The organism is Canibacter oris (assembly GCF_014197205.1).
GTDB classification, from domain to species: Bacteria; Actinomycetota; Actinomycetes; order Actinomycetales; family Microbacteriaceae; genus Canibacter; species Canibacter oris.
Window position 1 is genome coordinate 1 of sequence record NZ_JACIFD010000001.1, and the last position, 57,671, is coordinate 57,671.

The window sequence follows — 57,671 nt, forward strand, 5'->3', positions numbered from 1 at the left end:
CTGCCGGTGCTTGCGGCCTATGCGCACAAGAAGTCAATTGGGCAGGCGTTCCTGTACCCAGATAACTCGCAGAGCTTCGTGGAGAACTTCCTGCGGCTGAACTTCGGTAACCTTGCCGAGCCTTACGTGATGAACCCGGTGCTTGTCAAAGCGCTTGACCGCCTGCTGATTCTGCACGCTGACCACGAGCAGAACGCCTCCACCTCGACTGTGCGCTTGGTGGGTTCAACAGGTGCCAATATGTTCTCTTCAGTGTCTGCCGGCATTAATGCGCTGTCTGGGCCGCTGCACGGCGGCGCTAATGAGGCAGTGCTCGACATGCTGCAGAGCATTATGGATTCCGGCGGTTCAGTCAAACAGTTCGTAGAGCGCGTCAAGAATAAAGAGGCCGGGGTGAAACTGATGGGCTTCGGGCACCGCGTCTACAAGAATTATGATCCACGTGCGAAAATTGTGAAGCAAAGCGCGGATCAGGTATTGGCGGAGCTCGGCATTAACGATCCGCTGCTGGATCTCGCCAAAGAGCTGGAACAGATCGCGCTGGAGGACGACTACTTCAAAGAGCGTCGCCTGTACCCGAACGTAGACTTCTACACTGGTGTTATTTATAAGGCGATGGGCTTTAACACGCGGATGTTTACGGTGCTGTTCGCGATTGGCCGCCTGCCAGGGTGGATCGCTCACTGGCGTGAGGTTAATAGCGATAAGGCAACCAAGATTGGGCGGCCGCAGCAGCTGTACATCGGCGAGCCACGCCGCGATATTACCCGCTAGCAGGGCTGGAGTCGGGCGATGCTGCAACACCTTACCGACCCGGTGCGTTTAACCGCAGAAATCTGCAACATCAACTCGGTTTCTGGTAACGAAACTGCGCTCGCAGACCAGATCTGGGAGACCCTGTTGCAGCACGCACCGCACCTCAAGCTGCGTCGCGACGGCGATTGTATTATCGCGCGCACCGAGTTCGGGTGCGATACTCGGGTGCTGGTTGCCGGCCACATTGATACGGTGCCGGTGAATCACAACCTGCCGGTGCAGCAGCGCACTATCGACGGCGCCGCACAGCTGTGGGGTCGTGGCACGGTAGATATGAAAGCCGGGGTTGCGGTGCAGCTGTGCGCCGCGCTGCAGCTGCGGGAGGCAGCGAGCGATATCACCTGGGTGTGGTACGACCACGAGGAAGTCTCTAGCGAGCTAAACGGTCTCGGGCGGGCTCTCAGGAACAGCCCGCAGCTGTTTGCGGCTGATTTCGCGATTTTGGGAGAGCCCAGTAACAGTGTGATTGAGGCGGGCTGTAACGGCACGCTGCGGGCGCTGGTGCGATTCACCGGTAAACGCGCGCACTCGGCGCGCAGCTGGTGCGGCGTAAACGCTATTCACCGCAGTTATGAGGCACTCCAAAAACTAGCACAGTATCAGGCAGAGACGGTGACTGTTGCGGGGCTGGAGTATCGTGAAAGCCTGAACGCGGTGGGAATCAGCGGCGGTATCGCCGGGAACGTGATTCCCGACGAGGTTGTAATTGACGTTAATTACCGGTTTGCGCCGGCGAAAACCGAGGCTGCCGCGACGGTATTTGTGCGTGATTTTTTTGCGATGGCAGACAGTGTTGAAATTATCGACAGCGCCCCTGGTGCGCAGCCCGGCACTGACTCAGAGTTTGCCACTCGTCTGGCGGCGCAGGTCGGCGCGCAAATCCGCCCAAAGCTGGGGTGGACAGATGTCGCCCGCTTCACCGCTTTGAACATCCCGGCGGTTAACTATGGGCCGGGTAACCCCGAGCTGGCGCACGCCGACGATGAAGCTGTGGCGGTTGCTGAGATTACCGCCTGCTATCAGGGGCTGATGGCGTTTCTCGCTAAGCCAAGCGCGTGAGAGTGAGCAGCCCGTTGCCAATCGGTGACAGGCTGGCGCTGACCGCAGGTGATTCCACCATAATGTTGAGCAGGTCTCTAAATTCTTGTGTCACCTGATCACGTGCCGCGGGATTTGGGAGATTACCGCCGCGCAGCGCGTTCGGAATCAACAGCGAACCTCCCGGCTTGATAACCTGCAAACCGTACTCCACATAGTTGAGAATGCCGCCGGGGTTGGCGTCAATCAGCACTAAATCGTAGGCTCCGTGGTTAAGGCGTGGCAGCACGCTGGTGGCGTCGCCCTCAATTAAGCGCAGCCGTGAAGGGGTGATTCCCGCCTTTGCAAACAGCGGTTTCGCGTGGCGATGGTACTCTGGCTCAATATCGATTGAGGTCAGGTGCGCGTTGTTGTAGCGCAGCAGTGCCAAGCCGGAGAGCCCCACGCCGGTGCCGAGCTCACAGATGTGGGAGGCACGGCTAATCGCCGCAATGTTGGCAACCTGGGCAGCAAGTGCGCGACTCAGCGGCTCGATACCGTACTCCAGTGACAGGTGCCGGGCGCTAATCATCGCCGCGGTTTCAACCGGATACTGCTCTGCGAACTGCCAATTGCTTTCTAACTTGCTCACCGTTTTCCTTCCCTCTGGTACTAAGCATATTGTAAAGCAGCTTGCGGCGCAGCCAGAAGCGGTAAACTTGAAAGCATGGGTTTGAGTTTAGAAAAAATGCTGCTGATTTTGATCATCGCAGCTTTTGTTATCGGCCCAGAGCGTTTACCATACTATGCCGCGAAACTGGGGGAGTTGGTGCGCACTGTGCGCCGCACGGTGAACAATACCAAAAACCAGTTGCAGGATGAACTTGGCGAAGACTTTGACTGGAAGCAGTATGATCCGCGCCAGTATGATCCACGCCGCATTATTCGCGAAGCGATTATTGAAGACGCGGCAGCTGAAGCCGCTGAAAAAGAGGCAGCGCTAGGCAAAGAGCGCGCGGCGAGTTTGCCGCGGATCACGCAGCGCGCCGCTGACGGCACCGCGGTGGTCGCAGCCAGCACCACAGCGCACCTCGCAAACAGCCTGCACGAGGCCGGCGCTGCGGCGTGGGTGCCGTTTGACAGCGAGGCAACCTAACAGGAGTCACCATGGCAGACCGCAAAACCTATCGCCGGGCGTTCACGGTGAGCGCCATCTTGCTTAGCGCGTCACTGCTTACGGCTTGCGGATCCACCACCCCTGAGCCGGTCGCAACGAGCCCCAAAACTTCCAGCACCGCAACCGCGCCGCAGCCAGAATCACAGCAGAACTCTGCAGCGGAGCCAGCGCAGCAGGCGACCGGTCCGGAAGCGGCTCGTGCGAAATACGATATTGACAGCCCCGGCAGTATCACCGTGGTGGTAAATAAGCAGCGCCCGCTGCGCCCGCTTGACTACTATCCTGAGGGCATGGTGCAGCCGGAAATTCCGAACCTGCAGGGGCAGCCACTGCGCCCGGAAGCTAGCGCCGCGGCAACCGAAATGTATCACGCGGCGAAGGCCGCGACCGGTGCGGGATTTGCGATCTGTTCCGGCTTTCGCAGCTATGACTTGCAGGCGCAGCTGTACCGGGGTTATGCGGCGGAGTCGGGGCAGCAGGAGGCAGACCAGTTCAGTGCCCGCCCCGGGCACAGTGAGCATCAGACCGGGCTCGCGATGGACATTGTTGCCGAGGGCAGCGGTTGCCGCTTCGATGATCACCTTTATGTCACTGCGACCGGGCAGTGGATGAACGAGAATGCCTGGCGCTACGGTTTCATTCTGCGCTACGATTACGGGTTGCAGCCAATTGTCGGCTACATGACCGAAGAGTGGCACTGGCGTTTCATCGGCAAAGAGCTCGCAGCCGAAATGCACCACAGCGGTGTGAAAACCCTGGAGGAGTTTTTCGGCACGGGCGCGGCCACTGAGTACGCTGAGTAAGCTGCGGGGTGGGGATCCACCTCCCGCCTGCCAGCCTACGCGAGCTGTAGGTCTAAGCGAACTGCAACGGCAGCTGTTTGCCGGCCAGGCTTTCCGGGCGGGTTGCGATGCTTACTGCAAGCTGCTGCAGCTGTTCAACAACCGGGTCTTGCGGTGCGTTTAACACCGCTGGGGTTGCCGCGGTGGCCGCGGTGTTAAACACCGGTGACAGCGGCAGTGACGCTAACAGCGGCACGTTTTGCCCGGTGTGAGCGGTGAGGGTTGCGGCAACCTCGGCGCCGCCGCCGCTGCCGAAAATTTCTGTGACGCTGCCATCAGGCAGCAGCATTCCCGCCATGTTCTCTACCACGCCGAGCAGTTTTTGCCCGGTTTGCGCGGCGAGAATCCCGGAGCGGATCGCCACGTCTGCAGCCTGCTGCTGCGGGGTTGTGACAACCAAAACTTCGGCCTGCGGCAGCAGCTGCCCGATAGAAATCGCGATGTCACCGGTTCCGGGAGGTAAATCCAGCAGCAGAAAATCGAGATCGCCGTAGTGCACATCGGTGAGGAATTGTTCGATGGTGCGGTGCAGCATGGGGCCGCGCCAGCTCACCGCGGTGGTGCGCTGATCCTTTTCACCCAAAAACATTCCAATCGAGATTGCCTTGATGTTAAAAGCGAGCGGCGGTAAAATCATGTCTCCGACGCGGGTGGGGATGACAGTTTTGCCGTCTTTGACGAGCCCCAGTAGCCCCGGGATAGAGAAGCCGAAAACATCAGCGTCAAGAATTCCGACCCGGTATCCCAAGCCGCTTAGCGCCGCCGCAAGGTTCACAGTGAGAGTAGATTTGCCCACTCCGCCTTTGCCGCTGGTGACCGCAAGTACGCGGGTCAGGGAATCTGCGCCAAACTGTTGTTTTTTGGTGCCGCGCAGCTGAGCAATAAAGGCGGCACGCCGCTCAGGTGTCATCACTCGTACCGTGAGCTCAACCTGTGTCACCCCGGGCACTGCTGCCAGCGCCTCGCGGAGTGCGGTTTCGATGTGGGTTGCCGCGGGGCAGCCAGAGATTGTTAACTCCAGTGTTGCGGTGACCACGCCTGTGGGAGATACGGTGAGCTCCGGTACCATGCCCAGCTCGGTGAGAGGTTTACGAATCTCCGGGTCGAGCACGGTTGCGGCAGCCCGTTGCACCGCTGCGTGGAGCTCAGAGATGGCGGCTGGCTGTGAGGTCATCGCTCCTGTGGCTTTACGATGTCAAGCCGGCCGGTGAGCGGGTTCACCTCAATTTCACTGCCGGTGAGGGGCTGGCGCGGACTTGGTTCGTTACCGGGGCTTGGGGTTGGTTCTTTGCTCGCAGCCGCAGTAGGTGCAGTGGTAGTTGCAGCAATCACAGGGGTTGCAGTGGGCGCTGCAGCGGAGTTTTCTGCCTGTTGCTGGTTGAGCTCTTCAAGCAGGTCGCGCAGCTCATGGCGCACCCAGTCACGGTCTGGCAGATCTTTCAAAGCTAAACGCAGCGCAACAACCTCGCGGGCCAAAAATTCAGTATCGGCGAGGTTGCGTTCTGCCCGCTGGCGATCCTGCTCAATCTGCACCCGATCTCGGTCATCCTGGCGGTTCTGCGCCAGCAGAATCATCGGCGCCGCGTAAGATGCCTGCAGCGACAAAATCAGGGTCAGAGCGGTGAAGCCAATCGCGGCAGAGTCAAACCGCCAGGTTTCCGGCGCGAGTGTGTTCCAGAGGATCCACAGCACACAAAACATGGTGAGAAACACAAGGAATCCTGGGGTGCCCATGGCCCGGGCGATCGCCTCTGACCACTGCCCAAACTTTTCACTGCGGCTGACCCGCTCGGGTTTTTGATCGGCAGGGGTTTCGCTGTAGCTGTGCTTCTTGCGTGCCATCGGCTACCCTCCGTTTTCGCTATCGTCGTCAGCCTGGCGCCAGTCTTCTGGTAGCAGGTGGTCTAACACATCGTCAATTGTGGCAACTCCGAGGAGGTTGTTGTCGGCATCCACAATTGGGATCGCCACCAGGTCGTAGCTTGCCAGCCGGCGCGCCACAACCGCGGCCGGAGCATCGTCACGTACCGGCTCAACCTCGTCAAGCAGCGCAGACAGACGCTCATGCGGCGGATACCGCAGCATCCGTTGAAAATGCACAATGCCCTGATACTCGCCGGTCGGCGTCTCATAAGGTGGCAGAGTGACATACACAGCAGCCGCCATTGCCGGTGGAATTTCTGCATTGCGGATCATCGCAAGCGCCTCCGCCACAGACGCTTCTCCCGGTAGCACAATCGGACTTGGGTTCATCAAACCGCCCGCGGTGTCCTGGCCGTAGGCGAGAAGTTTACGGACGTCTTCAGCTTCTTCCGGCTCCATCAGCTCAAGCAGTGCTTCACCGTGTTGCTCCGGCAGCGCGTGGATGAGGTCGGCGGCGTCGTCTGGCTCCATATGATCAAGCACGTCTGCGGCGCGAGCAGTGCCCAGCCAGTCTAGAATTTCCAGCTGGTCGCTGTCGTTCATTTCTTCCAGGGCGTCAGCCACCATATCATCAGGCAGTTCCTGCACAACCTCGATACGGCGCTCCTCCGGGAGCTCTAGAATGCTCTCAGCGAGGTCAGCAGGCTTTAGATCTACCATGGTCTGAATCAGTCGCTCGGCGGAGTTTGCTGCTGTCTCTTGTGTGTTGTGCTGCAGCTCTTCCCACGGCAGCGTTGCTGACTCTGCCCGGCTGAAAGGTCCCGTGGTCTTGGGGAGTTTTACGAACACATCAGACACGATCCACTCACCGCTGCGATTTTTTTCGATTGCGGCGTCTTCGATGCGAGCTGTAGCGCCGGTCGTTTTAACCTGCCGCACCCGCCCAATAAACTCTGCTAAAACTCGATGCTCGGCGGCGCGTTGCTCAAACTTGCGCACGTCGAGCTGCCCGGTGCAAATAACCTGGCCACTGGCGATAGAGGTGATATCGCGGATCGGGATAAACACGCGTTTCTTGCCCGGAATCTCCACAATCAGCCCGACCACCCGCGGCGCTTCGTTCCAGCGCTCAATGGCAACCACGTCACGAACCTTGCCGAGACGGTCACCGAAGGGGTTAAAAACTGGTCGCCCTGCTAGCCTGCCAACGAAAACACGATTATTTGTCACAACTACTAGGTTAGTGCATTTCGGTAAATTCGGAGCTGGGATAAGGGTGGTTAAGTATAGTTGAGGTATGAGAAAACCAATGAATCGCGCCGTCCCTGAACAGTTGCTAGACACCAGCAACTCTGAGGTGATCTCGACTTATGATTCCATGTTGGCAGCGCATCACGCCGTTGATGTTTTGGCTGACGCAGGTTTTGACGTGCGAGAGTTAGCGATTGTGGGCAACGGTTTGACAACGGTAGAGCGTATCGCCGGGAAACTCAGTTACGGGCGGGTGGCTATTTCCGGTGCCTTCAGCGGGATTTACTTCGGGGCTGGTATTTCGCTGGTGGCGGTGCTCGCTGGTTTTGTGCAGAGCAGCAATATGCTCAATACGCTGCTCGCCTGCATGCTGATCGGTGTCGGGATTGGGGTTTTACTGGCAGTTGCTAACTACGCGATGAATCGTAACCGTCGTAGCTTCACATCCTTTGGAGGGATGCGGGCTGCGCGTTATGATCTGAAGGCACCACGCGGCCAAATCGCGGCAGCCCGACAGATTTTGGCTGAACACGCTGTGCAGCAGCACTAGGTTGTAGCAGTATCAGACCCCGGTTGCAGCGGGCTGAAGCCGTACTAGCATAACGCCAGGGCGAGGTGAAACCACTATTTGGTTCACCCCGCCCTGGCGTTTAAGTTAGTGTCACCACTCCGGATGATTATTTCTGGCGGTTAACCCAAGCCTCAACGTCGGCAACGGAGCGCGGAATGTCAGCTGACAGGTTTACCGCACCGGTTTCGGTCACCACTATGTCATCTTCAATGCGCACCCCGATGCCCCAGAACTCCTGCGGCACAGTGGTGTCACCAGGGTGGAAGTAAAGGCCAGGTTCGATTGTGAACACCATGCCTGGCTCCAAAACCCGGTCGTAGTACATTTCGCGGCGGGCGCGAGCACAGTCGTGCACATCTAACCCCAAGTGGTGGCTGGTGCCGTGCACCATGTACCGGCGGTGGTAAGGCACATTCGGTTTGGCATCAGTTGGCCAGAAGCCCCACTCTTTCACATGCTTTTCAATTACAGCTAGAGCTGTGTCGTGTACCTCGTGGAAGGTAATGCCCGGACGCACCACGGCAAATGCTGCATCTGCAGCCTCCAAAACCGCCTCATAAACCCGGCGTTGCACCGCAGTGAACTTGCCTGAAATTGGCAGAGTGCGGGTGATGTCTGCGGTGTACAGAGAATCTACTTCCACGCCTGCGTCTAGTAGCAGCAAATCACCCGGCTTCACGGCGCCAGTGTTTTGCACCCAGTGCAGCGTGCAAGCGTGTTCGCCCGCAGCTGCAATGGTGTCGTACCCTTCCCAGTTGCCCTCAACGCGCGCGTGTTTGTGGAACATTACCTCCACAACCCGTTCGCCCCGCTCCGCTGCAATGGCTTCGTCAAGGCCTGCAACAACCTCTTGGAAACCGCGCGCGGTCGCCGCAACAGCAGCCTCCATCTGGGAGATTTCAAACTCGTCTTTGACGATACGCAGCTCGTCTAAGAACTGTCCAAGTTCTGCGTCTTCTAGGGTGACATCAGCAGCGCTAGGGGAGAACTCAGCAAGATCAGCGGTCTGCAGTTGCAGCTGAATTGCCACGTCTTGTAGTGACGGGGTTGGGCCGATCCAGAATTCCCCAGTTTCGCTGTTGGTAAAGAACTCGGCGCTGTCACGCCCGGCGGCCGCCGCGAAGTAGAGCGTGACGTCGTGGTTGCTGTGGTTGCCTGCACCTGCGGCGGTGGGCTCGAACACTAGTATTGCGCCCGGCTGTGCCGCCGCGCCCCAGCCGGTGAGATGGCTAAACGAAGAATCCGCTCGGAACATGTAGAAAGTGTCGTTGGCGCGCTGCTTCATGATGCCCGCGGCAACCACCACCCGCCGCCCGGCAAAGGCGGCGCTCACCGCATCACGGCGCTGCTTGGCAAACGGTGCAACCTCCCACGCGGTGATCTCGGCGGTCTCCAGCGGTGCCCACCCAGTGCCCATGTAGGCAACAAACTCTTCGTTCGGAGCCAACGTCGCACGTGCTGAATTGTCAATTTGTGCTTCGTGTGTAGTTACTTGATTTTCTGCAGCAGTCATACTCTCTATTGTCGCATGTTACAGGCCGCAGAAAGTGCAGCAAAAACCCAGTTTAAGGTATGCTCAACAACATGGCGGATTTAACCTACGACCTGCACACGCACTCTACCCACTCCGACGGCACAACAACTGTTGCTGAACTGGTGCAGGGTGCGGTCGCTGCCGGGCTAGCGGGTATTTCCCTCACTGACCATGACACCTGTGCAGGCTGGGATGAAGCGCGAGAAGCCACTGCGCTTTTCGGAATCGATTTTCTGCCGGGCATTGAGCTGACCACGAAACACGGTTGTCATTCGGTGCATCTGCTCGGCTACGGCATGAATCCGCACTACGAACCGCTCGCCACAACCCTGCTCTGGCTACGAGAACAGCGGGTGCAGCGGGTGGAAGAGATGGTCATGAAACTAGCGGCTGATTATCCGCTGTCGTTGGCTAAACTCCGGGCGCGTGCACAGGGAGCGGTGGGGCGGCCACACATCGCTGATGAGCTGGTTGAACTGGGGATTGTGGCGGATCGCGCCGCCGCATTCGCTACCTTGCTGTCACACCGCAGTAAATACTATGTTCCGGGACAATATTTGGAAACTAGACGCGCAATTCAACTGGTGCGTGCCGCTGGTGGAGTGCCAGTGTTGGCACATCCGGCTGCTGGACGTAATCACAGCGCGATTTCCCGTGCCGACATGCAAGAGTTTGTTACGGCTGGGTTGCTTGGCATCGAGCTGCGGCACCCCGAAAACAACCCTGAGTTACTGCAACAGATTGAGTTCGCGGCGGCGGGGCTAGGACTTTTAGTCACTGGCTCCAGTGACTACCATGGCAGTGGCAAACCAAACCGCCTCGGTGATGAAACAACCGAGGCGGCGGTAGTAGCGCAAATCAGACAATTGGCGGCGGTGCCGCGCTAAAGGCAGCGGGGTGCGCCTGGCTTCGTGCCTTATCACTCAGCAGTCGCACAGCGAGGTGGTTGCGCTATTGCTGAGCGGTGACCGGAGTGCTCGGCCGGCGATTTCGCCTACGGGTGCTTGGCTTACGCTTAGATTCGGTTACGGTAATTACGGTGCGCCGCGATCCATCTTCTGGCTGCACAGCATGTTTTGCGGGAGCGCCGTTCTGCCCGCTGCGTGCCCGTCGCCGGCTGCGGCTGCGGCTGCGGCCCGCGGTTTGCTCGCTGGTTTGCTGCTGTGACTGCTGCGCCGGCTTGGTGGCTTGCTTGATGCGCCCCTTGGTGCCCTTTGGAATATCTAAATCGCTAAACAGATGCGGCGAAGATGAATAGGTTTCCGGTGGTTCTGGGAGTTGGAAATTGAGGGCATTGTTAATCAAGGCCCACTTATGCATGTCTTCCCAGTCAATCAGGGTCACCGCGATGCCGGTGTTCCCGGCGCGCCCAGTGCGCCCCACCCGATGTAGGTAAGTTTTGTCGTCATCTGGCACAGTATAGTTAATGACGTGAGTGACGTCATTTACGTCGATACCGCGCGCCGCCACATCGGTTGCAATCAAAACGTCACGATTACCGGTCTTAAAGTGGGCCATCTGCTTTTCACGCTGCTCCTGTCCGAGATCACCGTGCACTGCTGCAACCGCGAAGCCGCGCCCGCGCAGTTCCTCCTGTAGTTTGGCTGCTTGACGTTTCGTGCGGGTAAAAATAACGGTTTTACCGCGGCCATTTGCCTGCAGAATCCGGCCAATCATCTCGTCTTTGTCAAGATTATGGGCGCGGTAAATCAGGTGCTGAATATTGTTCTGGGTTGCGCCCTCGGTCGGATCAGAGGCGCGAATATGTACCGGTTTACGCATAAATCGCCGCGCTAGAGTTACTATGCTGCCTGGCATAGTCGCAGAAAACAGCAAAGTGTGGCGAGTCTCGGGAGTCAGGCTAAACAGTTTTTCTATGTCAGCCAAGAAGCCCAGATCCAGCATCTCATCAGCCTCATCAAGCACCATCACTTCAATCTCACTGAGATTCAGTAGGCGCTGGCCAGCGAGATCCAGCAACCGCCCCGGAGTCCCAACCACAACCTGGGCCCCGGCGCGCAACTGCTGCACCTGCTCATCATAAACTTTGCCGCCGTAAATCGCCACAACCTGGGTTGCGCGGGCGCTGCTTACACCAGCCAGATCTTCGTAAACCTGCACCGCCAGCTCGCGTGTTGGCACCACCACGAGCGCCTTCACACCGGGAGCCGGGTTGGTGCCGAGACGCTGCAACAGTGGCAGCCCGAAGCCGAAGGTTTTGCCGGTGCCGGTTTTTGCCTGACCGATAATATCCTGGCCGGTTAAGGCCAGCGGAATCGTCTGCTCTTGAATCGGGAAAGCAGCGGTGATGCCGCGCGCGGCAAGCTCGGTGACGAGATCTTCGTCAATTCCTAGTTCTGTAAATGTTGTCACTTGTGTTCCGTTCGTGGCACACCGTGATGTGCCGGTCTTGCTGTGACTGAGCTGCGGGGCGCAAGGGTTTTGCGCCGGCACACCGTGAATACAAAATTTTAGGGAGTAAAGCAGTACACTAAAAAGTATGTTTTCGTGGCTCAGTCGTTTTAAAAAGCCTACGGCATCAGTTGCCGAGATGCTCGGCAAAGCAGATGAAAAGGTAATCCGTGTTGAGGTCAAAGAGTTTGCCCCCGGCATAGTGCCTTTTCTAAGTTTAAACGCTCTTACCGAACTTTATCTGTATGAGGCCGCAACTCAGGCGGTTTTAGGCGCAGAATCACTCGCCGCCAAGAGTGCGCTCGCCGATATTGCTGGCGCTTCGCTGGCTAAACACAAGCGGTTTGCGGCAGAGCTGAAGCGCCGCGGGCATCAGGTTGATATCGAGATGAATCACTATATGCCGCGTTTTGCACAGTACACTGACCGCATTCAGGTGGATGACTGGCATCAGCATGTGCTCACCGTGCTGCTTGTTGGTGGCATGCTAGAAGACTTTATGGCTAGCCTGGCTTCCGGTTTGAAAGACAGCTTCCGGAAAGAAGCGGCTGAAATTCTCAGTGATCACTCGTCACAGCAAGACTTGCACGTGCTTTTGGCGGCTGAAATTATGGCGGATCCGCGAGTCGCCGACAAGCTAGCCCTGTGGGGGCGACGCTTGGTCGGTGACACTCTGCTCCTGGCGCAAGACATTTTGAAGCTCAGCGAAAACCGCCAGTTTGTGTGGGAGGAGATGGAGCCAATCTTCACCGAAATTACCAGCGACCACATGCGCCGCATGGACTCTTTGGGGCTCACCGCTTAAATGCAACTACCCGCGATTAGCTGCGCCCAATTTGCTGCCGGTACCTGTGTTTCCTGCAGTGAGATTACGGTTCCGTATGAGCAGCAACTGCAGCTGAAAAGTGAGGCGTGCGCGGCGCTGTTGCAGGATTATTTTGTGGATCCGACCGCCCCCGTGTGGCTAACACCGCACCGCAGCGAGGTCGCGGCGTTTCGCAACAAAGCAAAATTTGTGGTGCTTGGCTCCGCAGGTAAGCTGCTTTTGGGTTTACAGGGACCGCGGGGGCCGGTGGATCTTACCACCTGCCCAATCCAGGATCCGCAGCTGAATGCCGCGGGACAACAACTGCGGGAGTTTATGAACGGTTTACCGCTGTCCGGCTATGATGTAGCGCGGCGGCGTGGAGATCTCAAATTTGTGCATGTCACAGTTGCGCCGAGCGGTAACCTGCTGGTGCGTTTCGTGGTGCAATCAATGGCGGCAGCTGAGCAGATTGCCAGCCGCGCCGCGCAGCTGCGGCAGGTGCTACCCGAGGCTGAAACTGTGACCCTCAACATTTTGCCGGAGCATCGGGCGGTGTTAGAGGGGGACACCGAGTATGTGCTGTGGGGCAGTGGGCTGCGGGTGCGGCTGCCGCAGGTTAGTTTGCAGTTGCTGCCGCAGAGTTTCTTCCAAACCAACACCGCGGTTGCGGCGGGGCTTTATGCCCAGGCGCGGCAGTGGGCGGATCAGCTGCGGCCGCGCAGCGTGCTTGACCTGTATTGCGGAGTTGGCGGTTTTGCGCTGCACCTTGCGGAGCCTAAAAATCAGGCGGGGCATGCCGATGGTGCCGAGTCTGTAGGCCTGACAGGTGCTGCAAGCACGGCAGTGCGCCGGGTGGTGGGTGTGGAGCTGAGCGAGTACGCCGTGCGCGCTGCGAAGCGTAGCGCTCGCGAACAGGGGTTGGCGGCGAGTTTTGTTGCGGCTGATGCAACTGCGTACGCTTTACAGCTGCAGGAATTTCCAGAGCTGTTAATAGTAAACCCGCCGCGGCGCGGTATCGGGCGCAAGCTGTGTGAGTGGATCCAAGGCTCCCAGATCCACCATATAATTTATTCCAGCTGCAACCCCGAGAGTCTCGCCGCCGATCTGGCGCAGCTGCCCGGGTACCGAATAACTCAGGCGCGGATTTTTGACATGTTTGCGCACACCAAACACGTGGAGTGCGCAGTGCTGTTGCAGCGTATGGGAGAACAGTAAAACGTGTGCGTGAACTCCGAAAACGTTAGCTTGCCAGCGCTGGCAGCGGATTCATGGTGCCGGTATGAGGCTAGCTGTCGTAATTAAAGCCGTTCCTGATAAGTCGACGCCATCTGCGTTGCCGGTGGCGGTAGAAAACTTGGGCAAAGCCCCAAACTATCGGGGTTAGGGGCCCGGCCTTAATGGTAACGGTGTCAGTGTAGCGCGTGCGAGTTGGGGAAGCTGGGGTGATAGTAATCAAATGGTGCCACTGCTTGATGAGTGTGCCCTCACCTGCATCGAGTAACTGCTGGGCAGGGGTATCAAGTTTAATATTGATACGCTGCTTACCGAGATAGATAAAACCCAGCAGGTACATTTGTACGGGATAGCTGCCGTTTTGCCAGATAGCGGGTAGTTGCTGTTGGGTGCCGCTGTCAGAAATGGGTTTAAAACGTATTAAAGGCGTAGCAACATAGTGCAGTGAGCGGCTCTGTAGCAATTCGGAAAAGAGCTTTTCAGCTGGGCAGTTAAAAACGGTTGCTACTTGGACACGCATTACTCTAGCTAAGTGTTTAGTTTGTGCCTCTCAGAACTGGTGATTAGCTGACAAATCCAGCTTTGCGAGGCGCAGCAGCGCCAAACTCGATGTAACCTAGTGCTGCCAGCGGCACCAGATACTGGCGGTCTTTAACATCGGTGAACATTACGGTTGGCTCATGCCCGCTGTACGCAGTGTTAATGGTTTTGGCGATTTCAGTCGCGCTCAGGGGGCTTTCAAAAACAAGCTCTTTAGGGGTGTGCTGAATGCCGATGCGTACTTCCATAATTTTCCTTTGGACTGGGCTTAAAGCAAGCTCTGTGACTATCAAACACCATAATTTTACTGCACCGAGCTTGAGAGTGACTGTGTTTGCCAGCTGTAATTAAGCTAATTTATCTGGTTTCAGACCAAAGTTGTCAATGCAGTAAATATACTTGCGAGTGTGGAAGATAATAAGTTTTCGCAGCTTACATACACCGCTGGGCAGCAGCAGGTACGGCGCCTCAACCCGGCGATGCACGCCTTGCTGCTCGGAGCTGCCGGCAGCGGTAAAACCACGGCGCTGTTAGCGGCCGCGGCGCAGCATCAAAATGTGTTATTTTTCGCCCCCAATCGGCAGGCTGCGGCACGCTTGAAACAAGCATATTTGCAGCTAGCCACGGCTCCTGCCGTTGGCGCAGTAGCGCAAACCATGCAGGCTTTTGCACTGCAGCTGCTAGCCGCTGCTGCGCTGCAACAGGGCACTGTGCAACCGCGTCTTTTAACCGCGGTGCTGCAAGATGAGCTAATCACACAGCAGCTGCAGCGCAGTGATTTTCCAGACTTTCAACACGAGACTAACCGCGTCTATCTACGCACCGAGATTCGTAACCTGTGGCAACTTTTTGAAGAGCTTGACCTCACCGTTACGCAGGCAGCAGCTCAGCTAGAGCAGCATCGCGGGAGCCTAGCTGAGCAGGTGTTTGCTGCCATCACGGTGCTGTCGGGATGCGAAGCTCAGCTAGCCGACAGGGCAGAATACTCCGCAACCGGTGTGCTAAACGCTGCTGGCAGACTGCTACAGGAGGCACCTGGGCTGGCATTACCACAGCTGGTGATAGTTGACGACGCGGCCGAACTTACCCTAGCCGAGCAGCGTTTCTTGGAGCGCCTAGCTGGTGCCGGGGTAGCCGTGTGGGCAGCGGCAGATCCTGATACTGCGGCGCAGGTGCACATTGCCGAGCCACTGTCGCTGCCGGAGTTGCTGACCGCGCTACCTGCAACTCCAGCAATGCTGCACGCTGCAAGCAGTGCCGGAGGCCACGCACAAGATCAGGTGCAGCAGCTGGAACTCCTAGAGATTGTGCGTTTCCCGGCAGAAATCGCCGCTGTCATTAAACGGCTCAGCGGGGCCATTGGAGTGCGTGGCACGGCAGCCTACCGGCAAACTACTGTGAGCGCTTCCGGCGGTGAGGTAGCCGCTTTCAACTGCGATTCACCGTCTGCCTTAAGCAGTGCAATAGCCTATCAGCTGCGTCAGGCAAAGCTTGGGTTAGCGGCTGCGCCGTTGAGCTGGGAAGACATGGTGGTGGTCTGCCGCAGCCGCGACACCGTGGCACAACTGTGTCGGGAGTTGAGCCACCGCGGAGTGCCGACCAAAACCAGCGGCGGCGGCATCGTGTTACGTGATCACGCAATCGTGCGCAGCCTGGTGCTGTTACTGCAGGCCGTGATTGCCGAGCAGAAGCTAAGCGATGAGCAGGTGCAACAGCTTTTGATTGGTCCGCTTGGTGGATTCACCGTACCAGATGTCGCTCTGCTGAAGCGAGATTTGCTGGTGGCGGTGCGCGAAGACGCTGATCCTGAAACCCAAACCGCCAAAGGGTTGCTCGCTAAGCTGTGCGCCGGGCAGTTAGCGCTGCCACCGCAGCCGTCGGCGGCAGCACAACGAGTGGCAGAGTTCGCGCAAATAATGCAGATAGCCGCAGCACGCAAAGAAACCAGCAGTCTATCTGAGTTGTTGTGGTTGCTGTGGGATGGATTGTGTGACGCGGCTGCGCTGCAGCAGACAGCGCTGTCAGGCAGCGGTGATGCAGCGCGTGACGCTAACCAGCTGTTAGATACCGTGCTAGAGCTGTTTTATGTTGTGCAGCGTAACGAGTCTCAAGAGTTAGGTGTTGCGCCCCTGGCTTTTCTAGCTGAAATTATGGCCAGCGAGGTGCCGCAAGACACCCTTGCCCGGCAGGCGCAGCACCCCGCCGTTACCGTGACCACACCGCATATGCTGCTTGGTCGAGAGTTTGCGGTGGTGTGTGTGACAGATCTACAGGAGGGGTTATGGCCAAACCTGCGCTCCAGAGATGCTTATCTGCAGCTGGCACAGGTGCAAGCAGTGCTACGGCAGCAGCCGGAGGTGGCTGACCGCTATCAGCTGTTGCACGCCGAAACTAGGCTGCTGCTTTTAGCGTGTTCCCGCGCGGTTAAGAAGCTGTGTTTGTTTACAGTCACAGATGATGAAAAATATCCGAGTCCGCTGTGGCGCTTCTTTCTAGACTACCTGCAACCTGTAACTGGACAGCTGCTACACCTGACGCTGCGGGGTGAGGTTGCGCGGTTACGGGCTGCTGTGGAGCACAACCCGCAGCAGCTGGTTGCTGCGGGGCAGTTGGCGCGGCTAGCAGCAGCTGGGGTGGCTGGGGCAGACCCGGAGCAATGGTATGGTGCCGGCACCCCCAGCGGAGAGCCAGCTCTGTTTGCTAGCGCAGCCGATATTACCCTGAGCCCTTCAACTCTGGTGGCACTGCAGCAGTGTGCGGCCGGGGCGGTTTTGAACCAGTTAAACGGGCAGCGACCGGTGCAGTTACGGGCGGCAATCGGCACTTTGTTGCATGCGGGGCTGGAACACAGCAGCAGCATCAATGAGCACAGCTGTGAAGCGGTGATGCAGCCAGTGCAGCAAAACTGGGGTAAACTACCGTTTAAAAATGCGGTTATCGCTGATTTGGAGCTGGAAAAAACCGCGGTTGCTGCCGAAAATATTGCTAAATACACGTTTGCGCAAAGCAAAAACTGGCAGGTGCTCGGCAGTGAGGTGCCTTTCCAAATGGAGGTTGCGGGGGTCAAAATTCGCGGGGTGATTGACCGTATCGAGCAGCACACTGCGGCTGACGGCAGCACCCAAATCAGAATTGTGGATCTTAAAACCGCAAAAACTCCGGTTACGGTGAAAGAAGCTGAGCAGAGTCTGCAATTGGCCGCTTATCAGTACGCGGTTGCATCCGGAGGGGTGCAAAACACTGTGCAGTCGCAAAATGTGTCAGGGATACAAGCGGTGCTGGTTTTCCCGAAGTATGAGCAGGCAGCTACTGCGCCGGTTACAGAACGGTCCCAAAAGCAGCTGGATGCCACACAGCAAGCACAATTTGAAGCAACCGTGGAGCAGGCCGTGGAAACCTTACAGGGAACAGTTTTTGAGATCGATACCTCCGGGCAGTGCAAAAACTCACTGTGTGAGCTGCAACTAATTCCGGCAGTGAGTTGGCAGGAGTAACACTATGACAAAGCAGATGCTTTTCAGCGCCGTGCAGGTGGCAGAGATTTTATACTTTGACGCGCCGCAGGTGCTCCTGCCAACAGCGGAGCAAAGTCGAGTCATTGAGGCACCGCTTGGCACGCAGTACCTGGTTGTTGCAGGCGCCGGTTCGGGTAAAACCGAAACAATTGCACAGCGGGTTGTGTGGCTTATCGCCAATGGTTTAGTGCAGCCGCAGCAAGTGCTTGGGCTGACATTCACAAATAAAGCTGCCGGAGAGCTCAGCGAGCGCGTGTTGCATCGGCTGCAGAAATTTGTGCACAGTGCACTGCGCGAAGACAGTGGTTTAAGCAGTAAACAACTGCAACAGGTGCAGCAGCTGCAGCAACAATTAGAAGCAGGGTATGCCTACCCGGAAATCTCAACCTACAACGCCTTCGCTGCCGGAATCGTGCGAGAATTTGGGGTGGTCGCGGGTCTTAACCCGAGCGCCAAAGTGATGGATGAAGCAACCGCGGTGTTACTGGCAGAAGAGATTATTTTGCAGCAAGACAGTGCAGCGCTGCAACAGCTACAGATGGATTCACTAACCGCTGCGGCAGTGCTGATTAAGCTGGAAAACGCAATTGTGGATAACGCTGTCGACGTGCGCGCAGTGCAAGCTGAAATAGACAGTGTGCTGCAGTTGCAAAACCTGCCGCGAGGCAGCGCCAGAGCCCGCACAGCCCTCAGCGCAGGGGTAAAACGGGCCGCCAGTGAAATGCAAATAACCGCGGCGCTATTACCGTTAGTTGCCGCTTACCGCACCCTAAAAGCGACACGCAACTTGCAAGAATTCTCCGACCAAGTCGCCGGCGCGGTGCAGGCAGTCACCGCAACCTCGCACACCGTGGCGAAGTTGCGCGAACGCCACCGGGTCATTTTGCTCGATGAAGTGCAAGACACCAGCGTTGGGCAAACTGAACTGCTCACCACCATTTTTAAGGGTGCAGACGTTATGGGTGTGGGCGATCCACACCAATCGATTTACGGCTGGCGTGGCGCATCGGCTGAGAGCCTTGAAAAGTTCTTGCCCAACTTTAGTGGTTATGACGGGCACTCAGCGGGTGAGCTTTTAACCCTGTCAACGAGCTTCCGTAACAGCCGACAAGTGCTAGCAGCGGCCAATCAAATCGTGTCGCAGCTGCAATCAGCGTCGCGGCTACAGCTGCCGCAGTTGCAGCCACGGCAGTCTGCCCCCGAAGGACAAGTAGTGGCAGCCAGCTATGAAACCAGTATCGAAGAGGAAACAGCCGTAGCCGCAGAGATCCAAAGGATGCGGCTAGCTGCGCAGCAGGAGCAGCAGGAGCCGCCCACAATCGCGATTATTTTGCGCACCCGTAAAGACATGGAGGGTTTTGCTGCGGCCTTACGTCGCAAAAATATTCCGTACACGATTGTGGGCTTGGGGGGTTTGCTGACCGCGCCGGAAGTGGTGGAGCTTATCAGCGTCGCAAAAATTGTGGCGCAGCTTGACGCCACCAACGAGCTGGTGCGGCTGCTAGTAGGGCCGCGTTTTAACGTGGGACTGCACGACTTAGCACAACTTTCGAAAATAGCGCGAACACTGCAACGACAAGACAGTCAAGGCACCCAGTTAAGCGCCGCAGCCGCCGCGGCGGACGAGGTTTTAACCGCCCCAGAACGCACCGTAACTATTGTGCAAGCACTTGATAGCTTTGCACAGCGAACGCTGCATGACGAGCTGTATCGAGACATCAGCGCAGCTGGTAAGGCCCGGCTGCGGGAAGCAGCGCAGCTGCTGCGTCGCCTGCGTCAAGGCGCCGGAGCAGACGTGCTCGAACTCTTTTACCGGTTGGAGCGAGAGCTACGGCTCGATATTGAACTTGCTGCGCACCCGAAGATGTTAGGCGCAAAAGCGCAGTACCTAATCGACCCCCGCAGTAATCTTGATCGCTTCCTGCGCGAGGTCGCGGGATACCTCAGTATCCACCCCGAGGCTACCCTCAAGCAGGTGCTGGTGTGGTTAGAAATGGCGCAGCAAAGCGATAAGATTCCCGCCCAAGTGCCGGCGCCTACCCCGGAAACAGTTCAAATCATCACCTCCCACTCCGCAAAAGGACTGGAATGGGACGCGGTGTTTGTGCCGCGCCTGGTGGCTGGTGGGCTCCCCACCAAACTGAAAGATAGCTATGGGTGGCTGACAAGAGGAGTGCTGCCAAGCCGACTCAGCAAAGACCACGCGGCGCTGCCGCAGCTACAGTTACAGCAGGTCACCGATCAAGATAACTTCGATAAGGTTGTGCTGCAAGACTACCGGGAGGCGCTCGCAGCGCGACACAGCCTGGACGAAAGACGCGTCGCGTATGTCACCTTTACGCGGGCAAAAAAGTGGCTTTATTTAAGCTATTGTTTCTGGCAGCGGGAGTCGAAAACCCCGGCTGAGCCGAGCCCCTATATCGCAGAGCTGATAACCGCCGAAATTCTGCCGCAGCTGCAGGAAGCAACAGAACACAGTGAAAAACCAGCAACCGCCGTAAATACTACGCAACAACACTGGCCGCTTGATCCTCTCGGGGCAAGACGAGCGAACTTTATGGCGGCAGCAGCAGCCGTTAGGCAAGCAAGCGTCAGTCTAGCTAACGCAGCAGAGTCAAACATCGCGCCGCTAAGTGAACTGCAGCAGCTGCTGCTCTTAGAAGCACAGCAAACACAGGCCCAGCAGGAGGCATTGCCGAACGGTAAGATTAACGCCTCGGCTTTTGCGCAGGCGTTAGCCGATCCACAACAGTATCAACTGCAGCTGCTGCGGCCAGTGCCGCAGCGGCCATATCGTGGTGCCGATATTGGCACCCGGTTTCACGAGTGGGTGCAGGCCCACTATGCCACAGCTGCGGTGCATACACCGCAGCTAGCCGGGCTCGAAAGTCCCGCTGGGGAAGGCATCCAGCAGCAACAAGGGTACGAGATGCAAAGCGCTAAGACCTTGCAAAAACTGCAGCACAATTTCAGCTCGTCCAAGTGGTATCGGAAACAACCAATCGCGGTAGAACAGGAAATCTTAATGCCGTTTGCCGGTGAAATTATGCATTGCAAGATGGATGCGGTGTTTGCGTGGCAGCAGTCAGACGGTTCCGAAATTATTGAGATTGTTGACTGGAAAACCGGCAAAGCTCCCGTGAGCGATGCCGAAAAGTTCGAAAAATTCTTGCAGCTGCAGCTGTATCGGCACGCTTACCTGCAAGAATACAAGCTGGCACCGGAGCAGGTAACCGCAACCCTGTTTTACGTCAGCGAAAACCGCACACTGCGGTTAGACGAGCTGCCGGAAGCGCAGATACTCAGTCTAGCTGACTTGGAGCAGCGCTATCGCGCGGCGCAGGGGAGTGCTGGAGCGCCCGAGGTCTCCGCCTCCCAAGGGTAAGGCTAGTCCTGGCGTGGCGCAGAGTTGCTCTCGCGGGGCTCTGCCGTATCCGCATGTGCCGCAGGAACAGGGTCGATAAAGTCAGTGTCAGAGTTAAACACCCGCTCATCATCCAGCAGCTGCAACTGCTGCGTGTCGTTGAGGTGCGTTGCCTGCGGTTTGACGTGCTCGGTGGCGTCAAGCAAATGCTGCACTTCCCACTCGGAAAGCGGCGCGGCCGCGGGCGGTAAAATCGGGACGACCGCGCGATCCACCAGCATATCTAACAGGTTTTCAGCGTCTGCGATAATCTCAGGGTCGTGAGTTTCGACACCGTGCAGCAGCCACTTTGCGAGCTCTAACTCGTGATAGAAATGGGCTCGATAAAGCAGCTTTTGTAAATCTTGGCTGGTGCTCTCGGCGTAGCGAATCAAAACCTCGTGCAGCACACCAGCAGGGGCTGCACACAACCAAGCAAAATCGATTGCCGGATCGCCCACACTGAGCTCGGCAAACCCGAGCATAGCGGTGACCGAGTCAGCATCAACCAAAAAACTATCGGCGGTGACATCACCGTGAATCGTCACCGGCTGGAAATCCCACAGCGTGACCTCTCTGAGCACCTGCTCCCAGCGCTCCTTAATCGCCACCGGCAGCCGCTTGGTCTGCCACGCTTTGGTGACCAGTCGGGCAGCTTCCACGCGGCACATTTCCGCGCTGCGCACCGGCAAACCGACGCGGCTCAGCAGCGAGCTTGGCAGCTGATGCAGAGCCTCTAAAGCGCCGGCGAGAGAAGCGAGCAAAATCGCATCCGGCCGCAAATCTGCGGTGTTGAACTTCTCGCCTGGCAAAAAAGTTGCAACAGTGGCAGGCCACTCTCCGGCGCGCGTGATGCCCAAAACCGTCGGCACCAAAAACGGCAGTTGGCTACGGGCCCCGGCGGTTAAAGCCGAAAGCGCAATATTCTCAGCAGCCTGCTGGGCGGCGGCGGCATCATGTGACGGAACCCTGACGATGACGTCACCAGAATCACACGATACAACCGCAGCGGTAAAGTTTGCATCACCCGCAAGGCTGTGTTTCCGCGCAGAAAGCGGGTACAGATTCGGCACAGCGCTGGTAGCAAGCGCCGCAAAAGTTAGAGGAATACTCGCCATGGTTATAGCCTAGCGGGGTAACTTTAAAGCCTTTTCTGCCACGCTGAGAAACCACAGTGAGTCCCGGTAAAGTTATCACCAGCAGTATTTGTTTAAGGAGACCGTATGCAGCAGATCTTGGAGCAGCTGGACGAACAGCAGCGCGCGGCAGCAACAGCTCTGCTCGGTCCGGTTGCGATCCGAGCCGGAGCTGGCAGCGGTAAAACTCGCACCATCACTCACCGCATCGCACACGGTGTTGCCAGCGGCGTTTACAACCCGGACAAGGTACTCGCCCTCAGCTATACGCGTAAAGCCGCGCTGGAGCTCGGGGAGCGGCTGGCACGGTTGCAGGTTCCGGGCGTGACGAGCCGCACTTTTCACAGCCTCGCGCTGGAACAGCTGCATGAATTTTGGCCGACCGTCGTGGGCGGTGAACGCCCGACCCCGCTCGGCAGCACGGCTAAGCTGCTGCTGGTGCAACAGGCTGCGACGGAGGCGGCACTGCAGGTGTCAGACGCGGTGGCGCGAGAAATTTTGGCAGAACTAGAGTGGCGCAAAGTCTCAGCGCTTAGCTACGAAGGCTACCTGAGTGCGCAACGCACCGGGGTTGTGGGCGTCAAACCGCAGCAGGTTGTGGAGGTGATGCGCGCTTACGAAGAATTAAAAATTAGTAGGCGAGTGATTGATTTTGAAGACGTTATCGCGCTCACCGCGGGAATGCTCGCCGCCGAAGACGCCATCGCCCGCAAGGTGCAGCAGCGCTTCCGGTATTTCACTGTGGATGAGTACCAAGATATTTCACCGCTGCAATACACTCTGCTGCACGAGTGGCTGGGCGAAAACAACAATAATCTCTGCGTTGTCGGCGACGCCAGCCAAACCATCTTTAGTTTCGCCGGAGCAAACCAAAACTTTTTGCTGCGCTTCGCAAAAGAATACCCCGAAGCCACCACCATCACCCTGCACCGCAACTATCGCAGCACTGCCGGAATCGTGACAGCCGCTAATAACCTGATGCGGCAAGCGCCCGGGGCTATTGAGCTGCAAGCTGTGGCAGGGGGTGGATCCGCGCCACGCGCCGCGTGGTTCCGTACAGCCCGCGAAGAACTGCAGGCGGTTACTGCCGCGGTGAAACAACAAATCAGCGCTGGCACGCCGGAGTCGCAGATAGCAGTTTTGGCGCGCACCAATCAGCAGCTCGCGGAAATTTCGGAGGTGCTGCGCGCCAGCGGGGTGAAAACTCAGCTGCCGGAAGATCCCTGGTTGTTTAGTTTCCCGGTGGTGAAAAACGCCGTGATTGCGCTGAAGGCAGCTGCGGCGCAGGCAGATGCCCAGAGCCCACAGCAAGACGCGGAGCATACGGTTTTAGATGTGTTGCGGGCTGCCGGTTACAGCACCAAGGCCGCTGCTGATCCGGAGCGTGAAGCGCAGCGACGCTTGCTGCAGCGGCTGCTGGCGGTGATTGACACGCACTGTGCGGCGCTGCCGCTGCCGGAGATAGCTAAACGCCTGCAGGAAATGATGGCAACGCATTTTGTGCCGCAGGAAGCCGCCGTCGTGCTGCTGCCGATCCACTCCGCGAAAGGCCTGGAATGGCACACCGTATATATAATCGGTGCGAGCGAAGGGAAGTTGCCGATTCAGCAGACGCTCGACAACGCTGCCGCGATTGCCGAAGAGCAGCGGTTAGCGTATGTGGCGTTTACCCGGGCCCGGGAACTACTGCGGGTCTCTTTGAGTGGCTCTGAGCAGCAAGGGGTTGCGCCGTCACGCTTCTTGCAACAGGCAAAAATTCCGGTGCAGCGGTTCTGATTCCGGGCCTAGCGGTTCTCGCACTGTGTAATGCTATGCACTGTTCGCAGGCTACGCTGCTGCGCGGCAGGTTCGCTGAGTGCAGGACGGGTGTCTTAGGCAGTCGTGAGCTCCGCAAGCTGGCTATGCGGTGATGCCGTCAGATGCGCGCACAGACAGTCGGCATCGGGGCGCAAGTAGTGGACCCGTGGTAATGGAATCTCCGCCTGTGAAAACTCGAAGCTGAACTGTTTACCGGTAGCAGCGTAGGGGGCTGCTACCAGTTGTGCGAGCAATGGCGCGATGTGTTTCACAACAGTGGCAGTTTCGGTTGCTGCAGTGTGGCCGAGCAGCTGTGGCAACATAATACTTTTGTCAGGGTCTGCACGCAGCGTTTCATGCTCGCAACAGGCTGCGCACGGCGTGGATTCGGCGGTTAATAGAGGTCCGATGCGCACACAGCTGTCACTAAAGGTAATTGGCAGTTGTGCTGCGGTGCTGTGCTGCAGCTGAGACAGTGACAGTTGCTGATCGACCAAAAAACGATTGACGGTGATTAGCAGGTCGCTGGTGCTGCTGGGGAGGTGGCCGTGCCAGCTCAGGGCTTCGTGCAGCAGCAGCGCGGTTCGGGTGGCGGTTTCACTTGCAATTATTGGTACCGCAAGTTGGTAGCTGGCGGTTTGAAACAGGTTGACGGTGGTCGTCGCGGCACTGGGAGAAGAACTTGCTTGCAGCACCGGAGCCAGCAAGCGGAGCATTTCCTGTAAGTGTTCGGGAGAGATTTTGCTGCGCTTCGCAGTACGTTTCAGAGCGGCCATTGTGGTTCCGGTGAGCAGTGAGCTGATCAGAGTACGGTCTTGCTCGGTGAGGGCACTGAGCTCTAAAGCAGCTGTGCTGAACCCGAAGCGGATGGTGTGTGGATCAACCCAGGCAGCAACGAACTGCGGCGCAATTTTTAGAAAAATTCCCGGTGTGTGCATGCAACAAATATCGCACGGCAGCGCCGGAGCGTGGTGGTTTTCCACAGGAAAACACGGCAGAGAGTTTATCCACCCCTTTCTTGCAAGCGATTAGCTGGGGTCACTAGGGTCGTTTGGATTCTTCGGACCGGCTGCATCGTCCGGCTCCGTCGGGTTAGCAGTGTCAGCTGGGCCGTCATAGCCGCCCGAAAGCAGCTTTGCCAAATCAGCATCAAAATCATAATCAGTATCTGCCTCAGGGTTAGTGTCCGCAAACCCAAGCCGCTCGAATAACCGCGCAGGAGTCTCCAACTCTGCGATTGTTGGCAGTAAATCAGGGTGTTGCCACAGGCTGTCACGCAGCTGTGCACCGCCAAGTTCGGTGATGCGCTGCCACAGCTGCTGTGCCTCACGGAGCTTCCGCGGCTGTAGCTCCAAGCCAATCAGCGAGCCAAAAACTTTTTCCGCCGGCCCGCCGGTTGCGCTGCGTCGGCGCATTAGCTCCGCAAGCGCCCCAGCCTGCGGCATATCCTTGGCAGCTGCTGCGGTGACCACGTTAACCCATCCCACAATCAGCGCTAAGAGATGGCTAATATCCTCGTGAGCCTGCTCCTGCAGTTCAGTTTTCGGCGGGATTAACGCGCCAGACTGCAGCAGCTCGGTGATTGCCTCGGGGTTGGCAGGATCCACCTCAGACACCACAGTGTCAAGCTGTGAGGTATTAATTTCGATGCCACGCGCGTAATCAGAGATTGCGGTCTCCAAGTGTGGCCGGAGCCATTTCGCGTGCTTGAAGAGGCGCGCATTAGCGAGCTCCCGGATAGTGAGGTAGAGCACCAACTCTGCTTTATCAGTCTCGAAGTCAGCAACAAAGTCGGAGATGTTACCCGGCATAAAGCTGCCTCCGGCGTGGCCAGGAAGCTGCAGCACTGGCACTCCGATGTCACCGCCGCTAAACACTGTTGCGGCTAGTTTCGCGATGGCGTTACCGAGCTGCATTGCAAACATTGCGCTGCCGAGGCGTCGGAACAATCCAGACTGGCCAGATATTAGTGCCTGTACCTCAGGCGGAAATTGCTCCTCTAAAGCGTTGTTAAGTGCTGTGCAAATAGACTCGGCAACCGGCGATGCGAAACTGATCCAGGTATCGATGCTGCCGGTAATCCACTTGGTACGGTCTAGAAACTTCGGGGAGTCTGCGGCAGCGCTCATCGCCGTGCTGCGGTCGAGCCATGCCGTAGCAAGGGTAAGCGAGGTGTTAATCGCGTCCGCGGTGGCAGCTGCTGCTTCTTTTGCGGGAGCTGGGTAGTGCTGCAATGCTGCCAGCGCCGCTTTGCGAGTTGCTGCAGGGTCAATCACCTGTGAAGTGTCTACTGAATTGTGGGCTGCGTTAGAGAGGTTTTGGAAAATACCAAACAGTGTAGCTGGATTTGTGGGTAGCCCAGCAGCTTTGGCGAGGTCGCTCGGATCCATGCTGCCGCCGAACATCTGCTGCAGCATTTTCGCTAGCTCTGCTGGGTCGAAACCGTCTGGTTGCTGATTTTTGTCGCTCATAACCACCTCATAAAATCAGTTATCACTCTAAAGTTATCGGGGTTTGCTTAACAAAGGGCTGATAAATTAGCATTCATGGCAGAACACAGAACGCTAACAGCGAACGATTCGGAACAAACCCCTGCTGCTCCCACTGTGTGCTCTCGGATGCGGGCCCCCAAAACCCGCGGTCCGAAGCCACTTTACACTGCAGTGGCTACACTGGGGGTGCTTTTGGGCGTTGCTGCTGGGTCGCTGCCGTCGCCGTATCTAGTTGAACGCCCCGGTATGGTGCTGAACACCCTCGGGGAACTGGAAATTGAGCCCGGGCAAGCCACTGCTGTGGTGCAACCAGAAGCGGAAATCGCTAGCGCCGCACCAAACAGCGGCGTGCTAAACATGCTTACCGTGAGTATTTCCGGGAATAAAGATCGGCCGCGGTCTTGGGGGTCGCTGATTGGCCCGTTCTTTGATGAATCGCAGGATATCATTCCGGTCAGCGAGATTTATCCGGAAGATCGTTCCGTAGATGACGTTAACGCAGAATCGGCGCAGCTGATGCAGAGTTCTCAGAATGTGGCTGCGGCGGCGGCTCTGCGCTACCTTGGGCACCCGGTTGAGAACCGCGTTTTTGTGGCGGGTACAGTGCCGGATACGGCAGCAGCGGCGCAGTTACAGGAGGGTGATGAGATTCTCACCGTCAACGGTGCTGTGGTTACCGATGGTCAAGATCTGGTGGATGCGGTGCAGCAGGTGGGTGACAACACCATCACGCTTGAAATTTTGCGGGGTTCTGAAAAAATGTCGCTGGCTCTTGCAACCACCTGGTCTGCCGATGCAGAACGCTTCATTTTAGGGGTTTATCCGCGAGTAGAATTCGGGCTGCCTTACACGATTGATTACGCCATGACAGATATTGGTGGTCCGAGTGCTGGGCTGGTTTTGGCGCTCGCGATCATCGACAAAATGCAAGAGGAGGATCTCACTGGCGGGGTGCAGGTGAGCGTCACGGGCACAATGAACGGTCGTGGTGAAGTGGGGGCAATCGGTGGTTTAAAGCAGAAACTCTATGCTGCTGAGCGTGCAGGTACCGAGCTGTTTTTGATGCCCGCCGATAACTGTAGCGCGCTGCCAGAGCGGATTCCGGGGGAGATGGAGGTTGTTGCTGTTGCGGATCTCGCCGCCGCGGTGCAAACCATCCGCGACTATAAGGCGGGCAAACCTACAGTGGGCCTCACAGCCTGTGACTGATTCCCATACTGGCCGCGGCAGCTGCGGTTCTCTAGCAGTGAATTAGCAGCTAGTCGGGCCGTTGAAAACGCTAGACTTGTTGCAATAAGTTAAGCAACAGGAAGGCGTTTTGTGAGCTCTCCAACATCTTCGCCGCAGCAGCCGAAAAAACGCTCGGCGCTGCTGATTACGCTAATAGTGGTGGCAATTTTGGCTGCTGCCTTTGTGGTCAGCGCCAATGTCATAACCGATGTGTTGTGGTTTGAGCAGCTTGGCTACTTGCGAGTTTTCTTCACCGAGTGGGTTGGCTATGCGGTTATGTTCGTAATTGGGTTTGTGGCGATGGCAGCTCCGCTGTATGTGGTATCAGAGATTGCCTTCCGCAAACGTCCGGTTTACGCTCGTATTAATAGTCAGTTAGATGCCTATCAGAAAGCGCTTGAGCCGCTGCAAAAAATGGTGCGTTTATTCGTTCCTGCGCTGCTCGGTGTTTTTGCCGGCGTTGCGGTGAGTAACTCTTGGCGTGATGTTTTGCTGTGGTTTAACAGCGAGGCAACCGGCACGCTTGATCCACTGCACGGCTTAGACTTACAGTTTTACATGTTTGCGCTGCCGGTGTTCGACGGAGCCGTGCTGTTTGCGCAGACTGTGCTATTGGCGGCGCTGGTGGTAACAGTTGCGGTTTCTTATATTTACGGTGGCATTGCTTTCAGCGGTAAAGATTTCCGGGTCGCGAAAAGCACCCGGGTACTGCTCGGGGTGCTGCTGGCCTGCTATGTGGCAACTTTTGGGGTGCAATACTGGCTCGGACAGTACAGCGTATTGACCAACAGCAGCGGTCTTTTTACCGGTGCTACCTACGCCGATGTGCACGCGCGGATTCCAGGCATGCAAATTTTGGCTGGCATCGGCGTTGTAGTTGCGGTGCTGTTTATTATTACTGCGGTGCGCGGTAAGTGGCGGCTATCTGTTACTGGCACCGCGATGTTCATTGCCGCCAGTGTGGTTTTGAGCAGTGGCTATCCGTGGGCGGTGCAGCAGTTTAAGGTAGGGCCAGATGAGAAAAGCCTGGAGGCAGAGTATCTTAGCCACAATATTGCTGCCACCCGCGCTGCTTATGGCGTCGACAATATTGAGGTTGAGCGCTATGATGCGGTTACCACCGCGACAGCTGGCGCGTTACGGGATGATGCAGTAGCGACAGCTAATATCCGGATTATGGACCCTGCGGTAATCGCACCAACTTTTGCGCAGTTGGAGCAGAGTAAACAGTACTACCGCTTCCATGACACCCTCAGCGTTGACCGCTATCAGATTGACGGCCGGGTAGAAGACACCGTTTCGGTACCGCGTGAGATTGACGTATCACAGCAAACCGGGTGGTACAACCGGTCTTTGGTTTACACCCACGGTTACGGCTTGGTTGCGGCTTATGGCAACCAACGTGCTCAGGGTGGTGAGCCGGTATTTCTGGAAAACGGTATCCCAACCTCAGGTAAACTAGGAGAGTTCGAACCGCGGATTTACTTTGGCCGCTACTCTCCGCTGTACTCCATCGTTGGTGGAGAGCGCAGCAAGCCGATTGAAGTTGACTACCCGGCTGACGTTGATACTGCAACGCCGGAGTTGATTCAACCGGCGACTGAGGATGCTGCTACTGCGGCGCCAAACGATGCCGCTGATGCTGCAGCGACGAGCGCTGACACTGCTAACGATAACGCAGGCAGCGCTGCAGAGACCGAAACCGCCGATGCTAGTAATGGTGACAGCCCAGAACGGCAAAACCTCACCACGTTCAGCGGTAATGGTGGCCCGGTGCTGCACGGTGTGTTTGAAAAACTGCTTTACGCTCTGAAATTCCAGGACGTTGAGCTGCTGCTCTCGGAGGCGGTTGTTGATGGTTCGCAGATCCTTTACAATCGCAATCCGGTGGATCGAGTTGCCGCGGCTGCGCCATACCTGACGCTTGATCGGCAGCCTTACGCCTCTGTAGTTGATGGGCGGGTTGTGTGGATTGTTGATGGTTACACTACAAGCTCTCGCTACCCATATTCGGCACAGCGCAATATGAGTGAAATGCTGCTCGATGCTGACAACACCACAGCTGGTGCACCGCAGCAGATTAACTACATTAGAAACGCGGTGAAGGCTACCGTTGATGCTTACGATGGCAGTGTGAAACTTTACGCGTGGGACGAAAACGATCCACTGCTGCGTGCTTGGCAGAAGATTTACCCTGAAACTCTGCTTCCAGTTTCTGAGATGAGTGCGGATTTGCTTAGCCATGTGCGGTATCCAAATGACCTCTTTAAAGTGCAACGGGAAATTCTTGGCGACTATCATGTCACCGATCCGGGAGCGTTTTACTCTAAAGAGGATGCGTGGAAGACACCAGAGGATCCGGTTTCACGCAGCGCGAATGCTGCACCTGCGGCGGTGGCGAGCACCGTCGAGACAGACTCCCTGGGTGAGGCCGGTACGGTTTCTCGCAGCACCGGTGTGCCAGCGCAACCGCCGTACTATTTGACGCTGTCAGCTGGTGCTAACAGCGAACCAACTTTCTCTATCTACTCCACCTTTATCCCGAATCAGTCTGGTGATAACGCGCGAGACATTTTGACGGGTTACTTGGCGGCTGACGCTAATGCCGGCACCGGTAAAAACGGCGAGGTTAACGCCAACTATGGCAAACTGAAACTGTTGGTGCTGCCTAAGGGCAGTGCGATTAGTGGCCCGGGTCAGGTGCAGAATAGTTTCAGCACCGATGCTAAGGTTGCCAGCGTGCTAAACATTCTACGCCGTGGCGAGACCGATGTGATTAGTGGCAACTTGCTGACTTTGCCGGTTGGCGGCGGCCTGTTGTATGTGCAGCCGGTTTACGTTAAGGCGAAAGCGCAGCGTGGTTATCCGTTGCTGCAGAAAGTGTTGGTTTCTTTCGGCGATCAGATCGCTTTCGAGGACACGCTAGATCAAGCCTTAGATTCGCTCTTCGGCGGTAACTCTGGGGCATCTGCCGGTGACGGCGATATAGAAGCTAGCGTCACAACGCCGGATGCCGGGGAGGCTGCAGCTGCAGCGCCGCAACAGTCACAGCAGCCGCAGTTAGAGAGTCTCAATGCTGCGCTCGCCGAGATGAAACAGGCTCTGGCTGATCGTGACAAGGCACGTGCTGCGGGAGACTGGGCGGCATACGGTGCTGCCGATAAGCGCTTGCAGCAAGCTCTGGAGCAAGCTCTGGAGTTGAGCGGCGAACAAGATAACAACTAACCGCGCAGTGCGCTGTGAGCACTGTGCGCTCGGAGTGCAAGCGTAGTGTGGTGGCAGGAATTTTCCTGGCACCACACTACGCTTGGCGGTGTCGTGATGGCTTATAGCGGCCTAGCGATTACGTTAACCGGGCTGCCATCTGGGCTGCCGTGCTGAGCCGGCAGAAAAATGAAATCGATAACTTCGCCCTGCGGTAGCTGTGTCAGGCCTGTGAGATTTTCTATGATGAGGCTGTCAGGGGAAGCCAGATAAGTTTCGTGAAAAGGCAGTTGAGTGTCAGTGCAAGCATCAGGGCTCGGTAGGTCGCAACCGAAAGTGCGGTATCCGAGCTGTAGCAGAGTAATGGAGGCCTTGCCATCGAAATAAGGGTTTTGGAAATAGGTTGGAGAGCCCCAGTGCTTATCCCAGCCGGTGCACACCAGCACGGAGTCTGTCTCTGCGGTGGCCAGAGGTAGTTGCTCAAAAACATCGCTGGGAATCAGCTCAGCAGGCTGTGCCACAGTGCGCAAATCTAGGACTATGGCACGGGTTGTGAAGCGCTGCTGCGGGAATTCGTGTAGCGCTGTGCCAGCTTCGAAAAGGTGTGCGGGGGTGTCAACGTGAGTGCCGGACTGACTACCGAGCGTGATGCTGTGTACTGCGTAGCCAGCGGTTGAAACAGTGCTGTGTGCCGTCACTGTCACCTCGGGATCCCCGGGGAAGGTCGGGATTCCTGGTTGCAGTTGGTGGCTCAGGCACAGCCAGTCAGAGTTCAGAGCACGGGCGGTAGTCATAATGCTTTTATATACGCTGAGGGTGTGAGACACAACTTGTCTCACACCCTCAGACTGTTTGCGCTAGAACATCCGCTCACTGGGAACGGGATACTTTGCCGCGATTAGCCGCGGCGGCGTGCCCGTGCAGCTACACCTGCGCCGGTTGCTGCCAGCGCGATAGCTGCCAGCGCAATGGCTCCCATTCCGAAGTCAGCACCGGTTTTTGCCAGTGGCTGCTTGCCACCTGCTTTACCCTGTGCAACAGGCTTGGTTGCGGTGGTGTTCTGCTCTGGGGTTACCGGAGTTTCTTGTGCGACCACGTTAATCTTGCCGGTGACCTGCACCACCGGGTCGTTGGCTGCTGCATCAGCAGGCTTCACGGTGTAGGTGAATTGCTGCGCTGCTGCGTTAGCCGGCACTTTTACGGTGAAAGTTGCGGTGCCATCAACATTCGCCACAACTGGTGTTGCAAGGGTGAAACCGTCTGGCAGTTCCACGTCGTAAGCGGTGTTGCGTACCAGTCCGGTAGCGGTGATTTCAACTTCTGAGCCGGCGCCGGTGGTGACGTCAGCTGCAGCGGTTGTGGCGCGGAACGAATCCACACGGCACTGGGTGCCATTAATCACGTTAGAATACAAGTCTTTCGCGTTATCGGCTTCTGGGCCAGTGATATCAGTTGGAACTACGATGTCTACGAAGTAGCGGTTGGTGATCTGTGCAACACAGTCATCTGCCCCGAAATCGTATGCTGCGTGATCGTTACCAGCAACACTTAGCAGGGTGCCACCAGCACCAGCTGCTGCAACCACACCATCCTGGTAAGGGGTTGATGGGTCGTATGAGGTGGAGATGAACAGAATGTTTGGCATTGCCTTTAAGCTCTTGCCCTGTGGCAGGGTGTGCTGATTCTTGTAGAATGTGCACCAGTCTTTTGAAGGCTCCAGGCCCCGCTGGGTGCCATCCTCGTTTTTGCCTGGGTCGGTGAACGGAGCTACCTTGTACTGTTCCTGGGTCAGCGCGGTTGCCGCTGCCGGATCATTGCCGTCTGGGGAGGTGCCGGAGTCAGTGCACCAGATAGTCTGGAAAGCTGAGTCGGAGTAGGAGTACAGGTTGGTTTTTGAATCCCGGCTGTAGTAGATATCAGCCAAAATCAGCATCATGGTAGCGTTATTACCGTTTTTAATTTGGGTCAAACCAATGTTGAGGTACTTCCAGAAACTTTCGCTGTACATCGACAGGATGGTTGCCTGGGTGAAATCTTCGAAGCTCAAGACGCGACCGTCACGACCTTTGTAAACGTTTGATCCCCAAGCCTTCTGCGACAGCTTTTGGTATTCCGCCATCAGAGTGTTGAGGTCGGTTGAGGTGCCCAGCGCACACGGGGTGTCTTCGAAGCCCTCGGCCGCACACTTCAGCAGGAACTGCTCGAAGGTGGACTGGAAACCCTGAATCTGGCTGAGCTCAGAAGATACGGTGCCGCTGGTGGTAGCGGTGTATTCTGCGTACTTAGCAGCTTCTTCGGGGTTGTTTTCGAATGGGTTTACGACTGCATCCAGCACCATGGTGCGAATGTTGTCAGGGAATTCCATGGCGTACTGGTACCCGATTGAGGTGCCGTATGAGTATCCGAGGTAGTTGATTTTGTTATCGCCAACTGCTGCGCGGGCAATGTCAAGGTCTTTGATGACGTTAACAGTGCCCACATGGGGGATGAAATCAGCGCCGGCAATACCAAAGCCCTTACCGGTGTTTTCGTAGCAGGCAGCGGTGTTGTGCTCCAGCACTTTATCGCGCTGTGCCGCGGTTAGCATGTCGCTGCCCTGACGCTGTGCGTCAAAAGCTGCTGATGACTTGCAGCGAATCATTGGTAAGCTGCTGGAAACGCCGCGTGGGTCGAAGCCGATAAGGTCGAACTTGTCGCGCACTTCACTGCTTGCGGTAACTGAGTCAAAGATACGTTCCACGCCAGAACCGCCAGGCCCGCCCGGATCCATGAAGATGCTGCCGATGCGCGCATCTGGATTCTTAGCTTTCACCTTCATTAGTGCGATAGCCGCGGTTGCTCCGCCCGGGTTCTTGTAGTCGACCGGAACTATCAGGTAGCCACACTCAACATCTTCATTAGCGTACGCGCCGGCACCGCTCGGGTCAAATGGGCCACAATCGCCCCAGGTGATCTTTTGTTCGTAAAACTCTTCGAGCCCTGCAACTGCGTTACCCGCGCCTGGTCCGCCCGGAGCCGGACGTCCGATGTTGTAGCTGCCGTCAGCCTGTTTGAAGCGGTCTGCCGCTGCAGGAATCAGGTGGGTGATTGGATCAGCCTGCTGGTTGTCAAAATCCAGTGGATCTGGCAACTGGTTAGCGTTATTACGGCTGAGTGCTTCAGCGAGGAGCCGTGACAGCTCGTCTGCAGCATCCTCTGCTGCCGGGCCGTTGCCGTCAGAATCTTCGGTGTTAGTGCCGGGGCTGTCTGCTGTGTTTGTTCCGGTACCGTCGCTACTAGAGCTACTGGTGCCATCTGTTGCTGTAGCGGTTCCGGTACCACCCTCAGCGGTGGTGCCATCGGTGCCATCTGTGTTCTCTCCCGGAGGTACGGTGTCCTCTTCGGTGTGCAGTGAACGCAGCAACGATACCGCTGAATCAACGAATGCTTTGTCTGCGCCAGTGGTTGGTACGAGTTTGCCGTCTTGCATGATGAGCGGCAGCGAGTGGTGTGCGGTTTGAGCCGCTGTAAGCCCGTTGCTGTGTGCCAGCGCGGGGGTTACACCACTGAGTGTTAGTGAAGCTAGCAGGCCGGTGCCGATGCAGGCAGCTGCTGTGCGCTTACCGTTTCCCATTAGGTTCCCTTCTGCTTTGAAGTGTTGCTCGGGTTAGAGATGTTGCTCGGTTGAGCAACTACTGCAATTCTTGCAGGTTGCAGGACGGTAAACAATTTTTAAGGGCTATAGTTACAATTTCTTAATTTAAGGAAAACATGCAAATAAATGTGTTTTCCTTTAGAGGAGGTATATAAAATTTTATACACTGCGTATTAGGAAAAAAATAAGCCTTGATTGTAAATTAACACAACCAAGGCTTTTTTCGTTGCGGGGGCAGGATTTGAACCTACGACCTCCGGGTTATGAGCCCGGCGAGCTACCGAACTGCTCCACCCCGCGGCACAAAAAATAACTATACACACTTTTGATGTGCGATGCAAATCCTGCTTCCTGCAGGTGTTGCGCGGCGCCTTACGAGGTGCATCTGCAGCAGTTTTTTCTGCGACACAGCGATTGCTTATCTTGGCATTCAGCTTGCCCTCGGGGGAGTTTAAAGAAAATCATAGAGTTTTGTTTCAGTATTAATGGGTAATTGAAAATGTAGGAGCATTATGAATCCGGAAGCAGTAAATCCACAACCGACAGACACCGCGGCGTTAAACGCTGCGCCACAATACTCGCCGCAGCAGGCTGCAAATCAGCAAGCTCGGACATCGCCGGTCGTGGCCGAGACACCAACGGCGAGACCAACCGCAACGCAGACTGAGGCGCTGCAGGGAGCACCAGCCGCCCACTATGTGCAACATCCGTATGCGCCGCCGCACGCAGCGCCACAGCAGCAGGCGGCAACACAATTACCGCAATCATACGCGCCGCGTTATCAGCCGTTGATAACATCTGCTGCACCAGGGATAGCGGCTGCATCAGCGACAACAGTAACCCCCGATTCTACCTCAAAAAGCCGTTACTCCGCCGGAGTTGTGGTCACCGCTGCTGGCTTGGTGCTTGCCGCTGGTTTGGGAGGTGGTCTCATCGGTGCAAGCCTTGCCGCAAACAGAGGTGCCGGAGCCATTGAAATTGTCGGGGGCGAGACTAGCAGCCCGATTAGCGCCATTGCGGCGGCGCGTACTGAGAGCGTGGTGACTCTGGAAGTGCAGAGCGCTGGCGGCAGCGACAGCGGTTCCGGTGTGGTTTATCGCGCAGACGGGTATATCATCACGAATGCGCACGTAGCCCTCGGTGACGGCAGTTCTGATGTCCGAATCAAAGTGCGTACCAGCAGCGGCGAACTGCTTCCGGCGCGCTTGATTGGCGCTGATCCCTATGCTGATCTGGCGGTTGTGAAGGTCGATCGTGTTGACCTTACCCCGATGCCCATCGGGGACTCCAGCAGCATTAACGTTGGGGACACAACCGTTGCGATCGGCGCTCCGCTGGAGCTACCGAGCACTGTCACGAGTGGTGTGGTGAGCGCAGTGAATCGCGGAATTGCGGTGCGTGCGGCGACCGCCCCGCAGACTGCTCCAGAGGATAACAGTTCTCCGGAGTCACAGTTTGAGCTGCCGGGGCAGCAGCAGAACACCGCAGCAAATCGTATTACGCTGCCGGTGATTCAAACCGATGCCTCAATTAACCCAGGTAACTCTGGTGGTGCGCTGCTTAACGGCAAAGGGGAGCTCATCGGAATTAACGTGGCAATCGCCTCCACCGGATCTGCAGACGGCGTAGCCGGCAGCGTTGGGCTGGGTTTTGCTATTCCCTCCGAGCTCGCTGTGCGGGTTGTTGATGCTCTCATAGCGGGTGAAAAACCAAGTCACGGGTTGCTGGGCGCCAGCGTTGCTGACGCAACTGGCGAGCCGCAAGCCACCCACGCTGGAGGACTGGTGGTAGACGTAAACCCAGATAGCGCGGCGGCGCGTGCAGGGCTACAACCGGGTGACATTATCACCACCTTAAATGGCATAACCGCAGCTGACGGTACCAGTGTTTCTGCGCTTGTGCGGATGCACCCGGGGGGCAGCGAAGTGCAGCTGGAATACTATCGCAACGGCGAGTTACGTACCACAGTAGCGACTCTCGGAACACTCTAGTAAAGTAGCCAACATGCAGATAAAAAGCGGGGCGGTCACTTCCTTTTTACAAGCGGTGACGCGCCCCGTTTTACTGTTTTTAGCTTTCCTGATTTGCCTTTTCATTCCCAGGCAGGTGCATCGCTGGGTGCTCTGTGCAGAGAGGGAAACAGCAGATTTAGTGGCTTTAGCGCGGCACCTGCGGACGCTGCCAGGGCAGTCGATAATAGTGGTTGTGGCACAGCCACAACAGCCGAGTTTGGTGCCGTCAGAAATTACGGTGGTGCGCGCTGCCAGCTGGCGTGGTTTTTGGGCCACCGCGAGGGCACGCTACCTCTGCCTGGTGGGAGTTTCCCGCCCCACGAATGAGTACGCTGCATTCGGCGCTGTGCTGGCGCAGATTGATGCCACAATTACCACCGCGAAGTTCCGCGCAGCGGCACCCAAACAGTGGCCGCTGGCGGTGCAGCGGGTGCTGCGCTTTTGCAAACCCGAGGTGACACTTTACACCGTCAGTTCCTATGTGCATGCTCAGCAGGTGCGGCAGTATACCAAGGTTTTGCCGGGGCAAGTCGTAGTTACAGGCGCGCCACGGCTTGACTTCGTAGACACTTTAACCGCCTCTAAGCGGCGCGAACAGCTGTTAGCGGCTGCAGGAATTCCCGAAACCGCAGCGCAGTTAGTGCTGTGCCGGGTTCCAAATGCCGCACTCGCAAACTTTGCGGCCAGCTTGCTAGAACACGAAAGCAGTTTTAGCGATAACAACATTTGTGTCCTTATCTGGCCGGAGCATCCCGAGGTAGCAGCACCGCAGCGTTCCGGTGTGAGCGTGCGGGTGGTGGATCCACCAGACTGTTTCAATCCTGCCTGGTATGCGGAGTTTGCCCTGGTAGTGACGGCACAGCATGAATTCGCTGCCGATGCCGGGGTAGTAGCCGCACCGGTGCTCTGGTATGACGCTGGCAGTGCGGTAATCCCACCGCAGTTAAATGCTGCGGCAACAAATACGGCAACTCTCGTAGCGGATATTCTCGCGGCTGTTACAGTACCGATGCGAGCACTCACGCTGCGGCGAGCGGCCACACAATACGCTAAGCGCTTGCATGAAGCTCCTGACGGTGCCGCCTGTGAGCGCACCGTAGCTGCGCTCACCGCACTTGATGCAAAGCAGCCGCGCAGCTGCGAGGTGTTGCTGTGCCATTTGGGACGGCAACAAAACCTAGATTTAGAGATGCTGGCAGATTATCTTCACACGGCTGCGCCACAGCTGCGTCAGATATGGGCAGTGACTGATGAACGCGCCGCGGTGCCGGTCGGTGCCGCAACGGCGCTCTACGGTGAGCCCGGCTGGCATAAGCTGCAACGCAGCGCGGCGCTGGTGCTGAGCGGTTCTACGGAGGTTTCCGAGCTGTTGCGTCCGGTTCGTAGGCAGCAGCTTATTGCAGTATCGCAGCAACTGGTTGTTGCCGGCGAGGTTATGGAAGCGCCTGAGTTCGGTGTGGTGCGGGCCAGGTTTGATGCTCTACGCCCGGCGTTAGTGGCCGCGACGCAGCATCCGACAGGGGTGAACCCAATTGTGCAGCGCATTGCTAAAACCGAGCTGGGGTTGTTATCTGGCAACCCGGTGCTGTTTGATTTGCGCGGCTATGGTGAGGCAGAACAGGCCGCCGTTAGTGCTGGGCAAGGGCAGCTAATACGGCCGGTGGCTGATCCACGTCACCTGCAAAAATCGCTGCTGCAGCAGTTGTATGCAGCAGATGGCATAGTGGTTGATGCTCTGGGGGAATTGCTTTTTGCTGCGCTGCTTTTGCGATTGCCGGTTGCGATGGATGTCGCGGCCCCGGCTGAAATTACAGCTCTGATTCCGGTGCCGGCGCTGGTCACGGATGCTGAGATAGAAGCACTGCTGAGAGGCGATAGCGCCCCCGCGACCTGGTGGCAAGAGCATGACGTGAGCGCTGTGCTGCGGCAACATTTTGCATCGACGCTGGAAGAATTAACGCCTGGTAGCTGTTGCGAAAAGATCATTGCGGTGACCTCGCCCAAGTACTCCACATCGTTGTGAAATTTTGTGCAAGCACTCATAAATTGCAGGTAATCTTGAATATTGGGATTAGGAGGCAGCAGCAGTGAGTGACAGACCACAACTTTCAGAAGATTTAGCGCGCGAGCGCGGCATTAAAGCAGCGAGTAACGAGGTGCTGCTTGATGTGCAGCTACTGACGAAGGTCTACGGCACAAATGTTGCTGCGGATGAGGTTAGTTTTGAGGTGAGGTCCGGTTCTTTTACGGGGGTTGTAGGCCCTAACGGTGCTGGTAAAACCACCACTTTGACCATGATCACCGGGCTAAACCGTCCTACCAGTGGTCGGGTGACGGTGTGCGGTGAAGATGTTTGGGAGAAGGGCTCACAGGCGAAACATAAAATCGGTACGCTGCCTGACCGGCTGCGATTATTTGACCGACTCACCGGAGCGCAACTGCTGCACTACGCAGGAGTTCTGCACGGGCTGAAAGCAGATGTTATCGCTTCACGTACCGCAGAGTTAGCTGCGGCTTTTGCATTGGGAAACGCGCTTGATCGGCTGGTCGCAGACTACTCTGCCGGCATGCAGAAGAAAATTATGCTGGCTTGCGCACTGATTCACGCCCCGCGTCTGCTGGTGCTTGACGAACCATTTGAAGCCATTGACCCGGTTTCTGCGGCGAACGTGACAGAAATTCTTGAAAAGTTTGTGGCTGAGGGCGGTAGCGTTGTGATGTCGAGCCACAGCATGGAGCTGATTGAGCGGGTTTGTGATCACGTGGTGGTGATTGTTTCGGGCGAGGTTGTGGCACAGGGCACCGTTTCTGAAGTGCGCGGTGAAACCACGCTGGAGAAAAAATTTGCACACCTGACAGCCGAGACAAACGAGAGTGGGCTAAATTGGTTACACGGGCGCTAGCGCTAAGGTGGCTGGTTTACACCGCCGGCTATCGGCAAGGAGCTGCGAAAGCACTTCGCAAGGGGTTAACAGCGGTGCTGTTTTTAGCGCTGTTCGCCGCGGCCGCGGTGCTGCCGCAAACCACAGTGCTAACCACGGCTCCGCGGGCGCGTCTGCTTGACGCTTTCGCGGTCTCAGCGTTGCCGCTTTTGGGTGCGCTGCTCGCCGGTTTTCTGGCCGACAGTAAGCTTGGTGTGCGGCAGTACGCCAGCTATCCTGTTGCGCCTGCGGCGGCGCGAGGAGTGTGGATCAGCGCGCTGCTGAGTCCGTTCGCCGTGTTGCTGTGGGTTTTCGCGCTTGTGCGCGCCGTGCTCAGAATTACCCTGCTGCAACACCCGCTTGTGATTGAGGTGCTAGCGGCGGTGCTGCTGGTGCTGTTAGTGACGGCGCTGACGCAGGTGGCTATCGCTAGCAGCCAACTGTTTTTGGCGACAGGTTTCGCTGCCTCTTTCCGGCGTTGGGGTGGATTGTTGCTGTTTTCTGCGCTGGTGCCGCTGGCTTTCTTCGTGGCAGCCGAGATTATAAACGGAGATGAGCGTCCTGCAACTACAACCGCGGAAATTCTGGCGTGGAGCCCCTTTGGTTTTAGCTATAGCGGCAGCGAGTTTTGGAGTTCCGCGAACTACGTCGGTTTTGGTTTTACGCTGACAGCCGCGGTCATACTGCTTGTGCTACTCTACTTAGCTTATTTGCTGTGTGCGGCACGACTGCTAGAAAGTACCGAAAAACCAAGGCTAAACGGCAGCAAAGGTCTTGGAGTGTTTGACTTTTTTCCTGACACCCCGGCCGGTGTGATTGCCGCGCGCACGGTTATCTATTGGCGGCGCGATCCACGCTATTTTGTGAGTCTTTTAGCGTTGCCTGCGGCCGCAATCGCGGTAACTTTTGCAATGCATTTGGCCGGAATGCGCTTTGAATTCTTAGTTTTGCTGCCGGTGCCGGTGATTTTGTATCTGCTCGGCTGGTCGATTCACAACGATATCGCGATGGACTCAACTGCAATCTGGATGCATGTGGCCAGCAACACTCGGGGTCGTGACGATCGTATCGGGCGTCTCACACCGATTATCGTTGCCGGTGTGCCGCTTTTGGTGGTCGGAACAACTCTGTCAGTGCTGTTAGTCGGTAAATGGTATATTTTCCCGGTTGTGCTCGGGTTAAACACCGCAACCTTGTTCATCGGTTCGGGAATATCTACCGTTGCCAGTGCCTGGGTGGTTTATCCCTCAACTCGTCCCGGCGAGTCGCCGTTTTCGCAACCGCAGTACAACGGTGCTGGTGCCGCTGTGGCACAGAGTGTTTCATTTATCGGCGGAGTGCTTCTGACACTGCCGACAATTGTGTTGGCGGCGATAACACTCACCAGTGCTCCGAGTTTCGTGCTTGCAGCAACCACTCTGATTGTCGGCATCGTGAGCGGCGTTTGTGTGCTGCTGTTTTGCATTTGGTTGGGTGGCTTAATTTTTGATCGTACTGCTCCAGAGATTGTGCGCACAACCGAGGTTTATGATTAAACCAACTGGCGGTTATTATTGAAGTTGCCGGGTGACTCTGCACCTGAGTAGGGAGAAAACAGTGTTTCATAATTCACAGACTGCAGGTGGGCTTGACGTGCTTGATCGTGAGCTCGAAAAGCTGCTGGATGATCAACAGCTGGAAGAGGGTGACCACGAGCGCTTCAGCCACTATGTTCCGAAGGATAAGATTCTGGAGTCGGCTGTTACCGGGAAACCGGTGCGGGCACTTTGCGGTAAAAAATGGGTGCCGAGCCGGGACCCGGAAAAATTCCCAGTCTGCCCGGACTGCAAGAAAATTTATGACGAGGTAATTAGGCCGTAGCACAGCTGTGCCGCAGCGCCAATGGTTTGTGCTGCGCCGAATATATTAGTTGCCGCGGTTTGGCAGGGGATGGAGTGGCCGCAGCGTAGTAAGCGCAGCGTAGTAAGCGTAGTTATGTGTCCTGTGCTACCGCAGCACAGTCGCAAGCACAGGCTCGCCACGTTGCAGACTATGACCGAGCGGCGGTAATTGAGCAACACGCGTTTTGTGGCGTGCGCGAGCAGCCTGCAGGCCAGCCACCCCCAGGTGCTCGGGTAGTGGATCCCCGTTGATAACCAGCGGCACTGTGATACGTTCGGCGGTGCCTTCGACGACGTCGAATTGCTGTAGCGGAGCAGCGTGCGGGGTGTCTGCGATTAAGATTTCGGTGTCAGCAACGCCGTTCCTGTCGAAGCTTCGGAAAGCTGTTTTCTTACCGCCAACCGATGCTTTTGCGGCTGAGCGTTTGGCGACGTTGACCCAGTTTCCGTTACTATCTTGACGAGCCACCAGCTTGTAAACCATGCTCATTGTGGGGGATCCGGAACCGGTTGCAACGCTGGTGCCAACCCCAAAGTTATCTACCGGACTCGCGCAGAGTGCTGCAATAGTGTATTCGTCTAGGTCGTTGGTGACAGTGATTTTGGTGTTCTTGGCTCCGAGGCTGTCAAGCAGCTCTCGCACTTCTTGCACCACGACAGGTAAATCGCCAGAGTCGATACGCACCGCGCCAAGTTCTGGCCCTGCCGCGGCAATCGCATTGCGAACGCCCTGCTGAATATCATAGGTGTCAATGAGCAGGGTGGTGTTTGCTCCAAAACTCGCAACCTGCGCCGCGAATGCATCGGCTTCGCTGTCGTGTAATAGAGTAAAGGCGTGGGCGGCGGTGCCCATTGTCGGCACCCCGTAAGCACGACCTGCCTCCAGATTGCTGGTGGCGTTAAAACCTGCCAAATAAGCGGCTCGGGCAGCGTTCACCGCGCTGGTTTCTGCTGTGCGGCGGGATCCCATTTCCGCCAGTGGGCGGCCCTTCGCCGCCGTGTACATCCGGCTGGCGGCTGTTGCCACTGCGGAGTCCGCGTTTAAAATACTTAAAGCCAGCGTTTCTAAGAGCACGCCCTCAGCGAAGCTAGACTCCACTGTCAGCAGCGGGCTACCAGGGAAGAACAGCTCACCTTCAGGGTAGCCGTAAATGTTACCGCTGAAGCGATAGTTGGCAAGCCAGTCAAGGGTTTCGTCGCGCAAAAAACTTTGGTCGCTGAGCCAGGTGAGCTGCGCGTCTGTGAACCGGAAATCTGAGATTGCCTGCAGTAGTCGCCCAGTTCCGGCGAGCACACCGTAGCGGCGCGCTCCCGGCAGTCGCCGCGTAAACAGCTCGAACACGCTGGGGCGATGCGCAGTGCCAGATTGCAGTGCGGCATCAATCATGGTCAGCTCGTAGTGGTCAGTGTAAAACGCGGTTGAGTTAGCCATGGTTTAAGTTTAGTCGCCAAAAGTTTTGCTTTGCTGCGATTCTATTAAGATTAGAAGGGTGAGCGACGAAGAAAGCAACAGTTACGAGCGTGAGGCAGAGGCCGCGCTGTTTCGTGAGTATCGAGACATTGCCGGGCAGTTTAGATACGCGGTAGAGACGGAGCGACGCTTTTATCTCGCCAATGAGGTGCAAGTCGGAGAGCTATTAATAGGTAACCAGGCGGCGCTTGAGGTTACTCTGCAGGATGTTTGGGTGTGGGATGTGTATCGCCCCGATCGCTTTGTGCAAAACGCCCGCGTGGTGACGTTTAAAGACGTTAATATTGAGGAGTTGAATACTAAAGAGGTCAGCCTCCCAGACTCTTTCACCCTCGATTCTTAACTGCCCGGGTAGGTGATATAGTGACGGGACGTGGGGTAGATTTCCCGGCAATTTTGCATGAAACAGTTCTGCGCGCCTGTGCATAACAGTTGGGATGTGGATCTTTCCACAGCGCAGTAACCAAACCACGTTTACGGTGTTCGCACCCAGCACAATTGCGGTAGGAGGTCCTACCGTGGGGAGACAAGAATTTTGTGAGGCTAAGTATCCAGCCGGTGCCGTAGCAACTGCTGCCGAGTCCATCGGTGTGCTTACTAAAAAGCAGCTTGGGCAGCTAGGCGAAGCCGCGGTTGCTGATTTTTTACTGGACACCGGCAAACAGGTGCTGGCTCGCAACTGGCGTAATCGCTGTGGTGAGCTAGATTTAATTATCGCTGACGGTGGCGTAATTGCAGCGGTAGAGGTTAAAACTCGGAGCGCTCTGGGTTATGGCACCGCACTGGAAGCTGTAACCCCGCAAAAGCTGACGCGACTCAAACTGTTGCTGCACACCTGGGTGCGGCAGCAGAAAGCATTGCAATACCGCGGGCTACGGATCGATGTTGCCGGGGTGGTGGTGCGCCGCGGCGCAGTGCAGCAACTGGAGTATCTAGTTGGGGTTGCTGATGTCTAATAAAATTACAACCGCAGCAGCAATCGCAGTGACCGGCATCAGCGGCAACATAGTACGGGTAGAAGCAGCAGTTTCTAATCAGCTGCCGGGCATGGTCATTATCGGTCTAGCTGACACCGCTTTGCATGAGGCCAAACAGCGTGTCCGACTGGCTTGCGCCAACAGCGAATTACCGCTTAGTAAACGCTTCTTAACCGTTAATCTCTCGCCTGCGGAACTGCCGAAATACGGTTCGGGCTTTGATTTAGGGATTGCCTTAAGCTGCTTAGCCGCTTCAGGCACAGCTCCTGACCCGGCAACAGCGAACTGCGTTTTCATCGGGGAATTAGGGCTTGATGGCAGCGTGAAGCATGTGTCGGGTTTGTTTGCGGCGGTGCTCGCGGCTAAGCAGCAGGGATACACCAAAGTGATGGTTGCCACGACTGCGGCTGCTGAAGCGGCACTGGTTCCGGGTATGACGGTGGTGCCCGTTGGTAATCTGCGTCAAGCGGTGCAGTATTTGGAAACTGGGAAGATTGAGGCTCCTGCGCAGGCTACCGTAGCTGCCGTGCAGCAGCCTGCCGCAAGTCTTCGGCAACCACCTGATTTAGCTGAGATAGTCGGTCAAGAAAAAGCGGTCAGGGCGTTAATTATTGCGGCCGCAGGCAGACACAATCTCGCGATGTGGGGGCCGCCAGGCAGTGGTAAAACCATGCTTGCCCGGGCGCTGAGCGGAATTCTGCCGCCACTGGACGCTGCCGCGGCGCTCACCTGCAGCAGTATTGCAGCGGTGTGCGGGCAGCGGGTTACACAATTGGTGAAGCAAGCTCCTTTCGTGGCACCGCATCACAGCGCCAGCACCGCTTCACTGATTGGCAGCAGTCTCGGCAGAGGCAACATTCAGCCCGGTGACATCACCCGAGCGCACCACGGGGTTTTATTTCTCGACGAAGCACCAGAGTTTTCAGCGCGTTTATTAGACGCCCTGCGCCAACCGCTGGAGAGCGGCACCATCACAATTCAGCGCGCAAAAATACGTGCTCAACTGCCGGCAGATTTTCAATTGGTGCTAGCCGCAAATCCGTGCCCCTGTGGCAGTGCGGGTGATCCACTGCAAAATAATCACAACCCCTGCATTTGTAGCCCGACGCAGCAGCAGCGCTATTTAGCGAAGATTTCTGGCCCGATCGCTGATCGCATCGATATTAGAGTCCGGCTGCAACCTGTGCAGCGGTTAGATCCGACTGGGCAGGGCATGGTTGATTCTGCCACAGCACGCGCGCAGGTTACTGCCGCAAGAAAACGACAGCAGCAGCGGTTTGCGGAGCAGGCATGGCGGTATAACTCCGAAACCCCCGGTACCTGGCTGCGTTCCGGTCCCGGCCGATTACCGCGACAGCACACTGCGGTGCTAGATGCCGCACTGCAGCAAGGAAAACTGACGCTGCGTGGCTATGACCGGGTGCTGCGGGTGTCCTGGACGATTGCAGACTTAGCCGGCGCAGCACGGCCGGAACGTGAGCATATCGCAACAGCTTTGAGCTTGAGAGGAAACATAACATGAAAACACCACAGGAAAAAACAGTTTCCGCGGTAGCCTGGTCGCAGCAGCCGCAAGCAGCGGCGGTTACTGACAGCATTACGGCGCTCGCGGCAGAGTACGGGGAGCAGCTGCGCCGTTTGGGCGACTTTGAAGCGCAGCATCTGGAGGTGTTGGTGGCGCGGATGCTCTGGAATGTTTTAGCGGAGCCCGGCGATCGTCTTGCCGGGCGGTTGATAGCAGCTTACGGTGCGAAGACAGCGCTCGGGGTGGCGTTACAGCGGTTGAGCTGGAAGCAGCTGTGCACCCAGTACCCAACACTGCGGCAGTTGGAAATCAGCCCCAGCAGTTTTAAGGCTGGGCAGGAGCGGTGGGCAGCGAGAATTAAAGGCTCTAATTTAACGGCAATGTTTACCGCGCTGCTGAGCAGTGCGCTCACTGCAAAACTACAGGTTTTGATGCCTGAAGCAGCTAGCTGGCCGACCCAGCTGGATGATTTGGAAGATTGCGCACCGCTGCTGCTGTGGTATCAAGGGGAAGCTGCGGCATTGCGGCGGCGCAGCTTGGCAGTGGTGGGTGCGAGAAGCTCCAGTGAGTACGGCATCACGGTTACCGAGCACTTCACGAGACAAGCGGTTGCCGCAGGCTACATGATTTGCTCCGGCGCAGCTTTCGGCATTGACGCCGTAGCGCACCGCACCGCGCTACAAGCAGGAGGAGTGACAGTGGCGATTTTGGCGGGCGGTATGAGCAAACCATATCCGCGGGCTCATCTGCAGCTATTGGCAGAGATAGTTGCCGCAGGGGGAGCAGTGGTTAGTGAAATGCCGCCGCACTATGCGCCAACCAGGTGGCGGTTCTTGCAGCGTAACCGGCTAATTGCGGCGCTGAGCGAAGCGGTTCTGGTTACTGAGGCATCAACTAGATCCGGCAGTATTAACACCGCCGGACACGCGGCTCAGCTCGGCCGTGGCTTAGGTGCGGTGCCCGGCAACATCACTTCTTACGGGTCGCAGGGGTGCCATAAACTGCTGCTGGAATACAGTGCGGAGCTGATTTGCAGCACTGCGCAGTTGCAGCAGCTGTTGGGGTTTGCGGGAACAAATGAAGCAGCACCGACTGGCGGTGACCGTGACAAGAGCTTGCACTTGCGAGTTTTAGATGCACTCCCGTTGCGCGGTTGCGTGACCAGCGAACGGGTTGCGGCGAAAGCGGGAATTAGCAGCGAAGAGTGTGAAAACGCGCTTGCTGAACTAGAATTACTGGGAAAGGTGAAACTCGTTGAGAATGCTACCGGGCAAAGCTGGAAGCTGCACTGCGAAGCTTGAACGCTCCGGTTGTTTTGCAATACCAGTTGACTGCAGCACAGTTCACGATAGCGAGCAGTAGTGGCAGCTGTCGAGTGCGGCAGCGCACAAGGTTGAGCACAATAGGTCAGCAGTGACGAGCATTACTGCAGAGCGGAGGAGTGGCAAATGCTGATAGCAACAGCCATCGAGCGTTTTTTGCAAACGCTCGTGCACGAATACGGTTACTCTCCACAGACACTGCGCGCATATCGTAACGACCTTGCGGCCCTGCTAAAATTCTGCGACTCTCAAAATTTGACGGAGGTGCCGCAGCTCACCCTGCAGGTGCTGCGCGACTGGCTATGGCAAAAACAATTCGGCAGTGGTGCGGGATCCACGGCGGTGCGCGGATCCGCAAAAACAGCCCCCAAGGCCACCACAATTGCACGGAACATCGCAACCGTGAAATCATTCGGGAAATGGTTAGAGTCGCAAGATTTAGTCGCCGCTAACCCCGCCGCGCGACTGAAGACCCCGCGGCAAGCCAAACCACTGCCAAGAGTTGTGAAACCAACGCAGATGCAGCAGCTGCTCGCGGTAACAGCCGCAGCCGCAACGCCAGATGATCCGCTGGCAGTGCGCGATGCCGCAATTTTAGAACTTTTATATGCCACCGGGATGCGTGTCAGCGAGCTATGCGGCATTACCCTGCAGGAGCTAGATCTTCCAGAACACAAAGTCACGGTAACTGGCAAAGGGAGCAAGCAGCGGGTGCTTTATTTCGGTGCCCCCGCAGCAGCAGCATTGCAAAAATATTTAAGTGACGCCAGAGCTAAACTGCTGCCGCAAAGTCCACAAAAGCCTGCCATATCCCAGCTGTTTTTAGGAGCACGCGGTGGCAAATTGGCACCTTCGGTGGTTTATAAACTCACCTCCCAGCACCTTGGCAAAGCGGGCGGAGCTGGTCCCAGCGGCCCCCACACCCTGCGACACACCGCGGCAACCCACCTGCTGGAGGGCGGCGCCGATGTGCGCGTTGTGCAGGAGATGCTAGGGCACCAAAACCTCGAGAGCACGCAGCGATACACCCACGTCTCGCCGGCCCGGCTCGCTGCAGCTTTTAAACAGGCACATCCGCGGGCGTAAGCGGCAATAACCGCGGCTTAGCCGCCAAGAACAGCAGCGGATTAACGTATTCGTCATGCATCCGCACACCCAGGTGGATACTCGACTCTGGTGTGTGCCCTAGCGAGGTTCCCAAAACCTCACACTGCGTCACAGGGTCGCCTGCTTGTAGCGTCGTTACCAGTGGCTCTATCGCATAAACCAGGGTTTCATTAACCCGCACCGCAAGCACCGGTCTGCCCGCGACCTCGCCGCTGAAACTGACGATTCCTGCTGCAGGTGCGCGGACCGTGGATCCGCCAGCGAGATCCACCCCGCGATGTCCTGGACCGTAACGGTGCGGGGGCTTTTCAAAACCGCGCGCAACTCGCAGAGGCACCCCGAGTGGGGCACACCAGCGTGCCGCGGTAGTGCTCGCCAGCTGTGTTCGGACTGAGGGCGCGACGGTCATTGGCGCGGCTGGCGGTGTCGCAAACGCTGCAGCCGGGAATAACAGTGCCGTCGTCGCTGCAAGGGTAAGGATACTGTGCTTTGTGAGCTGCTGCTTGCGAGCAGAATTGTTACGTAGTGCGAACAGGATATGCATGCTTTTAAATTACGTTGCTGCCGCAGCTGACATCCGAAAACTAAAAAAGCTGTGGAAAATGCTTAAGGTTTTGGGCGGTGACAACAAATTGTGTTTCGTTGCCGCTATGTGTGTTTCGCGGACATCCCGGTGCGGCTGCGCCGGCAGACACTTACCGCCGCAGCAGTCTGTGTGGCGGGTTTAAATATCGTCATGGAATCTGCTATTCTTAGAGAGCATCTCTCGCGAGGTGACTTCGCGCGCCGAAAAAAGCTCTAATCTCTGGTCTTGCATAGCAAGCGGTTAGGTCGCGGCGCTAGGGCGTAAAAGCGCAAAATCAACCAAAAACCGTGCGTCAGCACAGAAAAGGAGACGACTGTGGCAGTCGTAACAACCCGCCAGCTACTTGACAGTGGTGTCCACTTCGGTCACCAGACCCGCCGTTGGAACCCAAAGATGAAGCGCTTCATCTTCACCGAGCGCTCAGGCATCTACATCATTGATTTGCAGCAGACCATCGGTTACATCGATGAAGCATATGCTTTCGTTAAGCAGACTGTTGCACGCGGCGGCAACATTCTTTTCGTGGGCACCAAGAAGCAGGCGCAGGAGGCTATCGCTGAGCAGGCGAGCCGTGTGAATCAGCCTTACGTGAATCAGCGCTGGCTGGGTGGTTTGCTGACCAACTTCCAGACTGTAACAGGTCGCCTGGAGCGCATGAAGGAGCTTGAGGAGCTGGATTACGAGGGCGGCACCACCGGTTTCACCAAGAAAGAGCTGCTGCTTAAGAAGCGCGAGCTGGAGAAGCTGCAGAAGACCCTCGGTGGTATCCGTCACATGACTAAAACCCCTGCTGCGCTGTGGGTAGTTGACACCAACAAAGAACACCTTGCTATTGACGAGGCAAAGAAGCTTGGTATCCCAGTAATCGCAATTCTCGACACCAACTGCGATCCTGACGAGGTAACCTACCCAATCCCAGGCAACGACGATGCAATTCGTTCAGTTTCACTGCTGACCCGCATCATCGCTGACGCTGCCGCTGCTGGCATGGTGGAGCGCCACCAGAAGCCAGGCGAGGAAGCAGCAGCTGAGCCACTGGCTGAGTGGGAAGTGGAGCTGCTGCAGGGTGATGCAGCTGCTACCGAAGCTCCAGCAGCTGAGTAAATTTTAGATTTTTTAAACAACATAAGGAGTAACAATGGCTGCAGTAACTATGGCCGCTGTGAAGGAACTGCGCGAGCGTCTCGGCGCTGGCATGATGGACAGCAAGAAGGCTCTGGAAGAGGCTGGCGGAGACATCGAAAAAGCGATTGAGATTCTGCGTCTCAAGGGTGCTGCCGGTGTCGCTAAGCGCGAGGGTCGTTCAACTACCGAGGGTCTGGTTGCGGCTCACGAGGGCGACGGTAAAGTAACCCTCATCGAACTGTCATGCGAGACTGACTTCGTGGCAAAGAACGAAAAGTTCATTGCGCTGGGCGACAAAGTGCTCGTTGCGGTTGCTGCCGCTGGCGCAGCGACCGTGGAAGAAGCACTTGCTGCTGAGGTAGACGGCAAGACCGTTGCTGATTTGATCACCGATGAGTCTGCAATCATCGGCGAGAAGCTGGAGCTGCGCCGTGTAGCGCTGCTGGAGGGTGACGCTTTCGCTGTTTACATGCACCGCACCTCAAAAGATTTGCCACCGCAGGTTGGTGTAGTTGTCGCTTACTCAGGTGACGACGCAGAGACCGCGCACGCGATTGCACAGCATATCTCATTCGCTGATCCACAGTACCTGACTCGCGAAGACGTGCCAGCTGAGGCAGTTGAAAAAGAGCGTGAGATTGTGACCGAGATTGCCAAGAACGAGGGCAAGCCAGAGGCTGCAATGCCAAAGATTATTGAGGGTCGTCTGACCGGTTTCTTTAAGGGTATTGTGCTGCTGGATCAGGCTTATGCACGTGACAGCAAACTGAGTGTGCAGCAGGTTGTCGATCAGGCTGGCCTGACCGTAACCGGTTTTGCTCGCTTTAAGGTAGGCGCTTAAGTTAACCCAGGAAAGGCTCGGGGATTTATTCCTCGAGCCTTTGCTGTACCAGAATTCTGATTTAATCCGGCGGCGCGGGTGTGGAGCCTGATAAAACAGGATAAAATTAACTAGATTAAAAATAAGGAGCTAAATGTCTGAGCAACCACGCAGAGTATTGTTGAAGCTTTCCGGTGAGGCCTTCGGAGGTGGTTCGCTGGGTGTTAATCCAGACATTGTGGGGCAGATTGCGCGGGAGATTGCTGCTGCAACTGCCTCTGGGGCGCAGGTCGCTGTCGTGGTTGGCGGCGGTAACTTCTTCCGGGGCGCAGAGCTGAGTCAGCGCGGTATGGAACGCAGCCGTGCTGACTATATGGGCATGCTCGGCACCGTGATGAACTCTTTGGCGTTGCAAGATTTCCTTGAGCAAGCTGGTGTTTCCAGCCGCGTGCAGTCAGCTATCACGATGACCCAGGTTGCCGAGACATATATCCCGCTGCGCGCAATTCGGCACCTCGAAAAAGGTCGTGTTGTGATTTTCGGCGCCGGTGCGGGGCTTCCTTATTTCTCGACAGACACGGTTGCGGCACAGCGCGCCCTGGAGATCCACGCCTCAGAAGTACTTGTTGCTAAAAACGGGGTAGACGGCGTTTACACCGCTGATCCAAAACTTGATCCGACCGCTACCAAAATTGACAGCATCAGCTACAAAGATGCTCTGAGCCGGCGGCTCAAGGTGGTTGACTCCACTGCCTTCAGCCTGTGCATGGACAACAAAATGCCGATGCGCGTTTTTGGCATGGAGCCAGCAGGAAATGTGACCGCCGCGATTTTGGGAGAACCGCTCGGCACCATCGTGCATCCTTAGCGAACAGAAGCCTTTATAAATCCTGATTGGAGAAAAATGATTAACGAAGTTTTTACCGACGTTAAAGAGCGTATGGCGAAAGCCGTGGAGGCAGTGAAAGAAGGTTTCGCCGGCGTGCGCACCGGGCGCGCTAATCCGTCTCTGCTGCAGAGCGTGATGGTTGACTACTACGGCACCGCAACCCCGTTGCCGCAGCTTGCATCTGTGCAAAACCAGGATGCCCGCAGCCTGGTGATCAACCCTTACGACAAGGGCGCCCTGCACGAGATTGAAAACGCTATCCGCAACATGCCAAACCTCGGCGCTAACCCGTCGAACGACGGCAACGTGGTGCGCGTTACCTTGCCGGAGCTTACCGAAGAACGTCGCCGCGACTACGTCAAAATGGTGAAGAACCGTGCCGAGGAGGGCCGTGTAGCGGTTCGAGGTGCCCGCCGCAAAGCAAAAGATGAGCTGGAGGCGCTGAAGGCAGAGGTCGGCGAAGACGAAGTAGCGCGTGCTGAGAAAGAGCTGGAGAATATCACCAAGCAGTTCATCGACCAGATTGACACCGCGCTGGCCGGTAAAGAAGCAGAGCTGCTTGAGGTCTAAATAGAGATGAGGCGCAGCAACCACCATTTGCTTGCACAGGTAGAGGCGAAGGCCGAAGCTCGCAAGCAGCAGTTCGAGGCTGCTAACGCAAAAATCAGTGCTCGTGCGGGGCGTAATATTTTCTTCGCTGTTACTACGGGTGTGGTTTTGGCGTTGCTGGTGGTTGCTGCCCTCGCTTTTAAACAGTTTTTACTGTTGCCGCTGGCACTGGTGGTTGCGGCTCTCGCCCTGTACGAGCTAGCGACTGCGTTTCGTAAAGCCGGGCGGCGAGTGCCGCGGGTGGGCGTGATAATCGGCGGTGCCGTGGTGGTGACGCTGAGCGCTATGCAGGGGCCTGACGGTACCATCACCGGGATGCACATTGCGACCGGCTTGCTAGTGGTGTGGCGTCTAATGGAGAGTTTGCTGCCGCAGTTTCACGTGAAGTGGCGCAGCATGATTGCGGATCTTGCCGCCGGGGTTTTCACCCTCGTCTATATCCCGTTTCTGCTGTCTCTGATTGTGCAGTTGGCGCTGATTCCCACCAACGGCGCAATGTGGGTTTTCAGTTTGCTGTTGCTGGTTATCCTCAACGACACCGGGGCATATGTGTGTGGCTTGAACTTCGGTAAACATAAAATGTCGCCGCGGATCAGCCCCAACAAAACCTGGGAGGGGTTTGTTGGGGGAGCCACAGTGGTGGTTGCTGCCGCGGTGTTTGTGTGTGGTCCGCTGCTTGGGATGCCGTGGTGGGGCGCTGCACTGCTGGGACTGGCTGTGGTGTGCACCGCAACTGGCGGTGATCTGATTGAGTCAATGATTAAGCGTAATCTCGGGGTGAAGGATATGAGCAGCTTCATTCCCGGGCACGGTGGTATTCTGGACCGCCTGGATTCTATTTTGCCAACGAGCGTGCCGTTTTACGCGGCTGGGCTCGCACTAGGAGTGCTATAGTGTCAAAGCCTGCTACAGCGGCCACTTTCCCACTCGCGAAGCGAGGAGAGCTTGGTTACGATCGCCGCGAGGTTGATGAGTTTTTAGCGCGGGCACGCGCTGCCTATGATGATCCCTTCGGTGAAGCCGTTATGACCGCCGCAGAGGTGCGCGGTGTCAGCTTTAAAATTTCAAAGCGCGGGTATGCGGCGCGGTTTGTTGACGCTGCTATCGATCGTCTCGAAGAAGTTTTTTATGAGCGGGAGCGGCGTCATGTGCAGCGCGCGGAGCAGCGGGAGCAGTGGCTGCGTGAGGTGCGTGGTCTTGCTGCTGAAGTGTTAGCGAGAGCGGGCAGGCCGAAAAATAAAAAGTTTCGGCGGCGCGGAATTTTTGCGATGGGTTACAAGCGTTCACAGGTTGACGCTTTTGTGGAGCGCGCAATTGCGGGTCTTTCTGGGAGGGGTCTGATTACTGCTTCGCAGGTGCGAGAAAGCCTATTTCACGCGGAATGGCGAGGGTATGATGAGGCTCAGGTTGACGCTTTCCTGGATGCAATCACAGAACTCATTTTGGCAGAACGTTAGTAAAGTGTTATAAACTGGTGGATAGTATGAGTGAACTAGAGCATTACAACAAAGCCCCACGACGTCAGCACACCGGTCGCCGTCTGGCTGCCGCTGTGAGCGCAGCAGCAGTTTGTGCGGTTGCTGTAGCGGCACCGCTTTCGGTGCAGACCTCTGCTCACGCGGAGGTTGTGCCATTACAGCGTGGTGAAGTGCTGAACCAGGAGCTGATGGCGAAAGCAACAGCTGAAGCAGAGTTCAAGCTCCCATCTCTCGAGGTTTCTGAACTGCAAAAACCAGCCGAGGTCGCAACTCAGGCACAAAGCAGCTCAGGCAGTGCTAGTAGCAGCGGTGGAGGCAGCGTTAGCGCGCCACCTGCGGGCACCCCTGATCCTGGCAGCGCGCAGGCAATTGCGCGCGGCTATGTGCAAAATGACAGTGAGTACAGCTGCCTAGTCGCACTGTGGAATCGGGAATCAGGTTGGAACACCTATGCTATGAACCCGTCAAGCGGTGCTTACGGCATCCCGCAGTCGCTGCCTGGTAGCAAAATGGCTTCAGCTGGTGCCGATTGGCAGACCAACCCAGACACGCAGATTCGCTGGGGCCTGGGCTACATTCAGGGTCGCTACGGCTCACCATGTGCTGCGTGGGCACATTCTGAAGCTGTTGGCTGGTACTAAACAGTGCCACGTCGAAACTCTCGTCGTGTGACAGCACCCCATAAAGACCTTTCGTTTCTGGCAAATGGCGGGGCGCACAGTCGCACAATTAGAGGGCGAGAGTACAGTTATCGCACTATTAGTCCGCGGCAAGCGGTAAAAACTTACACCTGCCCCGGCTGCGGTAATGTTATCGCTGCCGGGGTGGCGCATATCGTCGCCTGGCAGGCGGACAGTATTTGGGGTGATAGTGCTGCTATTGCGGATCGCCGACACTGGCACACACACTGCTGGAGTCTGGCGTAAGCACCGGAATTAACACCCTGGCTACGCGAGCCGCGGGGCAGCGACAGGTTACGCAACCTCGCGCCGCCCGATATTGCGTTACGGATATTTCTGAGTGTTAAACAGCTTACGGCGTTAAAACAGTGCGTTAGGATCGCCAGCTTCAAGCTGTTGCAGACGCTGCTTAACAGCGGCAAGTTCCTGCTCCAATCGCTTAACTTCAGCAGTGAGGCTGGCGATGCTATCAGCAGCTGACGTGGTTGAAGCGGTGCTTGTTGGGGTGGGCGCCGCTGCTTCGCGGGTTTGCGTTGCAAATCCTGGTCCGCTAACTTTTCCACACCCCGCTTGATACGCTGCGGCTGCGGCGCGTGCCTTGCTGTCGGCAAGCTCATTCAGGCGGTGCCCAGAGTGACCTTTAACCCACTCAAAGCGCACGTCGCGACCTGCAAGCGCGCTATCCAACTGTTTCAGCAGCTCCTGATTTAAGACCGGGGAACCATCTGCTTTCCGCCAGCCCCGGCGCTTCCAGCCGGGCAGCCACTTAGTCAGCGAATCAATTACGTATTTACTGTCACAGTAAATAACCAACTGCGCTGCTACCGCTGCGGTGCTCTCCAGCAAATCTAAAACCGCCTGCAACTCGCCCTGATTATTGGTTCCGTGAGCCCACCCTCCAGAACGCCAGGTGCTGTCATCAATAACCCAAGCCCACCCGGCCGGGCCAGGATTTCCGAGTGCTGATCCATCAGCCGCGGCAACGATGCGCATCATAGGTTATCCCGTGGTGCGTCGTCGGTGTTCCCAATCTCCACAACCGCTGCCACAGCTTCATCGTGCTGCACCTGGGTTTCAATCGCTGGCTTTGCGCTCTGTGATAGTTTTTGTGCGTTTGCAATCACATCGCCCAGGCTCTCAAAGTAGCGTGCCACCGCGCCACGCTCCACCTTCAGCTGGTTCATCCGGTCTTCAGCCGCCGCTAGCACACTCTCTGCTCTGCTTTCAGCCGCGGCAAAAGTAGCGTTTGCGCGGCGTTCCGCTTCCGCCACAATTTCTGCTGCACGATTTTCGGCGGTGATGCGGATATTGCGTGCATCCTCCTGCGCTGCCGCCGTCAATACCAGCAGTTCCGCCTGTTTTGCCTCGGTCGCTTCCAGCAGAGTCTGGAGTTCCTGCTGCGCGGTTTCAAGCGCAGCTTCTGTGACACTTGTCGCCTCGTTAAAGCGCTGTTTCAAATCAGCCTCCAATGTGCTGCGGCGCTTCGCGTCTTCCTCATCAAAAGCCAGCTTTGCGGCATCGATTTCAGCTCGCAGATTGTTGGCGTATGCCTCCGTCGTGCTGCGCAGCTGTGCCAGTTGGGTTTCTTCCTGGTGTCGATACTCAGCGAGCTCAGCAACGGTTTGCGACCGCAAAATATCGGTTTCACTGACCGCCTGTTGCAGAATTTCAGCGCGCTCCCGCTCCACCTGTGCCTGATGCGCAGCAAGCTCTGCTGTGAGTCTCTCGTGCTGTAGACGCTCTCGCTCAGCCAGCGCTGTTTCCAGCTCGGATTGCCGACTTGCGAAATCGTTTTCGAGGCGGATCGAGCGGCGCTCATGTTCTAGCTCTAAAGTTTCACGCAGCTGTGCTAGCTCTGCCGCAAGCTGTTCCCGTTTAGTCTCAAGATCGGCTTGCAGTGCCTCGCGCTGCGCGGTGATTTCCGCCTGCAGCGCATTCTTTTGCGCGGTGATTAACGCCTGGTGCTGTTGCATTTCAGTTGCTATTTGCTGCTGCTGAGCGTTTGCCGCAGCCTCTAGCTGTGCTGCCTGAGCTTCACGCTGTTGCGCGAGCTCAGCCTCGTGCTGTGCGGTTTCTGCCGCGAGCTTACTGCTGTGTGCGGTCAGCTCTGCGGCGATGGTGTCTTGCAGAGCAGCAATGTCGCTGGCAAGCTGTGCTTCAACACTGCGTTGTTCGGCCGCCAATGACGACTGCTGCGCTGCGCGGTCGGCAGCAAGTTGTGCAGTCTGTGCTGCGGCCTCTTGTTCGAGACGCAACTTTTGCTGTGCTCTTTTCTGCTCTAGCTCTGCGTCAAAGGCACTGCGTTCTGCAGCCAGCTGTTGCTCCTGTGCGCTCGCTGCGCGAGCCAGTTCGGCGCTGTGCGCTGCAGCACGGTCACGCAACTGCTCTTGCTGTGCCGCATCCTCGCTGCGCAGCACTTCCTGGTGTGCCAGTAGTTCTGCTGCGATCCGCTCCTGATGTGCGGTGAGCTCCGCTGCTAGGGTATCAGCCTGCTGCTGCTGAGCAATTCGGAGTTTAGTGTGTTCGGTTTCTCGCAGTTGTGCAAGCTGCTGTGCCGCAGCTTGGTGGGCGGATTCCAGCTGCGCTGTAGTTTGCTCACGCAGTGCTAGCAGCTGTTGTTCTTGTGCTGTTGCTGCAGCCTCCAGCTGTGTTTTTACGCTGCTCTGTTGGGCTGTCAGACTCTGCTGTGCCGCGGTCTGTTCGGCGGCGAGTTCGGCGGCGAGCTGTTCTCGTTGTGCTTGCAGCTCAGCTTCCTGCTGGGCTTTTGCGGTGGCAAGTTGTGCAGCATGCGCGGCGGATTCCTGAGCTAGTTTCTCGTTGTGTGCCTGTAGCTCGGCCGCCAGTCGAGACTCGTGCTCAGTGAGCTCAGCAGCCAGGCGGGCAGCTTGGTTGCTTGCCTGCTGCTGCAGAGCGCTGGCTTGTTCTTGTGCCGTGGTTTCAAGCTCAAGTTGTCGTGCCGCGAAATTGCTGGTGAGCTGCTGCTCTCGCTGCAGCTGTTCAGCTTCGAAAGCTGCGCGTGCTTGTTCCTGTTCATCTAGCAGTCGCGCCCGGTCGCGCTGGTAGCTTGCTTCATCGGCTGCTTTTTGCGCTGCAAACGCTGCGGCTGCAGCAGTGGTACGCTGCTCTAGTTCGGCTGCCTCTTCGCGTGCCTGGCGCAGTATCGTGGTGGCTTCCGCATGCGCTGCAGTCAGCATCGCCTGGGCATCGCGCTGAGCTCGCTCAACAGTGGTGGCGGCCTCTCTGGTGCTAGCTGCCATGGTGAGCTCAGCACTGCGCTCGGCCTGTGTCAGGAGTCGTTCACGCTCGGTGTTTGCTGCCGCGGTGAGCTCTGCAACGTCGTTTTTGGCGCCGCTGAGCAGAGTATCAGCCTGCTCTGTAGCGGTTGTTACCAAGGTGTCGGCTTGTTCTTGCGCTTGACGCAGTAGTCGGCTGGTTTCTTTCTCTGTGTTAGCGCGGAGGTTTTCGGCATCAATATCTGCCTGTGCCATCAGGCGCTGCGCAGTGTCTTCTGCCACCTGGAGGCTCTTTTCAACGCGCAACCCAAGCCCGGTGTATCCCGTAGCACCGAGGCTTTCAACCTGTTCTCGCAGATCCGCAACGAGCTTACGCTGTTCTTCATTGTCGCGCGAGGTGTTTTGGAAGGCTAGTTGCAGCGCGCCAATGTGCTCCTGCAGCTGCAACAACTGCTGGTTGAGGTTGCCGATGTGCTCGTCTACCTCTTGTTTGTTGTAGCCGCGCATTGCCTGTGAAAACTGTGCCACCGTTCCTCCTGTAATTGTTGCTTCTATCTTAAA

The 57,671-nt window shown here is 56.9% G+C and carries 46 protein-coding genes, 1 tRNA gene and 1 pseudogene; 30 read left to right on the top strand and 18 right to left on the bottom strand.

What is annotated here, in order from left to right; genetic code table 11:
• Positions 1 to 774 (top strand): citrate/2-methylcitrate synthase (locus tag F5897_RS00005; protein ID WP_281375758.1); only part of this gene is annotated, 774 nt, incomplete at its 5' end.
• 18 nt (positions 775 to 792) lie between these two features.
• The gene (gene dapE, locus F5897_RS00010) at positions 793 to 1,875 is read left to right on the top strand and encodes a succinyl-diaminopimelate desuccinylase (RefSeq protein ID WP_183304046.1); all 1,083 of its coding nucleotides are present in this window, start codon (positions 793 to 795) and stop codon (positions 1,873 to 1,875) included.
• Here the strand turns inward: dapE and F5897_RS00015 are convergent.
• Positions 1,859 to 2,485, bottom strand: a complete 627-nt coding sequence (locus F5897_RS00015; RefSeq protein ID WP_183304047.1) for a class I SAM-dependent methyltransferase — start codon at positions 2,483 to 2,485, stop codon at positions 1,859 to 1,861. The genes dapE and F5897_RS00015 overlap by 17 nt on opposite strands.
• Before the next feature lie 75 nt (positions 2,486 to 2,560).
• Here F5897_RS00015 and F5897_RS00020 point away from each other — a divergent pair, with 75 nt between their 5' ends.
• Both F5897_RS00020 and F5897_RS00025 read left to right on the top strand, forming a co-directional pair.
• Positions 2,561 to 2,989, top strand: a complete 429-nt coding sequence (locus tag F5897_RS00020) for a twin-arginine translocase TatA/TatE family subunit (RefSeq protein ID WP_183304048.1) — start codon at positions 2,561 to 2,563, stop codon at positions 2,987 to 2,989.
• Between the two features lie 11 nt (positions 2,990 to 3,000).
• Entirely contained in the window at positions 3,001 to 3,813 is an 813-nt protein-coding gene (locus tag F5897_RS00025; protein ID WP_183304049.1) for a M15 family metallopeptidase, read from the top strand.
• Positions 3,814 to 3,865: 52 nt separating this feature from the next.
• On the opposite strand, the gene F5897_RS00030 is transcribed toward F5897_RS00025, so the two are convergent.
• The 3 genes from F5897_RS00030 to F5897_RS00040 are packed head-to-tail and all read right to left on the bottom strand — an operon-like array spanning position 3,866 to position 6,945.
• Positions 3,866 to 5,026 (bottom strand): P-loop NTPase, encoded by a 1,161-nt coding sequence (locus tag F5897_RS00030; protein ID WP_183304050.1) that lies wholly within the window; start codon positions 5,024 to 5,026, stop codon positions 3,866 to 3,868.
• The gene (locus F5897_RS00035; protein ID WP_124823919.1) at positions 5,023 to 5,694 is read right to left on the bottom strand and encodes a DUF1003 domain-containing protein; all 672 of its coding nucleotides are present in this window, start codon (positions 5,692 to 5,694) and stop codon (positions 5,023 to 5,025) included. The genes F5897_RS00030 and F5897_RS00035 overlap by 4 nt, the downstream gene beginning before the upstream one ends.
• 3 nt (positions 5,695 to 5,697) lie before the next feature.
• Entirely contained in the window at positions 5,698 to 6,945 is a 1,248-nt protein-coding gene (locus F5897_RS00040; RefSeq protein ID WP_124823920.1) for a magnesium transporter MgtE N-terminal domain-containing protein, read from the bottom strand.
• Between the two features lie 67 nt (positions 6,946 to 7,012).
• Here F5897_RS00040 and F5897_RS00045 point away from each other — a divergent pair, with 67 nt between their 5' ends.
• Positions 7,013 to 7,516, top strand: a complete 504-nt coding sequence (locus F5897_RS00045) for a YflT domain-containing protein (RefSeq protein ID WP_124823921.1) — start codon at positions 7,013 to 7,015, stop codon at positions 7,514 to 7,516.
• A gap of 127 nt (positions 7,517 to 7,643) precedes the next feature.
• On the opposite strand, the gene F5897_RS00050 is transcribed toward F5897_RS00045, so the two are convergent.
• Positions 7,644 to 9,050: an aminopeptidase P family protein gene (locus F5897_RS00050; RefSeq protein ID WP_183304051.1), complete on the bottom strand. Its 1,407-nt coding sequence runs from the start codon at positions 9,048 to 9,050 to the stop codon at positions 7,644 to 7,646.
• 71 nt (positions 9,051 to 9,121) lie between these two features.
• On the opposite strand from F5897_RS00050, the gene F5897_RS00055 reads away from it, so the two are divergent.
• Entirely contained in the window at positions 9,122 to 9,958 is an 837-nt protein-coding gene (locus F5897_RS00055) for a PHP domain-containing protein (protein ID WP_246332160.1), read from the top strand.
• Between the two features lie 64 nt (positions 9,959 to 10,022).
• Here F5897_RS00055 and F5897_RS00060 read toward each other — a convergent pair whose 3' ends face one another.
• On the bottom strand, positions 10,023 to 11,444 hold the full coding sequence (locus tag F5897_RS00060) for a DEAD/DEAH box helicase (RefSeq protein WP_183304053.1): 1,422 nt from the start codon (positions 11,442 to 11,444) through the stop codon (positions 10,023 to 10,025).
• A 127-nt stretch (positions 11,445 to 11,571) separates the two neighbouring features.
• On the opposite strand from F5897_RS00060, the gene F5897_RS00065 reads away from it, so the two are divergent.
• The gene (locus F5897_RS00065) at positions 11,572 to 12,288 is read left to right on the top strand and encodes a ferritin-like fold-containing protein (RefSeq protein WP_124823925.1); all 717 of its coding nucleotides are present in this window, start codon (positions 11,572 to 11,574) and stop codon (positions 12,286 to 12,288) included.
• Entirely contained in the window at positions 12,289 to 13,506 is a 1,218-nt protein-coding gene (locus tag F5897_RS00070) for a class I SAM-dependent methyltransferase (protein WP_183304054.1), read from the top strand.
• Between the two features lie 70 nt (positions 13,507 to 13,576).
• Here the strand turns inward: F5897_RS00070 and F5897_RS00075 are convergent, their stop codons facing one another.
• Positions 13,577 to 14,044, bottom strand: a complete 468-nt coding sequence (locus F5897_RS00075; protein ID WP_124823926.1) for a hypothetical protein — start codon at positions 14,042 to 14,044, stop codon at positions 13,577 to 13,579.
• A 43-nt stretch (positions 14,045 to 14,087) separates the two neighbouring features.
• Positions 14,088 to 14,312, bottom strand: a complete 225-nt coding sequence (locus F5897_RS00080) for a DUF3107 domain-containing protein (RefSeq protein WP_124823927.1) — start codon at positions 14,310 to 14,312, stop codon at positions 14,088 to 14,090.
• 159 nt (positions 14,313 to 14,471) lie between these two features.
• On the opposite strand from F5897_RS00080, the gene F5897_RS00085 reads away from it, so the two are divergent.
• Together F5897_RS00085 and F5897_RS00090 are read left to right on the top strand one after the other, a co-directional pair.
• Positions 14,472 to 17,558 carry a PD-(D/E)XK nuclease family protein gene (locus tag F5897_RS00085; RefSeq protein ID WP_183304055.1) on the top strand — a complete coding sequence of 1,029 codons (3,087 nt, stop codon included), beginning with the start codon at positions 14,472 to 14,474 and terminating at the stop codon, positions 17,556 to 17,558.
• Between the two features lie 4 nt (positions 17,559 to 17,562).
• A complete protein-coding gene (locus tag F5897_RS00090) occupies positions 17,563 to 20,964 on the top strand; it encodes an ATP-dependent helicase (protein ID WP_183304056.1) in 3,402 nt (1,133 codons plus the stop codon).
• A gap of 2 nt (positions 20,965 to 20,966) precedes the next feature.
• Here F5897_RS00090 and F5897_RS00095 read toward each other — a convergent pair whose 3' ends face one another.
• A complete protein-coding gene (locus F5897_RS00095; protein WP_183304057.1) occupies positions 20,967 to 22,100 on the bottom strand; it encodes a phosphotransferase in 1,134 nt (377 codons plus the stop codon).
• A 105-nt stretch (positions 22,101 to 22,205) separates the two neighbouring features.
• Here F5897_RS00095 and F5897_RS00100 point away from each other — a divergent pair, with 105 nt between their 5' ends.
• Positions 22,206 to 23,894, top strand: coding sequence for an ATP-dependent helicase (locus F5897_RS00100; protein WP_183304058.1), 1,689 nt, complete (start codon positions 22,206 to 22,208; stop codon positions 23,892 to 23,894).
• 95 nt (positions 23,895 to 23,989) lie between these two features.
• On the opposite strand, the gene F5897_RS00105 is transcribed toward F5897_RS00100, so the two are convergent.
• Together F5897_RS00105 and F5897_RS00110 are read right to left on the bottom strand one after the other, a co-directional pair.
• A complete protein-coding gene (locus F5897_RS00105; protein WP_183304059.1) occupies positions 23,990 to 24,853 on the bottom strand; it encodes a hypothetical protein in 864 nt (287 codons plus the stop codon).
• A gap of 90 nt (positions 24,854 to 24,943) precedes the next feature.
• Positions 24,944 to 26,386 (bottom strand): zinc-dependent metalloprotease, encoded by a 1,443-nt coding sequence (locus tag F5897_RS00110; protein WP_183304060.1) that lies wholly within the window; start codon positions 26,384 to 26,386, stop codon positions 24,944 to 24,946.
• 75 nt (positions 26,387 to 26,461) lie between these two features.
• On the opposite strand from F5897_RS00110, the gene F5897_RS00115 reads away from it, so the two are divergent.
• Complete coding sequence (locus F5897_RS00115; protein WP_183304061.1) at positions 26,462 to 27,616, top strand: YlbL family protein; 1,155 nt, start codon at positions 26,462 to 26,464, stop codon at positions 27,614 to 27,616.
• Between the two features lie 111 nt (positions 27,617 to 27,727).
• On the top strand, positions 27,728 to 30,862 hold the full coding sequence (locus F5897_RS00120; protein WP_183304062.1) for a UPF0182 family protein: 3,135 nt from the start codon (positions 27,728 to 27,730) through the stop codon (positions 30,860 to 30,862).
• Positions 30,863 to 30,963: 101 nt separating this feature from the next.
• Here the strand turns inward: F5897_RS00120 and F5897_RS00125 are convergent, their stop codons facing one another.
• From F5897_RS00125 to F5897_RS00135, 3 genes are all read right to left on the bottom strand, one after another.
• Positions 30,964 to 31,635, bottom strand: coding sequence for a cyclase family protein (locus F5897_RS00125; RefSeq protein ID WP_124823936.1), 672 nt, complete (start codon positions 31,633 to 31,635; stop codon positions 30,964 to 30,966).
• A 104-nt stretch (positions 31,636 to 31,739) separates the two neighbouring features.
• Complete coding sequence (locus F5897_RS00130) at positions 31,740 to 34,454, bottom strand: alpha/beta fold hydrolase (protein WP_183304063.1); 2,715 nt, start codon at positions 34,452 to 34,454, stop codon at positions 31,740 to 31,742.
• Positions 34,455 to 34,701: 247 nt separating this feature from the next.
• Positions 34,702 to 34,775: transfer RNA gene (locus F5897_RS00135), tRNA-Met, on the bottom strand.
• A gap of 212 nt (positions 34,776 to 34,987) precedes the next feature.
• Here F5897_RS00135 and F5897_RS00140 point away from each other — a divergent pair.
• The 5 genes from F5897_RS00140 to F5897_RS00160 all read left to right on the top strand — a co-directional run bounded on the left by F5897_RS00140 (position 34,988) and on the right by F5897_RS00160 (position 41,268).
• Entirely contained in the window at positions 34,988 to 36,466 is a 1,479-nt protein-coding gene (locus tag F5897_RS00140; RefSeq protein WP_183304064.1) for a S1C family serine protease, read from the top strand.
• Positions 36,467 to 36,680: 214 nt separating this feature from the next.
• A complete protein-coding gene (locus F5897_RS00145) occupies positions 36,681 to 38,510 on the top strand; it encodes a hypothetical protein (protein ID WP_183304065.1) in 1,830 nt (609 codons plus the stop codon).
• Positions 38,511 to 38,574: 64 nt separating this feature from the next.
• Positions 38,575 to 39,390 carry an ATP-binding cassette domain-containing protein gene (locus tag F5897_RS00150; protein WP_233574291.1) on the top strand — a complete coding sequence of 272 codons (816 nt, stop codon included), beginning with the start codon at positions 38,575 to 38,577 and terminating at the stop codon, positions 39,388 to 39,390.
• Between the two features lie 74 nt (positions 39,391 to 39,464).
• Positions 39,465 to 40,943: a hypothetical protein gene (locus F5897_RS00155; protein ID WP_183304066.1), complete on the top strand. Its 1,479-nt coding sequence runs from the start codon at positions 39,465 to 39,467 to the stop codon at positions 40,941 to 40,943.
• Positions 40,944 to 41,004: 61 nt separating this feature from the next.
• The gene (locus F5897_RS00160) at positions 41,005 to 41,268 is read left to right on the top strand and encodes a DUF3039 domain-containing protein (RefSeq protein ID WP_183304067.1); all 264 of its coding nucleotides are present in this window, start codon (positions 41,005 to 41,007) and stop codon (positions 41,266 to 41,268) included.
• Positions 41,269 to 41,394: 126 nt separating this feature from the next.
• On the opposite strand, the gene F5897_RS00165 is transcribed toward F5897_RS00160, so the two are convergent.
• A complete protein-coding gene (locus F5897_RS00165; RefSeq protein WP_183304068.1) occupies positions 41,395 to 42,720 on the bottom strand; it encodes a nicotinate phosphoribosyltransferase in 1,326 nt (441 codons plus the stop codon).
• A gap of 58 nt (positions 42,721 to 42,778) precedes the next feature.
• Between F5897_RS00165 and F5897_RS00170 the strand changes: the two genes are divergently transcribed.
• The 5 genes from F5897_RS00170 (at position 42,779) to F5897_RS00190 (ending at position 47,669) form a co-directional block, all read left to right on the top strand.
• Positions 42,779 to 43,102, top strand: coding sequence for a DUF2469 family protein (locus tag F5897_RS00170; protein ID WP_124823942.1), 324 nt, complete (start codon positions 42,779 to 42,781; stop codon positions 43,100 to 43,102).
• A 175-nt stretch (positions 43,103 to 43,277) separates the two neighbouring features.
• Complete coding sequence (locus tag F5897_RS00175) at positions 43,278 to 43,715, top strand: YraN family protein (protein ID WP_183304069.1); 438 nt, start codon at positions 43,278 to 43,280, stop codon at positions 43,713 to 43,715.
• Positions 43,708 to 45,258, top strand: a complete 1,551-nt coding sequence (locus F5897_RS00180) for a YifB family Mg chelatase-like AAA ATPase (RefSeq protein WP_183304070.1) — start codon at positions 43,708 to 43,710, stop codon at positions 45,256 to 45,258. Before F5897_RS00175 ends, F5897_RS00180 begins: the two co-directional genes overlap by 8 nt.
• Positions 45,255 to 46,562 (top strand): DNA-processing protein DprA, encoded by a 1,308-nt coding sequence (gene dprA, locus F5897_RS00185; protein ID WP_183304071.1) that lies wholly within the window; start codon positions 45,255 to 45,257, stop codon positions 46,560 to 46,562. The genes F5897_RS00180 and dprA overlap by 4 nt, the downstream gene beginning before the upstream one ends.
• 147 nt (positions 46,563 to 46,709) lie before the next feature.
• Positions 46,710 to 47,669: a tyrosine recombinase XerC gene (locus F5897_RS00190; RefSeq protein WP_183304072.1), complete on the top strand. Its 960-nt coding sequence runs from the start codon at positions 46,710 to 46,712 to the stop codon at positions 47,667 to 47,669.
• Here F5897_RS00190 and F5897_RS00195 read toward each other — a convergent pair.
• Positions 47,644 to 48,234, bottom strand: coding sequence for a M23 family metallopeptidase (locus F5897_RS00195; protein WP_183304073.1), 591 nt, complete (start codon positions 48,232 to 48,234; stop codon positions 47,644 to 47,646). The two genes, F5897_RS00190 and F5897_RS00195, sit on opposite strands and share 26 nt — an antisense overlap.
• A 357-nt stretch (positions 48,235 to 48,591) precedes the next feature.
• Between F5897_RS00195 and rpsB the strand changes: the two genes are divergently transcribed.
• The 7 genes from rpsB to F5897_RS00230 all read left to right on the top strand — a co-directional run bounded on the left by rpsB (position 48,592) and on the right by F5897_RS00230 (position 53,838).
• Positions 48,592 to 49,380 (top strand): 30S ribosomal protein S2, encoded by a 789-nt coding sequence (gene rpsB / locus F5897_RS00200; RefSeq protein WP_124823947.1) that lies wholly within the window; start codon positions 48,592 to 48,594, stop codon positions 49,378 to 49,380.
• A gap of 34 nt (positions 49,381 to 49,414) precedes the next feature.
• Positions 49,415 to 50,242, top strand: a complete 828-nt coding sequence (gene tsf / locus F5897_RS00205) for a translation elongation factor Ts (protein WP_124823948.1) — start codon at positions 49,415 to 49,417, stop codon at positions 50,240 to 50,242.
• Between the two features lie 133 nt (positions 50,243 to 50,375).
• Positions 50,376 to 51,089, top strand: a complete 714-nt coding sequence (gene pyrH, locus F5897_RS00210; protein ID WP_124823949.1) for a UMP kinase — start codon at positions 50,376 to 50,378, stop codon at positions 51,087 to 51,089.
• A gap of 36 nt (positions 51,090 to 51,125) precedes the next feature.
• Positions 51,126 to 51,680, top strand: coding sequence for a ribosome recycling factor (frr, locus tag F5897_RS00215; RefSeq protein WP_183304074.1), 555 nt, complete (start codon positions 51,126 to 51,128; stop codon positions 51,678 to 51,680).
• 27 nt (positions 51,681 to 51,707) lie between these two features.
• Complete coding sequence (locus tag F5897_RS00220; protein WP_233574292.1) at positions 51,708 to 52,613, top strand: phosphatidate cytidylyltransferase; 906 nt, start codon at positions 51,708 to 51,710, stop codon at positions 52,611 to 52,613.
• Positions 52,613 to 53,176 (top strand): DivIVA domain-containing protein, encoded by a 564-nt coding sequence (locus tag F5897_RS00225; protein ID WP_233574293.1) that lies wholly within the window; start codon positions 52,613 to 52,615, stop codon positions 53,174 to 53,176. Before F5897_RS00220 ends, F5897_RS00225 begins: the two co-directional genes overlap by 1 nt.
• Positions 53,177 to 53,202: 26 nt before the next feature.
• Positions 53,203 to 53,838 (top strand): aggregation-promoting factor C-terminal-like domain-containing protein, encoded by a 636-nt coding sequence (locus F5897_RS00230; protein ID WP_124823953.1) that lies wholly within the window; start codon positions 53,203 to 53,205, stop codon positions 53,836 to 53,838.
• Between the two features lie 498 nt (positions 53,839 to 54,336).
• Here F5897_RS00230 and F5897_RS00235 read toward each other — a convergent pair.
• A pseudogene (locus F5897_RS00235) lies at positions 54,337 to 54,870 on the bottom strand (ribonuclease H family protein); the annotation flags it as partial.
• Positions 54,870 to 57,638, bottom strand: coding sequence for a hypothetical protein (locus tag F5897_RS00240; RefSeq protein ID WP_183304075.1), 2,769 nt, complete (start codon positions 57,636 to 57,638; stop codon positions 54,870 to 54,872). The gene F5897_RS00240 and the pseudogene F5897_RS00235, both read right to left, overlap by 1 nt.
• Positions 57,639 to 57,671 lie beyond the last annotated feature (33 nt).

What these genes read in the sequence shown, in the direction of transcription:
- F5897_RS00025 (WP_183304049.1), top strand. Translation starts at nt 3,001, where the DNA reads ATGGCAGACCGCAAAACCTATCGCCGGGCGTTCACGGTGAGCGCCATC.
- F5897_RS00165 (WP_183304068.1), bottom strand. Translation starts at nt 42,720, where the DNA reads ATGGCTAACTCAACCGCGTTTTACACTGACCACTACGAGCTGACCATG.
- F5897_RS00195 (WP_183304073.1), bottom strand. Translation starts at nt 48,234, where the DNA reads ATGCATATCCTGTTCGCACTACGTAACAATTCTGCTCGCAAGCAGCAG.
- F5897_RS00115 (WP_183304061.1), top strand. Translation starts at nt 26,462, where the DNA reads ATGGCAGAACACAGAACGCTAACAGCGAACGATTCGGAACAAACCCCT.
- F5897_RS00075 (WP_124823926.1), bottom strand. Translation starts at nt 14,044, where the DNA reads ATGCGTGTCCAAGTAGCAACCGTTTTTAACTGCCCAGCTGAAAAGCTC.
- F5897_RS00080 (WP_124823927.1), bottom strand. Translation starts at nt 14,312, where the DNA reads ATGGAAGTACGCATCGGCATTCAGCACACCCCTAAAGAGCTTGTTTTT.
- frr (WP_183304074.1), top strand. Translation starts at nt 51,126, where the DNA reads ATGATTAACGAAGTTTTTACCGACGTTAAAGAGCGTATGGCGAAAGCC.
- F5897_RS00180 (WP_183304070.1), top strand. Translation starts at nt 43,708, where the DNA reads ATGTCTAATAAAATTACAACCGCAGCAGCAATCGCAGTGACCGGCATC.
- F5897_RS00035 (WP_124823919.1), bottom strand. Translation starts at nt 5,694, where the DNA reads ATGGCACGCAAGAAGCACAGCTACAGCGAAACCCCTGCCGATCAAAAA.
- F5897_RS00030 (WP_183304050.1), bottom strand. Translation starts at nt 5,026, where the DNA reads ATGACCTCACAGCCAGCCGCCATCTCTGAGCTCCACGCAGCGGTGCAA.
- dapE (WP_183304046.1), top strand. Translation starts at nt 793, where the DNA reads ATGCTGCAACACCTTACCGACCCGGTGCGTTTAACCGCAGAAATCTGC.
- tsf (WP_124823948.1), top strand. Translation starts at nt 49,415, where the DNA reads ATGGCTGCAGTAACTATGGCCGCTGTGAAGGAACTGCGCGAGCGTCTC.
- F5897_RS00190 (WP_183304072.1), top strand. Translation starts at nt 46,710, where the DNA reads ATGCTGATAGCAACAGCCATCGAGCGTTTTTTGCAAACGCTCGTGCAC.
- F5897_RS00105 (WP_183304059.1), bottom strand. Translation starts at nt 24,853, where the DNA reads ATGCACACACCGGGAATTTTTCTAAAAATTGCGCCGCAGTTCGTTGCT.
- F5897_RS00110 (WP_183304060.1), bottom strand. Translation starts at nt 26,386, where the DNA reads ATGAGCGACAAAAATCAGCAACCAGACGGTTTCGACCCAGCAGAGCTA.
- F5897_RS00070 (WP_183304054.1), top strand. Translation starts at nt 12,289, where the DNA reads ATGCAACTACCCGCGATTAGCTGCGCCCAATTTGCTGCCGGTACCTGT.
- F5897_RS00140 (WP_183304064.1), top strand. Translation starts at nt 34,988, where the DNA reads ATGAATCCGGAAGCAGTAAATCCACAACCGACAGACACCGCGGCGTTA.
- F5897_RS00125 (WP_124823936.1), bottom strand. Translation starts at nt 31,635, where the DNA reads ATGACTACCGCCCGTGCTCTGAACTCTGACTGGCTGTGCCTGAGCCAC.
- F5897_RS00090 (WP_183304056.1), top strand. Translation starts at nt 17,563, where the DNA reads ATGACAAAGCAGATGCTTTTCAGCGCCGTGCAGGTGGCAGAGATTTTA.
- F5897_RS00130 (WP_183304063.1), bottom strand. Translation starts at nt 34,454, where the DNA reads ATGGGAAACGGTAAGCGCACAGCAGCTGCCTGCATCGGCACCGGCCTG.
- F5897_RS00055 (WP_246332160.1), top strand. Translation starts at nt 9,122, where the DNA reads ATGGCGGATTTAACCTACGACCTGCACACGCACTCTACCCACTCCGAC.
- F5897_RS00100 (WP_183304058.1), top strand. Translation starts at nt 22,206, where the DNA reads ATGCAGCAGATCTTGGAGCAGCTGGACGAACAGCAGCGCGCGGCAGCA.
- F5897_RS00230 (WP_124823953.1), top strand. Translation starts at nt 53,203, where the DNA reads ATGAGTGAACTAGAGCATTACAACAAAGCCCCACGACGTCAGCACACC.
- dprA (WP_183304071.1), top strand. Translation starts at nt 45,255, where the DNA reads ATGAAAACACCACAGGAAAAAACAGTTTCCGCGGTAGCCTGGTCGCAG.
- pyrH (WP_124823949.1), top strand. Translation starts at nt 50,376, where the DNA reads ATGTCTGAGCAACCACGCAGAGTATTGTTGAAGCTTTCCGGTGAGGCC.
- F5897_RS00020 (WP_183304048.1), top strand. Translation starts at nt 2,561, where the DNA reads ATGGGTTTGAGTTTAGAAAAAATGCTGCTGATTTTGATCATCGCAGCT.
- F5897_RS00045 (WP_124823921.1), top strand. Translation starts at nt 7,013, where the DNA reads ATGAGAAAACCAATGAATCGCGCCGTCCCTGAACAGTTGCTAGACACC.
- F5897_RS00050 (WP_183304051.1), bottom strand. Translation starts at nt 9,050, where the DNA reads ATGACTGCTGCAGAAAATCAAGTAACTACACACGAAGCACAAATTGAC.
- F5897_RS00065 (WP_124823925.1), top strand. Translation starts at nt 11,572, where the DNA reads ATGTTTTCGTGGCTCAGTCGTTTTAAAAAGCCTACGGCATCAGTTGCC.
- F5897_RS00095 (WP_183304057.1), bottom strand. Translation starts at nt 22,100, where the DNA reads ATGGCGAGTATTCCTCTAACTTTTGCGGCGCTTGCTACCAGCGCTGTG.